This is a genomic window from Streptococcus sanguinis (assembly GCF_050222175.1).
Classification (GTDB): Bacteria; Bacillota; Bacilli; order Lactobacillales; family Streptococcaceae; genus Streptococcus; species Streptococcus sanguinis_M.
In genome coordinates this window covers 1,843,970-1,900,220 of sequence record NZ_CP071420.1, presented here as the reverse complement: position 1 = coordinate 1,900,220, position 56,251 = coordinate 1,843,970, and the positions used below count along the sequence as shown (strand labels likewise).

Here is a 56,251-nt window from a genome sequence, read left to right as displayed (position 1 = left end):
AGACATCGCAGAATTGCTCGGTTCCAATCCTGTTATCACGACAGCGACAGATGTGCAGAATGTAACAGCCTTGGACAATTTGGCCCAATCAGTCAATGGCTGGCGACCGGAATTGAGAGAATTTATCAAACCTTTCAACAGCTATCTAGGCAGCGGCCGAACCGTCTATTTCTATCAGGAAAAGGACTGGGTTACCGACCTTCGCGGTCTGACTCTGGTGGATGAGGAAGGACTTGCAGCTGTTCTCAAAGGAACGGAACCGCTGATTCTGCTGACTGCAGAAAAAAAGGACATTCAAAGAGAAAATCTGGCTCTCATCTATCCTCAACCCTATATCTTAGGAGTTGGTGCTAGAAAGGATGTGGCTCCTGCTGTCTTCCGAGAAGGCTTTGAGGAATTTTGTCAGCAGCAGGGGATTTCTGCCAGTGAGATTTCCAAAATCGTCAGCATTGATGTCAAGAAGGATGAAGCTGCTATTCTGGCCTTGGCCAAGGAATTGGGCTGTCCCTTTGAGACTTTTAACAAGGAGGAGCTGTCTGTCGTAGCAGACCGCTATCCTCAGTCAGAATTTGTCAAAAAGACAGTCGGAGTCGGCAGTGTCGCCTTGGCCAGCGCAGATTTGGCCAGTCAGGGTCAAGTCCTGACAGAGCGCTTTGCTAAGAACGGCTGTACCTACGCGCTTGCAAAAGCAATAACCAAAAAGTAAATCAAAAAGAGCAGACGGTCTTATGAACCAACTGCCCTTATAAAATTTTATCATACCCATAAAGGAGAAAAAATATATGTTATACGTTATCGGATTAGGCCCAGGTAAAGAAGAATTGATGTCACAAGAAGCATTGGCTGCTATAGCCGATTGTGAAATTATCGTCGGCTACTCAACTTATATGCGATTGATTCTTGATTTGGTCAAGGACAAAGAGCTCGTAGCGAATGGTATGCGCCAGGAAATCGACCGTTGTCAAAAGGCCATTGATTTGGCTAGAGAGACTGGCAAAAATGTCGGAGTTGTTTCCAGTGGAGATGCCGGAGTCTATGGAATGGCAGGCTTGATTTTAGAATTGCTGGGAGATGCCAGTGATGTAGAAGTTAAGGTGGTTCCAGGTATCACCGCTAGTCTGGGTGCTGCTGCAGTTATGGGAGCTCCCCTCATGAACGACTTCTGTCACATCAGTTTGAGTGACTTGATGACGCCTTGGGAAATGATTGAGAAGCGTCTGCATGCCGCAGCTCAAGGGGACTTTGTAGTCTGCCTCTACAACCCTAGGAGTAAGGGACGTCCAGACCATCTTACAAAAGCACTTTCTATCATGTCTGAGTACAAGTCAGAGGATACCATTGTCGGTATCGGTAAGGACATTGGCCGTAAGGATGAGGAAATCATCTTGACGACTATCAAAGACTTGGATGAGACTTTGGTAGATATGACGACAATCGTTATCGTTGGTAACAAAGAAACTTATGTTAAAAACGGACGCATGATCACACCTCGAGGATATACTTTATGATGAAATTACTGCTGGGAGGGACATCCGACAGCACCGCTATTTTAGAAGTGCTTGACCGCTTGAAAATTGATGTGACCAGCTCTGTTGTCACAGACTACGGCCGGCACTTGGCTTCCAAATACGGCCAGCCAGTCATTCAGGGCCGGCTGACAGCTGAGGACATGGTTTCCTTTATCAAAGAGAATGATGTGGATGAAATCATTGATGCGACCCATCCTTTTGCGGACATTGTGTCCAAGGAAGCCATTCGGGCGGCAGAGATGGCCGGTGTATCTTACCTGCGCTTTGAGCGTCAGGCGACCTTGGATTTGAGCGGGGCTATTGTGGTGCATTCGACCCAAGAAGCGATTGATGAGATTGCCAAGCGCGGCTACAAGACAGTCTATCTGGGAACAGGTAGCAAGACCTTGCCGCTCTTTGTCAAGGGTTTGCCAGAGCAGCGGATTGTTGTTCGCGTTCTGCCGACTTCGGAAGTGCTTCTGGCTTGTGAGCAGCTGGGACTGGTAGCGGATCAGATTGATGCGATTAAGGCTCCATTTTCCAAAGAGTGCAATAAAGAGCTCTTGCTGCGCTCGGGAGCAGACGTCTTTGTTTCCAAGGAAAGCGGTACTGTTGGCGGTATTCGTGAAAAGATTGACGGCTGCCAAGAGCTGGGGATGGACTGCATTATCATCTCTCGGCCAATTGTGTCCTATCCGCAGATGGTTTCTAGTTTAGAAGAGCTAGAAGCTTATCTGACAAAATAGCTAAAAAAAGGAGAAAAAATGTCCGGTTTAGTAACATTACTGGGAGCAGGTCCAGGCGATGCGGAGTTGTTGAGTCTCAAAGGCAAGAGACGGCTTCAAGAAGCAGATGTCTTGGTCTTTGACCGCTTGGTCAATCAAGAGCTCTTTCAGCATCTAAAGTCTGACTGCGAAAAGATAGATGTGGGTAAAAAGCCAGGCCAGCCCTGCATCCGACAGGAAGAAATTGAAAAAATTCTCATCGAAAAAGCCCGTCAGGGCAAGCGGGTAGTCCGCCTCAAGAGCGGTGATCCCTATATCTTTGGCCGAGGCGGAGAAGAAGGAGTCAAGCTGGTGGAAGCTGGTGTGGACTTTGAAGTGGTGCCAGGCATCACTTCTGCTGTGGCTGGTCTGACCTATGCAGGAATTCCTATGACTTATCGGGATGTAGCGACTAGCTTCCATGTCTTTACAGCCCATCTCAAGGATGAGACAGAAATGCTCAACTGGGAAGCAATTTCTAAGCTCAAAGGAACCTTGGTCTTCCTCATGGGCATGAAAAATCTGCCTTCCATCGTCCAAGAGCTGACGGCTAGAGGCTATGGCAAGGACAAGCCAGCCGCCATCGTTGAATGGGGAACCCATCCTCAGCAGCGTTCAGTGGATGGAACCTTGGGTAACATAGTAGAACTAGCAGAAGCTGAAGACTTTAAGGCACCGAGTGTCATCGTGGTGGGTGATGTCGTGGCCTATAGACAGCAGCTGAATTTCCATGAGAATCTGCCGCTTTTCGGCCGTAAAATCTTCATCCAGCAGTCAGAGACGGGCAGACTTCCTCGCTTGCTTAAGGATGCTGGAGCTGCGCTGACCACTTTCCCAGCTCGAGATTTGGTTGAAGAGTTAGAATTGCAGCTACCGGATTTGGAGCAAGTAGATGGGTTCCTCTTTGCAGATATGCAGAGCTGGCCACTCTTCTTGAAAGCCCTCCGCAAGGCAGGCAAAGACTTGCGCAGTCTGCCGCACATCCGCTTTGCGGCTATTGGTCATCATACGGCTAAGTCTATCGAAGCGAGCGGCATTGTGCTGGATCGGATGACGCCTCAGCAGTCGGATGCGGATTTTGCAGCTGCTCTTGAAAAAGAAGGCGGCAACTGGTATATTCTGACAGCTGAGCATAAGAAAGCCAGTCTGGCAGAACTCTATTCGCTGCCGATTATTGCTAGCCACAGGCTGGCCTTTGACAGTCAGATTAGCAGTGACAATTGGTCAGAGATTGAAGTTGTCTGTCTTCCGAATTCTGCTGCGGCCATGAACTTTGTAGCAGCAAGTCAAGAAGCGGGATTTGACTGGACAGATGTCCCTATCGTTGTCATGGGTGCTAGCACGCGGGCAGTTTTAGAGGAAGCAGGTTTTAGCGGGATTGTTGAGACAGATGAAGCGACTATCGCTTCCATCATTGATAAATGTCGGGAAATTCTCTGAAAGGATACAGGTCATGAGTAAAGCTATAGTAGTAGTCAGTTTCGGAACGACCTATCCCGAGACCAGACGCAAAACAATTGAGGCTTGTGAGCAGGCTATTCAGGAACATTTTCCAGACTATCCGGTCCACCGAGCTTTTACATCCAATGTCGTTAGACGGCGGATTAAGAAGCAGGAAGGTCTAGATATTCCTACGGTCCGAGAGATGTTAGAGCAGCTCTTGGAAGCGGGCACTGAAGAGGTCTATATCCAGCCTCTCCATGTCATTTTGGGCAGCGAGTATGAAAAGATTCTTGCCCAAGCCAAAGAGTTTGAATCAGCTTTTAAAAAGCTGGTCGTTGCCAAGCCTCTGCTCAACAGTCAGGAAGACTATGAGGCCGTCAAGGATATTCTGCTGGAACGGTATGGCCATGAGGGTCAGGGTGCAGCAACAGTTTTGATGGGCCATGGCAGTCAGCATTATGCCTTTACAGCTTATGCAGCCTTGGATCATATGATGAAGGGAAGCTCAGTCTATATCGGCTGTGTAGAGAGCTATCCTCCGGTTGAGCTGATTGAGCAGGAACTGAAGAAAGAGGGTGTCCGAGAAGTTCACCTGGCACCTTTCATGCTGGTAGCGGGCGACCATGCGACCAATGATATGAGCTCAGATGAGGAAGGTTCTTGGTATCACTTCTTCAAGGAGCGGGGATATGAGGTTAAGGCTCACCTAGTCGGTCTGGGTGAATATCCTGAAGTTCAGCAGCTCTACATCCAGCATTTAGAAGAAATCATCGAATAGGAGGAAGGAATGGCAAAATTTTACGGAATTGGTGTGGGACCGGGTGATAGCGAGCTAGTCACTATCAAGGCCAGTCGGCTTTTGGAAGACTTAGATATTCTCTATACACCTGAGGCTAAGAAAGGGAGTAAGAGCTTTGCATTAGGCATTGCAGAGCCCTACCTGAAAGAGCAACTGGAAATCAAGCAGCGGCATTTCCCTATGGTCCGTTCCAATTCGACCAAAGAAGTCCAGTGGCAGGCCATCTCTGCTGAAATCGCAGAGGATGTCAAGTCTGGCAAGAATGTCGGCTTTATCACACTGGGTGACCCCATGGTCTATAGTACTTACAGCTATCTGCTGGCCCTGCTGGAAAAGGAAATCGACTGTCAGACCATCCCTGGCATTACCTCTTTTTGCAGCATGGCTTCTGAGCTAGGTCAGCCCCTGACCATGGATGAGGAGTCTCTAGCGGTCATGCCGGCTACGGCTTCTGCTGAGAAGATTGAGGCGGCGCTTGAGCTGCATGACTCGATTGTGATCATGAAAGTGGCCAATCACCTAGATACTGTCCTGCCCCTGCTCGAAAAGCTCGGTCTCTTGCAGCAGACTTTTATGGTTAGCAATTCTTCAACAGATAAGCAGCAGACTCTGCTGGGCCTCGATGGAATCACACCAGAAACCAAGCTGCCTTATTTTACTACCTTCCTCGTGAAAAAGAAGATTTTTTAAAATCAGAGTCTATGTTCAAGGATGAAGATTCATTCTTGTGAGCTCAGGCTCTTAGAAAAGGAAAAAAACATGAAACTATTAAAAAATAAAAAAGTAACTTTTGTTGCCTTGCTGGCTATTTTGGCGGTACTGAGTACCCAGTCTGTGTCAGCTATGCATATCATGGAAGGCTATCTTCCACTCTTTTGGTGTATCTTCTGGTTCGCCGTATTCCTGCCTTTCTTTGTAGTAGGATTGATGCGCATCAAGAAAATCGTTGCAGAGGATCCAAATTCCAAGACTATGCTGGCCTTGTCCGGTGCCTTTATCTTTATCCTGTCTTCTTTGAAGATTCCGTCTGTTACAGGATCTAGTTCGCATCCGACCGGGGTTGGTCTGGGGACAGCTATGTTTGGCCCATCCGTTATCAGCGTTTTGGGAACCATTTGCTTGCTCTTCCAAGCCCTTCTCTTGGCTCACGGCGGCTTGACAACTCTGGGTGCCAATGCATTCTCAATGGCAGTGGTTGGTCCATTTGTTGGTTATTTCGTTTACAAGTTTGCTAAATCCATCAAGCTTTCTACACCGGTTTCAATCTTTATCTGTGCTGTGATTGCGGACTTGGCGACTTATGCGACAACTTCTATCCAGCTCGGTTTGGTCTTCCCTGATGCTAACAGTGGCTTTGTTGGTTCTGCACTGAAATTCATGGGTGTCTTCTTGACTACTCAAATCCCAATCGCTATCGTAGAAGGATTGCTGACAGTTGTCCTCTATAACTTAATCTCAGAAAATGTCAAAGAAAGAGCAGGTCTGTTCAAATGAAAAAATACAAGAATATCATCTTAATCTTGGCTGCAGTAGCAGTCACTCTAGCTGCCTTTATCTTTGCACCTAAGGGTGTGGAATACAGTGGAACAGATGACGCTGCTGAAAAAACCATTAGCTCTATCCAAAAGGACTATGAGCCTTGGTTTTCACCAATCTTTGAGCCAGCGGGTCCAGAAGTAGAAAGTCTGCTCTTCACCCTGCAAGGCAGTATCGGAGCGGGTATCATCTTCTATGTCATTGGCTACCACAAAGGGAAAAAGCAAGGCCAACAAAAGGAAGTTTCTGAACATAAATAAAAGCCTTCAACAGTAAGAGCGAGCTCTGGTTCTTGATAGCGATTAAGCCTGTCTGGGACTGGAGTTGCTCTGTGCTGGGAGGTATTGCAAAACATAGCTAGAAAGGAGGGCTACCTCATGTTTGCGATTGATAAATACGCCTATCAAAACCGGTTGAAAAATCTGCCGGTTGCTTATAAATTTGTCATCTATGTACTCTTGTTAGCTGTCAGTTTTTCTGGTGTCAGGAGTCTGCAGCTAGGACTCATCGTCTTAGTGGCGCCCCTGACTTGCTATCTAGCTCGGCTTCCGTGGTTGCGCTATCTAAAGTGGTATCTGCACGCCAGTATTTTTATTCTGATTAGTCTCTTGACCTTTATCTTGACCTATCAGAATAATCAGGAACAGCTCTTGCTGGCCTTGCCTTTAGGTCAGGGTTATCTGGGCATCAGCCAATCCTATATCCAGCAGACCATTTTTATCCTTTTGCGCATCTACTCATCCTTGGTTTCGACTTATTTCTTTGTCCTGACGGTACCTTTTGCTCAGATGCTGCGGCTTTTTAAAGCCATGCACGTCCCGCGGGTACTGCTAGACTTGATTGTCCTCATGTATCGCTTCATTTTCCTGGTCTTCTATGAGTTTGTGACCATTCGGGATACCTTGGACTTGAAATTCTCCTTTTACAATAAAAGGAAGCAACACCAGGCTTGGGGTAGATTAGCCAATACTCTCTTTGTCAAACTGCTGGATGATAATCAGCATTTAAATGAGGTGCTGACGCTAAGATTTGATGCAGAGCACAGTGAATAATGAAAGCGCATTTACAAGAAGACTGCTTTTATACTATAATGGAAAGTAGATAGGAAACATAGATGTTACAAGTAAAGAATATTTCTTTTTCGTATGACGAAAATCCAACGCTGCACGATATTTCTATGGACTTCGAAGAAGGCCGGATTACCGGCATTCTGGGAGTTAATGGTTCAGGTAAGTCTACCATCATGAAAATCATCACCCGACTGCTCCAACCGCAGAAGGGCAGCATTTTATATGATGGTCAGCCTGTGGGCGACTCTAAGAAGGCTTTGTTCCAGTATCGGCAGCATGTCAATATGGTCTTTCAGAATCCAGAGCAGCAGCTCTTTTATACTATTGTGAAGGACGATATTGGCATGGCCTTGGAAAACTTAGGCTATGAAGAAGACGAGATTGCAAGCAGAGTAGCGGCAGCTTTAGAGATGATGGACATTTCTCATCTGCAGGACAGACCCTTGCAGTATCTAAGCTACGGCCAGAAAAAGCGGGTGGCTATTGCAGGTATGCTGGCCCTGCAGCCCAAGTATCTGCTGCTTGATGAGCCGACGGCAGGACTGGATCCCAAAGGACGGGACCAGATGGCAGCGACCATGAAAAAGCTGGTCCAGGCTGGGACCAACATCATCGTATCCAGCCATGACATGGATCTGATGTATGACTGCTGTGACTATGCCTATCTGCTGCAGAAGGGACATTTGATCGCGGAGGGCAGCAAGTATGATTTCTTCCAGCAGGGAGATCTGCTAGTAGAAGCAGGCTTGGCTGTGCCATGGATTGTTAAGCTTCATCAGACTATCCAGACGCCACTGGCAGAAAATGAAGCTGCTTTCTTTGAGCAGCTAGGAGGAAATGTAAAATGGTCAAATCATTGATGGTACAGGGGACTGCCTCAGATGCTGGGAAGAGCATTATAGCAGCTGGGCTCTGCCGGATTTTCAAGCAGGATGGCCTAGAAGTGGTGCCTTTTAAGTCGCAGAATATGGCGCTTAATTCCTTTATCACCAAAAAAGGAGATGAAATGGGCCGGGCTCAGGTCGTTCAGGCTGAGGCAGCTGGCAAAGAGCCGGATGTCCGCATGAACCCAGTCCTGCTCAAACCCACCTCTGACCGAAAGTCCCAGGTTGTTTTTTTAGGCCGGGTACTGCGGGATATGGATGCCGTCGAATACCATGAATACAAGCAGCAGCTCCTGCCTAAGATTAAGGAAGTCTATGAGGAGCTGGGTGCTGAGAATGATATCATCGTCATTGAGGGCGCTGGCAGTCCAGCTGAAATCAATCTCAATGACCGAGACATTGTCAATATGGGCATGGCCAAGCTGGTTAATGCGCCAGTGATTTTAGTGGCGGATATTGATAAGGGAGGCGTCTTCGCCTCTATCTACGGAACGATTGAGCTCATGCCGCCTGAGGATCGCAAGCGGATCAAGGGGGTTATTATCAATAAATTCCGTGGCGATGTGGCCCTGCTGCAGTCCGGTATTGATATGATTGAGGAGCTGACCCAGGTGCCGGTTATCGGAGTCGTGCCTTATGCTCAGCTGGATATTGACAGCGAAGACAGTGTCGCACTGGTACAGAAAAGTCGGCGCTTTGATAGCAGAAAGAGTCTGGATATCGCAGTTGTCAGCCTCAAGCGCCTGTCCAACTTTACGGATTTTCACAGTCTGGAAATTCAGCCGGATGTTTCTGTCCGCTATGTCCAGCCTGGTGATGCAATCGGTCGGCCGGATCTCTTGATTCTGCCGGGCAGCAAAAACACCATCGAAGACATGAACTACCTGCGCGAGTCTGGTCTTGAAGCCGAGATTCTCGAGTGTCTAGAGCAGGGCGTGCGAATCTTTGGTATCTGTGGCGGCTATCAGCTGCTGGGACAGAAGATTAGCGATCCGCTGCACCTTGAGTCCGATTTAGAAGAGACTAGGGGTCTGGGAATTTTAGAGACAGAGACGGTGCTTCAGCCAGTCAAGCGGACGACTCAGGTCAGAGCCCTGCATGAGGGGCAAGAGCTAGAAGGCTACGAGATTCACATGGGGGAAACCCAGCTGGCGGATAGCCTTGAGCCATTTTCCATCATCAAGGAGCAAAATGGTGAGGCGACCGAGCGTCTGGATGGAGCAGTGGGTTATGGCGGTCAGGTGCAAGGAACCTACCTTCATGGGGTCTTTGACAATCTAGAATGGACTCGTCAGTACCTGAATGAACTTCGTCTGGCTAAGGGCTTAGAGCCGCTAGAGGACCAGCTTGTCAGTATCAAAGACTTTAAAGATAGAGAGTATGATAAGTTGGCAGACGTCCTGCGCCAGTCTTTGGATATGGAGCAGATTTATCAAATCATCAACAGAGAAGAAAAATGAGAATTTATACGAAATACGGAGACAAGGGCTTTACACGGCTCTACGGTGGGGACCGAGTATCCAAGACCCATATTCGGGTCGAAGCTTATGGAACGATGGATGAGTTATGCTCTCATCTAGGCTATGTCGTATCTGAGATGCGCGACTATCCTGTCTTGGATGACCTGCGTCTGGAATGCGAGGAAATCCAGCAGCATCTCTTTGACTGCGGCAGCGACTTGGCTACACCGAGGGAATTGCGTCCCTACAAGCAAGAGCCAGCCAATGTCAGCTGGCTGGAGGAGCGGATGGATGAGTATATGCATATTCCTCCGAAAATCGACCGCTTTATCATTCCGGGCGGCCATCGGATTGCGAGTCTTCTGCATGTGGCTCGTACCATGACCAGACGCCTGGAGCGCCGGATGGTGGCTGTTATAGAGGCAGAAGAAGCGGTCAATGAGATTGGCTTGATCTATATCAACCGCCTGTCGGATTACTTTTTTGTGCTGGCTCGATTGGTCAATGACCGTCTAGAGGAGCCAGATACAATCTACAAACGCAGCGCGAAAATCTTTCGGGAAAAGAAATAGGAGAAGCTAGCATGTATCCAGTCATGATTAATATCAGAGAGAAGAAAGTCGTGGTAGTGGGAGGCGGCAAGGTCGCAGCGCGGAAGATTAAGACCCTGCTGGCTGAGCAGGCTGCTGTGACGGTGGTCAGTCCGACTCTGCATGCTGACATTCCGCAGGCGGAGATCCAATGGCTAGCTAGACCCTACCAGACAGGCGATTTGGAAGGCGCAAAGCTAGTCTTTGCCTGTACAGATCAGGCGGAAGTCAACCGTCAGATTATGGAGGATGCGGCACCTAGCCAGCTGGTAAACAATACGGGCGACAAGACCTTTTCTGACTTCTACAATGTAGCCATTGCGCGAAAGAAGGACGTATCTGTCATGATCTCGACCAACGGCTTCTCGCCCAGCCGTTCCAAGGAGATTCGCAAGAAGATAGAAGCAATTTTAGACCAACTTTAAAAGAAGGAAAGAAGCATGCACCTATTATATGTGGGTTTGACCCATCGGGAAACGCCGCTGACAATTTTGGAAAAAGCGCATTTTTCAGATCAGGAGGGGCTGAAAGCTCTGAAGCTCCTGAAAAGAGAAAAAAGTATCTTGGAAAATATCATCCTGTCCACCTGCAATCGGACCGAGCTCTATCTGGTGGTGGACCAGCTGCACACTGGCCGCTACTATTCCAAGCATTTTTTGGCGGACTGGTTTCAGATCCCTGTCAAGGAGCTAGAAGAATATTTAGTCTTTCGTGAGGGGGATGAGGCCTTGCGGCATCTGCTGCGGGTCTCTATCGGATTGGAATCCAAGATTGTTGGTGAAAGTCAGGTCTTGGGCCAGCTCAAGCATGCTTTCTTGACAGCGCAAGATGCTGGTACAACTGGCATTGTCCTCAATCAGGCTTTCAAGCAGGCGCTGACCTTTGCTAAGCGCATGCATGATACTTATCGGATCAATGACCGGCCTATTTCTATCGGCCTAACTGCTATCCAAGAATTGGATCGACTGGGGCTGGATTACAGCACTAAAAAGGTAGCTGTGATCGGTCTGGGAGAGATTGGTCAGTTGGTGACTAAGTATGCCTTGCAGCGTCCATTCGAATCCGTCATGCTGCTCAATCGGACGGTCAGCAAGGCCCAAGCATTTCTAACAGAGGACAGGGTGTCTGCCCATGGCTGGGATGAATTGGAAGCAGTACTGGCGGATGCGGATGTGGTCTTTTCAGCAGTTAAAACGGACGAATACATTATCTTTCCCTCCATGCTTAAGGCGGATGCAGTCGTGTTTGACCTCTGTCTGCCTCGTTCCTGCCATCAGAGCTCGTCTCTGAAGCTCTATAATATCGAAAATCTAACCAATCAACTGGAGCAATATAAGGCAGAGCGGCAGGAGATTGCCGGTCGGATTGCTTTGGAGATTGATGAGGAGCTGGTCAAGTTTGCTGACTGGCGTCAGCAGTTAGGCATTATTCCTCTGATTCAGGAAATCAGGGATAAGGCTTTGGAAGCTCAAGCTTCAGCCATGGAAAGTCTTAATCGAAAGATTCCGGATTTGACCGAGCGGGAGCAGAAGCAGATTTCCAAGCACATGAAGAGTATTATCAACCAAGTCTTGAAGGAACCAATCTTGCAGCTCAAAGAGCTGTCAGTCGGAGAGCATTCAGACTATGACATTGCCTTGATTGCCAAGATATTTGGCTTGCACAGAGAAAGGGGAAAAGATGAAGGTCATTAAGGTAGGAACCCGCAAGAGTAAGCTGGCCATGACCCAGACCCAACAGTTAGTGGACCAGCTCAAGGCGCTCCATCCAGAGCGGGATTTTGTCCTCGTTCCCTATACCACAAAAGGAGATCGCCTGACCCATGTCAGTCTACAGGAAATTGGCGGCAAGGGAGTCTTTGTCAAGGAAATTGAGCGGGCTCTCTTGGCTGGTGAGATTGATATGGCAGTCCATAGTCTCAAGGACATGCCGGCTAAACTAGCTGAGGGCTGTGCACTCGGTGCGATTAGTCAGCGAGAAGATGTCCGGGATTGCTTGATTTTCCGTCAAGCTGGCCAGACGCTGGCTGACCTGCCTGAGGGCGCTCTTATAGGAACCAGCAGTATTCGCCGACAGGTTCAGCTGCAGGCTCAAAGGCCGGATTTGACTTTCAAGCCACTTCGGGGCAACATTGATACCCGTATCAAGAAGCTGGAAGAAGGCGAGTACGACGCGATTGTCTTGGCTATGGCTGGACTTAAACGTTTGGGCTGGCTGGACCAAAGTCGTCTTCACATTCAGCCTTTAGAGACCAGTCTTTGTCTGCCGGCTATTTCTCAGGGCGCTTTGGCAGTGGAATGCCGGGAAGAGGATGAGGAACTGCGGCAACTGTTGGCAACTGTTCAGGATGAGAAGACAGCTGCTGAAGTGGCAGTTGAACGGGCAGTTTTGGCTCAGATGAATGCAGACTGTACCTTCCCTATCGCTGCTTTTGCCCAGAAAAACGGTCAGGACTACCAACTAGAGGCCATGCTGGCCAAGGAGGACGGCCAATGTGTCTTTGTCAGCTTTCAGGGGCAGGATGGCCAAGAATTGGCAGAGCAGGCTGTGCGCCAGTTAGCCGATAAGGGAGCAGTAGGAATGCCATGGTTAAAAAAATAATCTTTACCAGAGAGCAGGCGCCAGACTCTGCCTGGCTAGAAAAGATCAGACAGGCTGGATTTGAGACGCATCATGTTCCTCTCATTCGCTGTCAGACTCTGCCCTTGCCAGAAGATGTCCAAGCAGCACTGCCAGAAGCTGACTGGGCCTTTTTTACCAGTGCTGTCGCAGTAGAGGCTTTCAGTCCCTATCTGAAAGCTGACTACCAGATTGCGACCATCGGGCCGCAGACCAGTCAGGCGCTGGACAAGCTAGGCCGAGCCTGTGATTTTCAGGCCAGCAGCCACTATGGTCTTGACTTTATTCAGGAGTGGTTGGATTTGGCTCTGCCAACGCAGAAGATTTTGCTGCCCCAGAGCAGCTTGTCCAATCCCAGTCTGGCTGAGAAGTTAAAAGAAGCAGGTCATGATGTCTGGGCTTGGCCTATGTACGAAACGACCTCAAATCCTGCTGGTCAGGACCAGCTCGAGACCTATCTGTCTCAAGAGGAAGTGATTTGGACCTTTGCCAGTCCGTCGGCTTGGCAGAGTTTTTGTGCTATTAAGCCCCATCTAGCATCTAGCCATCAGATTGCAGTGATTGGTCAGACAACGGCTCAGGCGGTTAAGGAGTCTGGCTATGGGGTAGATTACCAGCCCCAGAGTCCTTCTGTTGAGGAAATGGTCAAGGAAATAATCAAGAAAGAAGAGAAGAAGCATGGAATTTTATAGACATCGCAGACTGAGGAGAAGCAGCAGTCTGCGGCAGCTGGTTCGAGAAACCAAGCTGTCTGTGGATGATTTTATCCAACCCTTGTTTGTCAAGGAAGGGTTGACTGAAAAGCAAGAGGTAGCTTCTATGCCGGGAGTTTATCAGTTCTCCCTCGAGGATTTGCTGCCAGAAGTTCAGGAATGTGTGGACTTAGGTATTCGAGCTTTTATCGTCTTTGGCATTCCGTCAGAAAAGGACGAAATAGGCAGTCAGGCTTCAGCTGAAAATGGCATTGTCCAAGAAGCTATCCGTCTGATCAAGAAGCATTTTCCTGAGACGGTCGTCATTGCAGACACCTGTCTCTGTGAGTTTACCAGTCACGGCCATTGCGGTATTTTGCGAGGGGAAGAAGTGGATAATGATCTGTCTCTGACTAGACTGACAGAAGTCGCTGTCAGCCAAGCCAGGGCTGGAGCAGATGTCATTGCGCCTTCCAATGCCATGGACGGTTTTGTGGCGGCTATTCGTCAGGGACTTGATGCAGCGGGCTTTGAAGACATTCCGATCATGTCCTATGCCATTAAGTTTGCCTCTAGCTTTTATGGACCTTTCCGAGATGCTGGTGAGAGTGCTCCGGCCTTTGGTGACCGCAAGACCTATCAGATGGATCCGGCCAATCGATTGGAGGCTTTGAGAGAAGCCAAGAGCGATGAGGAGCAGGGAGCAGACTTTCTCATGGTTAAGCCGGCTCTGGCCTTTCTGGATATCCTCAGAGAGCTGCGTCAGGAAACTCGGTTGCCTCTGGTGACCTATAATGTCAGTGGAGAATACGCCATGGTCAAGGCAGCAGCCCAGCAGGGCTGGATCAATGAAAAAGCTATAGTCATGGAAACTTTGACCAGTATGAAGCGGGCTGGGGCAGACTTGATTATCACTTATTTTGCCAAGGATGCGGCCAGCTATCTGAGAGAAGGATAGAGACTGCGGAAAATCAGCAGTTTTCTAGATAAGGAGGACGAACTTGAAGAGAGAACATTCCAACCAATATTTCACAGAGGCTCAACAGCTCTTTCCAGGCGGGGTCAACAGTCCTGTTAGGGCCTTTAAGGCTGTGGGCGGCCACCCGCTTTTTATCGAAAAAGCCAGCGGAGCCTACCTGCATGATGTCGATGGCAACCGCTATATTGACTACGTCCTGTCTTGGGGGCCTATGATTTTGGGACATGCTCCTAAGGATGTGTTGCCAGCAGTTGAGGAAGCTATTTGGGAGGGGACCAGCTTTGGTGCTCCGAGTCCCAGAGAGATTGCCCTCGGCCAGCTGGTGCAGGAGCGCCTGCCTTTCATGGAAAGAATGAGGATGGTCAATTCGGGAACGGAAGCGACCATGAGCGCCATTCGGGTAGCGCGTGGAGTGACCAAGCGCTCTAAAATTGTCAAATTTATCGGCTGCTATCACGGTCACAGCGATTCCTTTTTGGTTCAGGCTGGTTCAGGCTTGGCCAGCTTTGGGATTGCTGATTCTGCCGGAGTCATTGCTCAGGTAGCTGGGAAAACTCTGGCCTTGCCTTATAATAACATAGCTGATCTCAAGGCTTGCTTTGAAAAGCATGGAGATAACATCGCCTGTGTCATTTTAGAAGCAGTTGCTGGCAATATGGGCTTGATTCCAGCGGATGCGGACTTTATCAGTACTATTCGCTCCCTCACTCAGGAATACGGCTCTCTTTTCATAGTGGATGAGGTCATGAGTGGTTTTCGAGCTCATTATCAGGGGGCAGTTGGCCTCTATCAGACAGAGCCGGATCTGGTCTGCTTGGGCAAGGTTATCGGTGGCGGCTTCCCAGTCGCAGCCTTTGGCGGCAAGGCCGTCTATATGGATCAGGTAGCGCCTCTAGGCAGCATCTATCAGGCTGGTACCCTATCAGGCAATCCAGTCGCTATGACGGCCGGTTATGAAACTCTGAAACAGCTAACACCTGAACTCTTTGCTGAGATTGAAGAGAAAACAAGCTACCTCTGTGATGGCTTACGAAGTCTAGCCGATAAGTACAGCATTAATCTGCAAGTCGTATCAAAAGGTACCATGTTTGGTTTCTTCTTCAGTCAGAAGCCAGTCCGTAACTTTGAGGATTCTAAGGCGGCTGACCATGCTCAGTTTGCACGATTGCACGGTCTCTTGCTGGAGCAAGGCATTTATCTGGCGCCATCTCAGTATGAAACCAACTTTATGTCCAGTGCCCATACTAGAGCGGACCTAGACCAGACCTTGGCAGCCTTTGAGCGGGCATTTCAAGCAATGAAAGAAGAAGCAAATGACTAAGATTGTGTTAGTGACAGGCGGTGCCAGAAGTGGTAAGTCAGCATTTGCGGAGGAGCGACTAGCGGACCGAGAGCGAGTTTGCTATATTGCGACTGGCCTGCCCCGAGGAGAAGATCCAGAATGGCAGGAGCGGATTCGACTGCACCAAGAACGCCGACCGGCTTCATGGACAACTCAGGAGCAGTATGCAGGGCTGGCGGACTGGCTGCGAGAGCAGTCGCATCCAGTTTACCTGCTGGACTGTGCCACCCTTTTGACCAGCAATCGCCTCTTTGATTTGATTGCCCAGCATTTTCCAGACAAGCTGGAGCTGACCGAGGAACACTTTCTCAGTCGACAGGAGCAGTCTTTCCTGCTGCAGCTCTTGGAAGAAGAATGGCAAGAGCTCCTATCTACAATCCGTCAGACAGATGCTGAGTGCTGGATTGTAACGGACGAGGTTGGGCTGGGCATTGTCCCAGAGACCAGACTAGGGCGCTTCTTCCGTGATGTGCAGGGCAAAGTCAACCAACTGATTGCAAAGGAGGCGAGTGAGGCTTATCTGGTTATCTGCGGCCTCGCTCAGCAGTTGAAATGATAAAGGCATTGATTATCTATACTCAATTTTTTAGCCGGATTGTGATTCCAATGGCAGTGGATATTTCCTATCTGCGACGGGGACTCCCTTTTCTGACTCTCTTTGGTCTCTTGCTGGGTTTGATTTCAGGTGGATTTTATTTCCTGATGAGTCTAGTTCTGCCTGGAATGGTCGCTTGGGTTCTGACCCTTGCTTTCGATGTTCTGCTGACAGGTGGTTTTCACTTAGATGCCTTAGCGGATACGGCGGATGGTCTCTTCTCCTCTCGTAAAAAGGAGCGGATGCTGGAGATTATGAAGGACAGCCGGATTGGCAGCAATGGCGTTCTGGCGCTTATTCTCTACTATGCTCTGATGCTGGTTCTATACCCTTATTTGCCAGAGCCTCGCTGGTTTATCGTAGCTAGTCTGTCCATGATTGGCAAGGCCGGCCTGAGCCTACAGCTTTACCGGATGAGCTATGCCAGAGAAGGCGGTGGCTCGGGAAATTTCTTCAGCGGCAGCAAGACCAGTCATATCTTACTAGCCCAGTTACCTCCCTTGCTACTATCTATTCTGGTCTTCCGCTGGAGAGGCCTTCTGGCTTACGGCCTGGTATTTCTGGGAGCAATCGGCTATCGTCGTTTCGTTTATAATAAAATTGACGGCCACACAGGCGATACGCTAGGGGCCTATGTCGAAATTGCCCAGCTCCTCTATCTCTTGGGATTGGTGGTGCTAGGATGAAAAGATGGTATCTAATGCGGCATGGTCAGACAGACTACAACCGCAGGCGCTGTTTCTACGGTAGCCATGATGTCTCTATCAACGGGCAAGGCCAAAAAGATGCCAAGCAGCTGGCGCTACTGATGCAGGAGCACCCAGTTGATGTGATTTACACTAGTTGTCTCAAACGGACGCAGGAAACAGCCCAGCTGGCTTTTCCAGACAGGCAAGTTCAGCCCATAGCCGACTTTGACGAGCGGGGATTTGGGCAATGGGAAGGTTTGACTGCAGATGAGATTGAAGCGGCTTTTCCAGAAGTTTGGCAGGCTTGGCTGGAAGCGCCTTTTGAAGTCACGCCAGCTGAGGCAGAAGTTTTCGCCGACTTTCAGACCCGAGTCTGGGCAGCAACGGATCGCCTGCTGGATAGCAGGGAAGCGTCAATGGCTCTAGTCGCTCATTTGGGAGTGCTGCGCTTGATTTACCAGCATTTGGTTGATGGAGCGGCTGTTTTTTGGAACATTGATGTCCCCCAAGGACGAGTGCTGCTTTTGGAAGAGCGGGATCAGACTTGGCAGGCTACTTTACTCTAAGGATTTATTATTTAAAAACAAACAACAGGATTTATCTTGGGAAAGAGGTGACCAGATGAATACACAGATTCAGGATAAATTTACTTTTAAAAATGGTCAGACCATGCGCAATCGCGTTGTCTTGGCGCCTATGACCATCTGCGCTAGTGAGCCCGGTGGCTATGTATCTCAGGCAGATATTGATTTTTTTGCCCGCCGGTCTAGGTCGGTTGGCATGGTCATTACTGGCAGTACCTATGTCCATCCTCTGGGCAAGTCCTTTGCGGAGAGCTTCAGCGGCGCCGAGGACGATAAGATTGAGGGGCTTAGCCGTCTGGCCAAGGCCATCAAGGATCAAGGGGCTCTGGCTATTGTCCAGCTCTATCATGGTGGTCGCATGGTTCTGCCTGATTTGATTGACGGTCAGCCAGTTGCACCCAGCGCTGTCAAGGCTCCGCGCGATTATTTGGCAGAGCCAAGGGCGCTCAAGAACGCTGAAGTAGAGCAGGTAATAGAGGATTTTCTGTCAGCTATCAGACGGGCCATTCAGGCTGGCTTTGATGGAGTCGAGCTTCATGGCGCCAATACCTACCTGATCCAGCAGTTTGTCTCTCCTCATTCAAATGTCCGTCAGGACAAGTGGGGCGGCAGTCTTAACAACCGCCTGCGCTTTCCAAAGACTTTGCTGAAAAGAGCCAAGCAACTAGTCAAAGAAGAGGCCGACCGCCCCTTCCTGATTGGCTACCGCTTTTCTCCGGAAGAGATTGAAGAGCCAGGAATCCAGCTTTATGATACCCTGCAGTTACTAGAGCAGCTTATCTATCATCAGGTGGACTATCTGCATATTTCGACTACTGATGTCTGGCGCTCGTCCATCAGAGATTCTCAGGACTCAGAGCCAGTGATTCAGAAAATTATCAGAAAAATTAATGATAGAGTGCCCCTGATTGGTGTCGGTCAGATTGAGACCAAGCAGGATGCCCAGCGTGTATTGGATGCGGGGATTCCGCTCTTTGCCCTCGGCAAGGCTCTGCTCCTAGACCCAGACTGGACAGAAAAGGTTGTCTCTGGCCGAGAGGCAGAAGTCATCCGAGCTTATCGCGATGAGCTGCAGGCTGACTTGGCTCTGCCAACGGCCTTTGTCGAAGATGCCCGAAGCTATCTGGAAGGAAAAGATTAAGCCAGACCAAGCAGAAGGAGGAAAATTAATGAGCAAGCATCTGTTTTTCATTCGTTTGCTCTCTCATCTTCAGGACATAGAACCACCTTAGACAGAGAGCGAAGCGTATTTAGATTTGACTAGGACAGACCGTCTTAAAGTAGTTTACAAAATAGAAAAGGAATTTGAATATTTTATGAAACATTTTAAAAAAATTATGGCTCTAGCCTTGGCAGGCCTAGCCCTAGCCTCCTGTGTAAACCCTAGCAAAACCAGTGAGCCTACTGGCGATAGTGGCAGTAAGACTGTAACCATTGGCTACACTCAATTTCCAGCAAATGTAGATCCAGCAGCGGAATACAATGGCTGGTTCACGGTCCGTTACGGAGTGGGAGAAACCCTATTTAAGATGGACGACAAACTTGAGGTAAAACCTTGGCTGGCTGAGAAAATCGAAGCAGTCTCAGACCTAGAGTGGAAAATTACCCTCAAGGATAAGGTGACCTTCCAAAATGGTGAAAAAATGACCGGTGAAAAGGTTAAAGCTTCTCTGGAACGCTTGATTAAGACCAGCGAGCGGGCAGCATCAGATATGGGCATTGACAGCATTTCTGCAGAGGGTCAAACTGTGACCATCAAGACAAAGGCTGTTCAGCCGATCATGGCGAATCTCTTGGCAGAGCCCTACTCCGCTATTGTGGATACGACTGGCAAGAGCGCATCTGACAAGGCTCCAGTCGGAACTGGACCTTACATGGTGACCAAGTACACTCCTGAGAGCGGAGCAGAACTCAAGGCTTATGACGACTACTGGGATGGTAAGCCAAAAGTTGCTAATCTGAAGATTAAATACTTCTCTGATCCGACAGCTATTTCTGCAGCCCTCAAGTCTAAGGAAGTCGATGCTGTCTATGGTCTGCCTTATGCAAATCTAAGTACCTATGCTTCCGATAAGAACTACAAAATTTCTGAAGTAGAAGGTTCCCGCTACCTAGCATACTACTATAACTTCGAAAATCCTTACGTAGCAGATGACAAGTTCCGTCAGGCTTTAGATACCTTGGTAGACAAGAAGACCTACTCTGAATCCCTCTTTAAAGGCTCAGCTGTGCCAGCTGTTGGCCCTTTCCCTACTAGCTTCGCCTTTGCCCTGCAAAAGAGCGTTCATGAATTTAACGTAGACAAGGCTAAGAAACTCTTGGATGAAGCTGGTTACAAGGATACTGACGGCGATGGCTACCGTGAAAAAGACGGCCAAAAAGTCAGCATTGAGTTGCTGTCCTTTACCCGTCTGCCTGAAATGCCGCTGGCTGTAGAAGCAACCCAGCAACAGCTCAAGGAAGTCGGAATCGAAGCGACTATCAAGAAAGTTGAAGTCAGTGCCGTTGCCAGTGAAAAGGACTATGCCTTCACACCTTATGCGGTGGTAGCAGCTCCGATTGGTGACCCATATGCCTTCTTCAACAGTGCTGTCAAGACCAATGGTACAGCCAATATCGGTCACTACAGCAATCCAGAAGCGGATAAGAAAATCGAAGAGTTGGCGACTGAAACTGATCCAGCTAAGCGCAATCAGCTCAGCAAGGAAATCCAAGAAATCATGGACAAGGACTATGGCTTTACCATTATCGGCTTCTTCAAGGTCGCTCTGGTAATGGACAAGTCCGTCTCTGGTTTGGAATCCCATCCAACAGACTACTATCACGTCAGCAACAAACTATCAAAGGAATAAAACATGCTGGAAATGAAAGATCTGCTGGTGCAGTCAGCAGATAAAGTCATTCTCGATCGGGTCTCCCTCTCTCTTGCAGAGGGGGAGTCCCTTTCGATTGTGGGCGAGAGTGGCAGTGGCAAATCTACCCTGCTCAAGATGCTGCTGGGCCTCCCTCTTAGGGGGCTGACAGTGACAGAGGGCAGTATTACCTTTGAGGGGCAGGAAATTCAGCCCCAGGACCACCGCATTTATCTGCCTTTTGTTGGCCGAGAAGTAGCCTGGATTAGTCAGCATGCCAGTCTCAGCTTCAATAACCGCCGTAAGATCAAAAAGCATTATCAGGACTTGGTGAAAAATCAGGGCCAGCAAGCAGCAAATCTCCGCCCCTTGGAAGAATGTCTAGAGATGGTGGGACTGCTGCCTGAAAAAGTCGTCAATAAGTATCCTTTCGAGCTCAGCGGTGGTATGATGCAGCTGGTCGGAGTGGCGCTAGCTCTAGCCAGCAGGCCCAAACTGCTTCTGGCTGATGAGCCGACCAGCGCTCTGGATGTCCTATCGAAAATGAAGTTGCTTGATCTCTTGAGCAAGCTTCATCAGGAGGAAAACATGGCCATTCTCTTTGTCACACATGATATCAGCGTAGCTGAGCATCTAGCGCAAAAGGTAGTCGTCATGAAAGAAGGGCAGATTGTCGAAAGTGGTCCAGCCCATCAAATTCTCCGCCATCCTGAGCAGGCCTACACCCAGAAATTGCTGAAGGCCGTGCCTAAGCTAGCAGAATTTAGAGAAGGGGGGCAGCTATGAATCAAGTATTGGTTGGTCGCCAACTGACCTACGAGTACAGTCAGATAGGTGAGCGGAGAATCGGTGTCTTTGATATTGACATTAGCTTGGAAAAGGGACAGGCTTTGGGCCTGGTCGGTGAATCAGGCTCTGGTAAAAGTACCATTGCCAAACTCATCTGCCGCTTTTTAAAGCCGGACCAAGGGGAGCTGACCCTACTGGGCAAACCAGTCTATGACTACAAGGATAGGGAATACTATGCTCGGGTCCAGTATATTGCCCAGCAGCCCCAGTCGACTTTTCATCCCAAGCGCAGCATTCAGCAGAGCCTAGAAGAGGTCTGTCGAAACTTCTCTCTCTATCAGCAGCCGTCAGATAGAAAGCAAGCCATCCATGACTTGCTGAGTTCGGTTGGTCTGACACCTGAGCTTGCTCAGCGGCTACCGTATCAGCTGAGCGGAGGAGAATGCCAGCGAGCAGCCATTGCCCGTGCCCTGCTGATTAATCCCGATGTGCTCATCTGCGATGAAATCACCAGTGCTCTGGATGTGACCGTTCAGTATGAGGTCATGCAGCTGCTGGCAGATATCAAGGAGCGCTCGCAAACCTCCTTTCTCTTCATCTCTCATGACATCGCTCTGGTCAGCAATTTTGCGGAAGATTTGGTCGTCCTCAAGGACGGAATCGTGCAAGAAAAGGGCAGCATGCGAGAGGTCGTCTCTGCTCCCAAGAGTGACTATACCAAGCTCTTGCTCAGTCAGTACAGGGAGGATGAAAATGACGATTAAGCAAGAACTAGACTCTATGGCTCCATGCAGCAGCTATCAAGGAAGTCTGTCTATCACAGATGAGCTGGCTATCCAGTACACTCTGCTTAAAGGACAGGCTACCCAGCCCTTGCTGACCATCAGTGCGGCAGTCCATGGCTGTGAGTATGTCGGGGTTAAGGTACTGATGGACTTGGCGCATGAATGGGACTTTAGCTTTCAGGGCTCTGTCCTCCTCCTACATGCAGTCAATGTCAGCGGCTTCTGGGCTCGGGAGACGACACTTGTACCTGAGGACGGCCTCAATCTGAACAGGATTTTTCAGGATCAAGAGCCAGTTTCCAGCCTCAGCTATCAGATTCGGTCTGTGATTGAGAGCCAGGTTTTTAGCGTCAGTGATTTCCTGATTGACCTGCATAGTGGCAATCGGGAAGAACTGCTGACACCTCATGGTTACTACTCTCTGCGGGCAAATCCAGAGGTGGTCGAAAAGTCCTATCAGATGCTGCAGGCTTCTGGGACACCGATTATCTATCAATCTCAGGACCGAGGCAATCTTTATCACGCTGCCTCGGTGGACTATGGTTTGCCTAGCATCCTGCTGGAGCAGGGAGAAAACGGCACCTGTCTGCCAGAGGATGTGCTGGCCATGAAGGAGTCAGTCAAGCAAGTCGCCCGCTATCTTTTTGAAGGGATCATGCCCTATTATAAGCAGGCGCCGCTGATCTTTGATGACAGTTACTATCTGACCTGTCAGAGGTCGGGCTGCTGGATGTGCTTTGTCCGGCCCAATCAAACAGTACAGGCTGGTCAGGTCATCGGCGAAATCTGTGATATTTATGGCAATATTTTAGAAAAGGTGACTGCCAAGGAAGACGGTCTGGTCCTCTACCAGAAAGCGACCTTGGTCGTCCACCAAGGCGAAGTGCTGCTGGCCGTTGCCAGCAAGAAGCCTGAAAGCTACCAGACATCTGAAAGGGAGGCGCATGATTAAATTTATTATCAAAACAATTCTGCAATTCGTCCTCATCCTGCTCTGCGTCAGCTTTATCTCCTTTTTACTGGTTTATCTAGCACCGGGAGATCCGGCTGAGAGCATCCTAAACGCTCAGGGTATTCCTTATACCAAGGAACTGCTGGAAATCAAGCGGGCAGAGATGGGTCTGAATGGCAGCTTTATGGAGCAATATCTGGCCTGGCTGGGCAGGATTGTCCATGGCGACTTTGGTGTGACCTATAATTCCGGAGCTTCGGTCTGGGAGCAGCTGGTTTTCTATTTTCCCAATACAGTCTACCTAGCTTTTTATACCCTGCTAGCAACTCTGGGAATTTCCTTGCCGACAGCTCTCTACACATCCTACCATGCAGGAAAGCCAGTTGATCGCTTCCTGATGGGAGGTCTGGCTTTTCTGAATGCCATACCTAGCTTTGTTATGGGGATTATCCTGATTCTGATTTTTTCTGTTCAGCTTCACTGGCTTCCCATTCAGGCAACGGCCAATGAGCTGGGCTTGGTTTTGCCAGTCATAACATTGGCCATGATTATGTCCACTCGCTATATCCCGCAGCTGCGAACTGCTCTGATAGAAGTGCTGCATTCGCCAGAAGTCGAAGGTGCACGAGGTCGGGGGATTCGAGAGGGACATATCCTGCTGCATGACGTGATTTACAATGTTCTGCCCTTTCTTCTGACCTTGGTCAGCCTTTCTCTGGGCTCGCTCTTGGGTGGTGTAGCTATTATTGAGCACCTCTTTTCCTGGCCTGGCATCGGCAAGATGCTGATAGGAGTCGTTGCCAAGCGGGATTATCCCCTCATTCAGGGGGCGGTCCTCTTTATCACAGCTGGGGTCTTGACTGTAAATCTAGTCTTTCAGCTGCTCATGGTTTGGCTTAATCCTCGCGTCCGACTGGCTCAGGAAAATCCCAAACTGCTGCCGCGCCTGAAGAAACTAAAAGCAAGCAAGGAGGGTTTGTATGGATAAGAAAATCAATCGAAAACTCCTGATTTTGGGCGGCCTCATCGTCCTGGCTCTGATCCTATCCTCCTTGGCCCCTCATCTCTTGGGTGATAGTTTAACCAAGGTCAATTTGGGCCAAGCCCTGCAAGGGCCGAGCAGCAGTGAGTGGTTCGGAACGGACGCTCTAGGACGGTCTGTCTTTGCGCGTGCAGTGAGCGGAGGTGCGGAAACAGTCCTGCCAGCCCTGATGATTCTGATGCTAATTGCGACGGTAGGCTCCTTTATTGGGGTAACCAGCGCCTTCATCGGCGGGAAATTCGACCAGTTCATCTTGCTGGTTATCACGGCTTTTCAGTCTTTCCCATCTATCATTCTGGTCATTGCTATCGTCAGTATCTTGGGCATCGGTCTCCAGCAAACCCTCATCGCTATCTGCCTGACGGCCTGGACCAAGTATGCCTACCTGATGCGCTCCATGACCCTGCAGCTGAAAAATGAACCCTATATCCAGTCCTCGAAAATGTATGGCAATAGTTTTTGGACAAGCCTGAAAAACTATTATTTCCCCAGTCTTTTTCCTCAGATTCTGACGACCATGAGCTTTGACATCAGCACCATTATCATGGAAATCGCTGGTCTCAGCTTTGTCGGATTGGGAGCTCAGGCACCGTCTCCTGAGTGGGGAGCCATGATCAATGACGGCCGGATTTACATCCAGGAAGCCCCCTGGATTGTGGTCTTCCCTTGTATCTTGCTAATTTTGACCATTCTCCTCTTTACCAAATTCGGAGACGCTCTGAACAGCAAGTACAACCGCATGAATTGATCATCAAAAAAACATAAACTATAGCCCCTATCTTTTGGGACTGCAATCATAAAAAAATATGAATACAAGAAAGTGATTCAATAAAAATGAGAAAAAAATTATTTTTATTAGTTGTCCTCTTGCTGCCTTTATTCTTGGTAGCCTGCCAGCAAAACTCAAATTCTTCCAAACAAGCCAATGAAAAAGACAAACTCACCATGGTCTGGGGAGAGGACTTTGGGGATGTCAATCCTCATCGCTACAATCCAGACCAATTTGTCATTCAGGATATGGTCTATGAAGGCCTAGTCCGCTACGGTGACAATGGGAAAATCGAGCCAGCCTTGGCTGAAAGCTGGGATATCAGCGAAGATGGTAAAACCTATACCTTCAAGCTGAGAAAGGCAAAATTCTCAGACGACTCTGACTTTAATGCTGAGAATGTCAAACGGAATTTCGATACCGTCTTTTCAGAGGAAAATAAGAAAAACCACACTTGGTTTGACTTTACCAACCAACTGGAAAGCTACCGAGTTGTCGATGAGCATACCTTTGAAATCAAGCTCAAACAAGCTTACAGTGCGACTCTCTATGATTTATCAATGATTCGTCCGATCCGCTTCGTAGCTGATGCGGCCTTCCCTGACGGAGATGACACAACTAAGGATAACCTCAAAAAGCCAATCGGAACAGGTCAATGGGTTGTCAAAGATAAGAAGCCAAACGAGTACATCACCTTTGTCCGTAATGAAAATTACTGGGGTGAAAAGCCTAAAATGAAAGAAGTAACGGTCAAGATTATCCCAGATCCACAAACCCGTGCTTTGGAGTTTGAGTCTGGAAATGTAGACCTGCTCTATGGAAATGGCGTTATCGGTTTGGATAACTTTGCCAAGTATGCCAAGGATGACAAGTACACGACAGATGTATCTCAGCCAATGTCCAGCCGCCTCATGCTCTTGAATGCCAAGCAGGAAATCTTCAAAGACAAGACTGTCCGTCAGGCTATGAACCATGCGGTTGATAAAAAGTCTATCGCGAAAGACATTTTCCGCGGAACAGAAACACCAGCTGATACCATCTTCTCTAAGTCTACACCACACTCTGACGCCAATCTGACTCCCTATGACTACGACATCAAACTGGCTGAAAAGATGCTGGATCAAGCAGGCTGGAAGAAAGGCTCTGACGGTATCCGCGAAAAAGACGGCAAGAAATTAAGCCTAAATGTTCCTTATATTTCTTCTAAGGCGACAGACAAGGACTTGGTTGAGTACTTCCAAGGCGAATGGAAGAAAATCGGAATTGACGTTCAGCTCAAAGCTATGGAAGAAGATGACTATTGGGAAAATATTAAGACTGGCGACTTTGATTTGATGCTGACCTTCTCTTGGGGAGCACCTTGGGATCCGCATGCTTGGATGACTGCCCTGACTTCACCAGCTGACCATGGTCACCCAGAAAATGTTGCCCTAGAAGCTCTGCCATCTAAGTCAGAAATGGACAGCATTATCAAGGCGACTCTGGTTGAGCCAGACGAAGCAAAAGTTGATGAAGGTTATAAGAAAGTTCTCACTATGCTCCATGATGAAGCTATCTATATCCCAATTACTTATCAATCCGTTGTTTCCGTCTACCGCAAGGGAGAAATCAATGGCATGCGCTTTGCTCCAGAAGAAAATGCTTTCCCACTGCGCTATATTGAGAAAAAATAAAAACTGGCTTCATAACTGCAAATTTTAATATAAAGGGAGTAGTGCTGCTAAGTTGAAAAGCTTATCAGCCGCCCCTTTTCTTTTAAGGACTATGAAAAAAGATTTATTTAAAAAAATAGTTTCTTTCCTAGCTGCCCTGTTGATGATATCAGTATTGACCTTTCTCTTGGCCAAGCTATCCTCAGCTGATCAAGCAGAAAATTATTTAAGGGTATCTAAGATTCAAGTGACTCCTCAATCTTTGGAAAAAGCCAGAGATTATCTGGGCCTCAATCAACCTTGGCCCCAGCAGTATCTAGGTTGGCTGACAAAGGCGCTTCGTGGGGATTTTGGGACGTCTTATCTATTAAAGGTTCCTGTCCTGCCCTTGGTGCTGGAGCGTTTCCAGTCGACCCTTTCTCTAGGCCTGACATCTTTTGCTCTCATTTTGCTTACGTCCATTCCTTTGGGAATTTTTAGTGCAGTCTACAAGGGTTCTCTCTTTGATAAGGTCACTCGTTTTCTATCCTTTTCCAGCGTTTCCATGCCTAGCTTTTGGTTAGGCTACATGCTGATTGTGATTTTTGCTGTTCAGCTCAGATGGCTGCCCGTTTCGGGCAAGCAGGACCTTAGCAGCTTGATTCTTCCTAGTCTGACCCTAAGCATGTCATTGATTGGTCAATATATTGCTTTGATCCGCAAGGCTGTGCTGGAGCAGATGAACAGTGTCCATGTCGAAAATGCCCTCCTGCGCGGAGTCAGTAAGTTCTTCCTGGTCAAGAATCATCTCTTGAGAAATTCCCTGCCAGCCATTGCGACAGGCCTGAGCCTGACCTTGGTCTATCTCCTGACAGGCTCCTTAATTGTCGAAGAAGTCTTCTCCTGGAATGGCGTCGGCTCCCTCTTTGTAGATGCGCTGCAGTCTGTGGACCTGCCCATTATCCAGTGCTGCATGCTTTTATTTGGCCTATTATTCTTGGGAAATAATATTCTAACCCAGCAGCTGCCGCTCTGGATAGACCCTAGAGTCAGAAAAAGGAGGAGCAATGTCTAAACGATTTATTTTTTCAAGTGTCATTTTGCTGGCCCTCTTCATCTGCGCTCTCTTTGCTCCCTATCTATCCTCTTTTGATCCCCAGCATGTAGAAATCTCAAACAAACTAATGGCGCCTGACGCTGTTCATCTGTTGGGAACTGATCAGCTGGGCAGGGACATTTTGTCTCGTCTGCTGCACGGGGCTCGTTATTCTCTCTTTTTATCCTTGGCTATCAGTCTGCTGGAAGTGGTCATCGGTGTCACAGTCGGCTTGCTAATCGGATGGTACCAGGGAAAGGCTGAAGCGACCTTCTTATGGTTTGCAAATGTTATTTCCGCCTTTCCTAGCTTCCTGCTATCGCTAGCTACTGTTGGGATATTGGGACAGGGAATGACCAATATGATTCTAGCCATTGTCATCATAGAGTGGGTCTACTATGCAAGGGTAACGGCCAATCTAGTCAAGAGTGCCAAAGAGGAAGCCTATGTCATTTCTGCCCAGACCATGGGACTCTCCCAGATTCATATTCTCAAAACTCATATCCTGCCCTTTATCTACAAGCCCATTTTGATTATTGTGCTGATGAATATCGGGAATATCATTCTCATGATTTCTGGCTTTTCCTTTCTGGGAATCGGTGTCCAGCCCAACATTACCGAATGGGGCATGATGCTGCATGATGCTAGAAGTCATTTTCAAACGGCAACTTGGATGATGCTGGCGCCCGGACTGGCTATCTTTCTGACTGTGGTCGCCTTTAATCTATTTGCCGAATGCTTTGAAGAGAAAGGCTGGAAACAGATATGGAAAAAATAGCAGTAAAGCAACTGACAGCCCAGATTGAGGGAAAGACCATACTGCAGGACATCAGCTTTGAAGTGGAGGCGGGTCAGTCTCTGGTCATCATTGGGGAGAGTGGTTCTGGTAAAACTCTCTTAACCAAGATATTGATTGGCCAACTGCCTTCATCCTTGAGCATGCAAGGAGAAGTTATCTATGGCACTATGTCTCTAGAGCGCAACTCTCTCAAGGACTGGCAGCAGCTGCGGGGGAGGAAAGTGGCCTATATGTCACAAAATCCGATGGCTATGTTTAATCCCTTTCAGACCATTCAAAGCCATTTTTGGGAAACCCTGCGCAGCCATAGCAAGATTTCAAAGAGCGCTTGTCTGACTAAGGCCCTAGCCTCTATGAAAGAAGTCAGACTGGGAGAGCCGGAAGAACTTTTGAAGAAATATCCTTTTGAGCTCAGCGGTGGTATGCTGCAACGGGTCATGCTGGCTATCTTGCTTTGCCTGGAGCCAGAGACCATCATTTTGGACGAGCCTACTTCGGCGCTGGATATCCATAATCGCGAGCAGATTATTCTCATCTTAAAGGAGCAGTTAGCTAAAGGCAAGACCCTCATCACAGTGACCCATGATTATCATTTGGCGCGGGAGCTGGGAGGCAAGATGCTTGTCATGTATCAGGGGGTTATCATGGAGGGAGGGCCGGTTGCTAAGCTCCTCGAAAGTCCTTCGCAGTCCTATAGCCAAGACCTTATCTTAGGAAATCCATACGAACGGTTGGTGAGACAAGATGCTGGAATGTAGACATGTTTTTAAAAAATTCGATGGTAAAATGGTTGTCAGAGACTGTAACTTCTCCGTCCAGAAGGGTGAAATGATCGGTCTGATGGGCGAGAGCGGCAGTGGTAAGAGCACGCTGGCTAAATTGCTGATTGGTCTAGAAAAGCCCAGTCAAGGACAGGTCTTACTGGATGGCCAGCCCTACTCAGTCAAAAAGTCTGGGGTGAGAATTCTGCTGGTCTTTCAGGACTCGCTCCATTCAGTCAATCCACACTTTACAGTCGAGCAGGTCTTGACAGAGGCTCTGCCAAAAGATGTGGCTAGAGAAGAGATAGAAGCCATTCTAGAAGACGTCGGTCTGGATAAAAGCTATCTGACTCAGCCAGCGCGCCAGCTCAGTGGCGGCCAGCTCCAACGGATTTGCATCGCCCGTGGCCTGCTCTTAAAGCCAGATGTTCTCATCTTTGATGAGGCTCTGAGCGGTCTGGATCCCATTGTTCAGGGAAGGTTGTTACGCCTCTTATATGATTTGTGGGAGAAATATCAGCTGACCTATCTTTTCATCTCGCATGATTTCAAGCTGAGCTACGCTCTCTGCCATCGGATTTTGGTCATGGCAGACGGGGAAATCGTTGATGAGATAAAGGACTTTGAGCTTCCTATTCAAGCTCATCACCCCGTGACAAAAAAGTTGATAGGCGACAAGGGATATTTTAGCTGATGCATACCCCAGCCAGCTGATCTATTTTAAAATTAAAAATAAAGGAACATATATGAAACGTACTTTTGAAACGAGAAAACTTTACTTCGGCTTTCCGGTCTTCTTTTTAGGCTATAAGGACGATGTGCACGGTTATAATATTTCGACTTCAAGCTCGGTTTATTCCTTGGGCAGTATGATGGTTATTGCCATGCGTACCAAGGGAAATGCCATTACAGAGATTACCAAGCACCAGCAATTCACAGTCAATGTCCCAGAGAAGGATTTGACCAAAGAGTCTGAAATTGCTGGCTTCAACAGCCGCAAGGACAAGTTTGCCCTGACCGGTCTTAGCTATACAATTGGCGAGACGGTGGATGCTCCGCTGGTAGACCAATGCCCTGTATCCATTGAGTGTCAGGTGCTGGATATGGTCGAATGCGGTGCCTTGACCAATGTCATCGCCCGTGTCACTCGGCGTGTGGTAGATGAGGACTTGATTGATGAGAATGACGCTTTCCGCAGTGACCGCTTTTCTCCTATCAGCTACATGGGAGATGGCGATGGACGGCTTTACCGCTATTTCAGCGACGAGTCAGTCAAGATGGGATCCATTATCAAAGAAATCCGCAAACAAGAAGAAAAATAAAGAAACCGCTGAGATATTTACGTCTCAGCGGTTTAGTTTTCTATCACTAGTTTTTCTTTTAGGCCAAATTTCTCTAGAAAACGGTCTTGCTCTTCTTGGATTTGCGGTGTTGGATTTTTGATGCTCATAACCAGTTCTATCATTTCTGGATGGACTTCCCGCACCAGCTGACTCAGAGCCCAGATAGCTGTAGCGACATGAATCGGATTTTGCCCCTTGTCGATAATTTCAAGCATTTTGGGAATGGCAGAGCGATCATTGGCATTTGCCAGAGCGATAATGGCATTGCGCTGAAGGATGTTTTTCCCCCTCCAGCTACCGGCCACATGACCGAATTTCTCCTTAAACTGACCGTTGGAAAGCTCCAAGAAAGGTAGGAGCTCGGGATGAGAGAGCTCAGGGTCAATCTCTGTTGCGAGCGGATTGTCTAAGCCTTTATTGTAAGGACAGCAGATTTGGCAGATATCGCAGCCATAGATGACAGTCTTAATCTTCTTGCGAAATTCCAAATCCATGACGCCCTTGTCCTGAGTCTGAAAGGACAGACAGCGCTTGGCATTCATGCTGCCGTCGCCAATCAGGCAGGAAGTAGGGCAGGCTGTCACGCAGCGGTTGCAGTCTCCGCAGCCGTAGTCGACAGGCTGATCAGGCTCAATGTCCAGATTGGTGATGAGCTCTCCCAAAAACATATAGGAGCCAAATTCCTTGGAGATGACCAAGCCGTTCTTGCCGATAAAGCCGATTCCTGCTCTTTGGGCTACAGCAGTATCGACCAAGGCGCCCGTGTCCACCATACCCTTGTATTCAAAGTCAGCGGTCAGCTCTTCGATTCCCTTGGCAAGCCGATCCAGCTTGTCCTGCAGGACATAGTGGTAGTCCAGTCCCCAGCTGTTAGGGGTGAATTTCCCCCGCTTGTATGCTGTTTTCTGAGGCTGTTGCTTGAGCTTGTGGGGGTAGGCGACTGCGATAGAGATGATGGTCTTGGCTGAGGCTAGACTCAGCTTAGGCTTAATCCGCTCCTCAATGTTCTTATGTTCAAATCCTGAATTTCGCCCTTCGTCTACAGCCAAGCGCAGCGACTTCTCCAGATAGTCAAAATCATCCGCTGTCGTAAAACCAATCTTAGAAATCCCAATGTCTTTTGCTAAGTTAATAATTTCTTCTTTGATCTTCATCCTTACTATTATAGCGGAAAAATGCCAACTTGGCGAATGATTAATAAGAGGAACTATCCTATAGAGATATACCAATATTTTATAAGACTTCCTAATCCTATAGCCTATATGATATAATGAAATGCGGAATTTTTTTATAGAAAGTTCCGCAAAGTTTAGGGATTTTTTTAAATAAATGGGAGTTATAATATGAAAAAGAGATATTATGAGTTTTTGAATGTCCTTATTACGGATGATAGTCCAATCAAAAATTTGGATTTTTATAAGGCTGGTTTAATTGAGTTATTTTTTATCTCGCTGGTATTTATCGTTTCGATTTTCTTACGCGGTGAGATGCATGAGCGGAGCATGATGGTCATGCAGTTTACTATTGGGCACATCGCTATCTTGTTGCTAGCCTTCTTATTGTTCCAAAAGTTTTTTGATACCAAGGTGCTGCAGGTCGTTCCGACCAGTTCTTACCTATTCCTGCATTTTGAATTACTTTTTTGGGGCTCTCTCTTTTTTGGTGAGCATTATCTAGCATTTTTCCTGATTTTTATTATATTGAGCTTGTCCTACCAACTGATAAATTTGCTGTATCAGATGGTTATTGTGTCAAAAGTGAGATATTTTGAACAGAAACAAAAGATCAACATTTTGCAGATTCATGCTATCGTCCTGTGCTGCCTGTCAGCAGCAGTAGCAGTCGTCACTCGCCTGTTTATGCTGTCAGGAATCTATATGATTATTGCCTTGGTAGGCTTGAGCATCGCATTGACACCCTTGTATCTATTGGGCTATGCACAAGTTTTCACAGGCTGGAGAAATCAAGTGCCTGAAAAATGGTAGAATTGAAGGGGATTATCTGTCTAGTCTTGAATACGTTTGGTTTCCTCCAATACGTTTGTTGAGAAGATTAGAGTATATGCATTTTAATCAGTAAGGTAGAGAAATAATTTCTCTGCCTTTATTTTTTCACAAATCTGAAAGCGCTTTATTGACAAAGTCTGCCAGATAGTTTATAATATAATAACAGTATAGAAAATGGCAAGGAAGCCTGATTTGATCGCAATGAAGCGAGTGTTTCAGAATCAAAGGGTTTTTCTATGCCATTTTTTTGCGCACTATTATTTTTTATGGAGGATTGTTTCTATGCGGACAAAAGGAATTGTGCTGCTTTGTAGTTTGGCTTTGCTTCTGGGAGCTTGTCAAGCGGGGAATAATAAGACGACGACTGAGTCATCCTCGGCTAAGACAGAGACAACGGATAAGGACAAGGCTAAGACTTTGGATAAGGGCGTTTGGGAAGACAAGCTTTATGCCCGTCTGACCAAGCTCATCAAGGAAAATGGGAACACCAGCTCTAGCTATGATAAAAATAAAAAACCTTATGCCGTCTTTGACTGGGACAATACAACAGTCATTAATGACATCGGCGAAGCAACCTTTACCTATCAAATTGAAAATCTGGCCTTTAAGATGACGCCGGAAGAATTTGACCAAGCAGTGCGGACCAATATACCGAGCGACGATTTTGTTGAAGATTTTCATAATAAAGATGGTGAGCCAGTAAACATTGACAAGATTGCGGCCGACCTGCTCTCTGACTACACGGCTATTTATAATAGCTATAAGGGAATGCAAGGGGACAAGTCTCTGGAAGAAGTCAAAAAGACCGATGAATACCAAGACTTTGCTGCTAAACTCCGCTATCTTTACGAAGCGATTGGTGATACCTTCAGCTCTGACATCAGCTATCCATGGGTGACTTACCTCTATGCAGGTATGACTTCTGAAGAAGTTCAAGCCCTATCTGAAAAGTCTATTGACCAGGCTCTTGAGGACAAGCTGACTTCTGAAACTTGGGAAAGTCCTGAAGGCTTGAAAGGTGAGTCAGGCCAAATCACTGTGACCTTCAAGCGCGGTGTTCGCTCAGTCAAGGAAATGCAAAATCTCTACAAGACTCTGATGGCTAACGGCATTGATGTCTATATCTGCTCAGCGTCTTATATTGATGTGATTATCCCTTATGCTAGCAATTCTAAGTATGGCTACAATATTCCTAAAGAAAATGTCACTGCTATGCGTCTGAAAAAAGATGATAAGGGAGTGATTCAGCCAGAATATGATACTAACTATGCTCAGACTCAAGGTGAGGGCAAGACAGAAACCATCAAGAAGCTGATTGCTGTCAATCATGACAATCAAGAACCAATCCTGATTGCTGGCGACAGTAATGGTGACTATGCTATGCTCAAGGACTTCCCTAAACTGCAAATGGGTATCATCTTCAATCTTCTGAGAGATCCTAGCAAGGGAATCGGTCTTTTGCAAACCAAGGCAATTGAAACATACGGTCAGGAAGATGCCCTTTACTACCTGCAAGGCCGCGATGAAAATAAAGGTGTACTGCTCAACGGCAGGGAAACTATCAAACTAGATAGTAAGGAAGCCCAGCTCAGCAAATAGCGGGCAGTCCCCTGTTATAGAGAGGAATGGATGCAAGATATGAAAAAAATCATGTTTGTCGGTCCGGTCGGAGTGGGTAAGACCACTCTGACTCAGCGACTAAAGGGTTTGGAGCTGACCTACTATAAGACTCAGGCGGTTGAGTTTCATGATACCATCATTGATACTCCTGGAGAATTTCTTCAGCATCGTAGGTATTATAATGCCTTGAACGTGACGGGTGCAGATGCCGATGTGATTGGTCTCTTGGTAGCAGCTTCCAATCAGATGCAGACTTTTCCTCAGGGCTTTTCCTCCCTCTTCAATCAAGAAGTGATTGGCATTGTCACCAAGATCGATATGGCTGATAAGGAAGAGCAGATCGAAAAAGCACGGCGGCAACTGAAAGCAGCCGGTGCCAAGGAAATTTTTGAAATATCAGCGACGGAAAATGAAGGAATTGACCGTCTCCAGGCTTATCTGGAGTCAGATTAGGGATGAGAAACCGAATATGGTATACTAGATTCTAATAAGGAAACGAGGAAGGAATGTCTATTTATGAAAGTAGAGCACGGAGGAAATGCGGCAGCTTTGGCTGAGGAATTTGGTTTTTCTCTAGAAGACTGTCTGGATTTCAGTGCCAATATCAATCCTTTGGGGATTTCTCAAAAGCTGAGGGCTTGTCTGACCGAGTCCATTGATTGGCTGGTTCATTATCCAGACATCAGCTACAGCCACTCCAGAGAGCTTTTGGCACATCATCATGGGCTAGAAAAGTACAATGTCCTGCTGGCAAATGGTGCGGTAGAAGTCTTTTACGAGCTGGCCCGCTTCCTGCGTCCAAAAACTGTCCTGACTCTGAGCCCTACTTTCATGGAATATGAGAAAGCTTTCTCGCAAGTGCAGGCCAAGGTGGAGCGCTTTAGCCTTCCTTCTCCATCCTATGAATGGGATCTAGCTGACATGTTGCCAGCCTTAGATTCACTGACTGCAGGAGACGCTGTGCTCATATGCAATCCTAATAATCCGACGGGTACCTTGATTCGGCGTATTGAGCTAGAAAAGCTGGCTGAGGACCTGCAGGAGCGGCAAATCTTTTTGATACTGGATGAGGCTTTTATGGACTTTCTGGACGATGAGGAGGACTATAGCTTCGTCTCACGTCTGGCCACCTATCCAAATGCAGTAGTGGTGCGGTCTCTGACCAAGTTTTATGCTATTCCTGGTCTGAGATTGGGCTATGCTCTTAGCTGTCATCCGACTTGCTTTGAAGAGATAGAGGGGAGCCGCGCTCCTTGGTCGGTCAATGCTATGGCTGATCAGGCCCTGCCTGTCCTTTTGGAAGATCTGGCCTATCATCAAGCTACCAAGCAGTGGCTTCGAGTAGAAAGGGATTTCCTTTTCCAAGGGCTGACTTCTTTTTCACAGCTTCGACCGGTCAAGCCTAGTGTCAACTATATCTTCTTTGAATATTTAGGTCGGCAGGCCCTGCGTCAGGAGCTTCGGCAGAGAAAGATTTTTATCCGTTCCTGTCAAAATTATCATGATCTGACAGAACGGCATTACCGCATAGCCATCCGCAGCCATCAGGAGAATGAACAACTTCTGGCTTGTCTAACAGAGGTCTTGGCGAAAGAGGTTCCTTATGACTAAGGTAATGGTTTCCTGTCCAGGTTCCTGCGGTGAATTATTTCAAGGTTTAGTAGGAGAGCAGGAGGTCCTGCTCTCCTATGGGATTGAGAAGCGCAGTCGAGTGAGATTGGACGGGGCTTCGTCTCTCTCAAGGCAAGCCCAAGGTGAAAAGGTAAGGCGAGCTTTGGGGCTCCTGCCTGTGGCCAATGCTTTCTCTTTTGTTCAGGAATCAGATCTGCCTATCAGCAAGGGCTATTCTAGCAGCACAGCTGATATGATTAGCTGCCTGCAAGCAGCTGCTCTGGGACAAAAGCAGTCTCTAAGAGCCGCAGATTTGACTCGTCTCTGTGCCAAGATTGAGCCTACTGACTCGGTGGCTTTTGCGGACTGGACGGTCATTAATCCCCTGACTGGTCAAGTGGTCTGGCAGACAGACTGGCGACCGGAGCTTTATGTCTATATCTTGGAGCCTGTGGAGATGGTGACAACTCTTGACTTGGTTCGGATGAAGGACAGTCCTAGCTATCCGGCTGAGGAGTCTAAGCGTTTGTTTCCTCTCTTTCAGGAGGCTTGTCAGGAGAAGAGTTTGGAAAAACTTGGCCATTTAGCGAGCTATAGTGCTTTGTTGAACAACCAACGGCTACCCAAACCCTATCTGAAAGAATTACTGGCTTTGGTAAAAAAATACCAGTGTTTAGGTCTCAATGTTGCCCATAGTGGTACATTGGTTGGTCTGTTGCTGAGCAGGGAACAGCTAGAAGTCTTGCCTAAGCTAGAGTCTGAGCTAGCTCGCTCAGCCAGTGGGGCTTATTATCAGACTCGGACCTTGAGCAGGATTATTTTTGAAGGGGTGCAGCCGGTCAGGGAGGAGATAGACTAGTTTGAAAGACTTAGAAAAAATTATTGAGCAGATTCTTCCATTAGACAAAGACAAGGTTCAAGAAGGCCAGCGCTACTGTGATCAGCTAGGAAAGCCGCCGGGCTCCTTGGGAAAGCTTGAGACCATCTATGCTCGCTTGTATGCCATGTCTTCTGGTCCCATTGATTTGGATAAGAAGATTGTTCTCGTCTATGTGGCAGATAATGGCATTGTGGCTGAAGGGGTTTCTGCCAATCCTCAGGAAACGACCTATACTGTTGCTCGCAATATTCTAGCGGGGAAGTCAGGCTTGTGTGCTATTTCCAAACATGCAGGTTCAGACATCTGTCTGGTAGACATTGGCTGCAAGAAGGATATCTTTGAGGAAAATCAGGATAAGATTTGTCACGGGACGTGTAATATGCTCAAGGAGCCGGCCATGACTCGCGAGCAGGCTATAGCGGCAGTTCTAGTCGGCTACAAGAAGGCAGAGACCTTGATCAAAGACGGCTATCGTCTCTTTGGAACAGGAGAAATGGGGATTGGCAACACCACCACCTCGGCTGCTGTCATTGCGGCAGTTCTCGGTCTCAAAGCAGAAGACGTCACAGGCTATGGAGCTGGTCTGACTCAGGATATGAAGGCTCACAAGACAGCTATTATCCAGCAATGTTTGGATCGTCAAGCTCCTTATGGAGATATTCTGGATCTGACCGCTAAGCTTGGTGGGCTAGATATGCTGGCTATGGCAGGCACCCATCTCGCCTGTGCCCGCTATCAGCTGCCTTGTGTAGTGGACGGTCTTATCTCTCTGACGGGGCTTTTGATTGCCCATCAGCTGACTCCTCATGTCTTGGACTATAGCTTTGCTTCCCATGCTTCGACGGAGCCTGCTTACAGACTGGTCAGTGACTTTCTAGGACTGGAGCCCATGCTTTTGCTGGATATGCGGCTAGGTGAAGGCTCGGGCTGTCCTTTGGCTTTCTTTCTGCTGGAAAATGCTGTTTATACCATGGAGCATATGCCAACCTTTGCAGAAGGCAGTTTGAAAGAAGAAGATTATGTTGATATTCGCAAAAATGTGACTTAAAGGAGGAAAAATATGCAACTCTATACAAAAACAGGTGACAAGGGCTTGACCAAGCTAGTTGGCGGTCAAAGTGTCGCCAAGGATGCAGAACGAGTTAATGCTTACGGAACCATTGATGAGCTGAACTCTTGGATTGGTTATACCATTACCAAGCTGGACAAGGATGATAAGCTGAGAGATGAGCTGCTCCAGCTGCAGCATTATCTCTTTGACTGTGGTTCAGACCTCTCTACTCCTCAGGGAGTTTACCCTTACAAAGTCGATCAGCAGCTGATTGACTGGATTGAGGAGAGGATTGATACCTACGCAGAAATTCCACCGGCTCTGGAAAGGTTTATCTTGCCAGGCGGTGACGAGATTGCTTCCATGATTCATGTGGCTCGGACCATTGCAAGACGGGCAGAGCGTCATATCGTAGGGGCTATGTGGACTACAGAAATTAACAATAATGTCCTGATTTTTGTCAACCGTCTATCAGATTACTTCTTTGCCTTGGCTCGAGTAATCAACTTTACTAAAAACCAGGAAGACATCGCCTATGAAAGAGGTGCCAAGGTCTTCCACAATATCACCAAGGCGGATGTTGAGCGTTGGGCAAGAAAACGCCAGTGACAAAAAGAAACAGAAAAAGTTCTGTCTTTCCAAATTGACTTTACCAAGTCTTGGAAGGACAGAACTTATTTTGATATTCTAAAAAAGAAAGCCGCCTATACATCATTGTATCTTCATGCTAAGCTTCGTTGATTAGCACTAGCTTTCCAATTATTGACTCTGCTCCTTTGCAGAAAGACAAGTGAAACCTCATCTTTAGAAAATTAACGTACTTAAACGTAGAGTCAATAATGGAAACTAAGCTAAAATGTTTGTTCCAAACTGACATCACTACCTTACATCGAGGCATGAAATCTACTAAAATTTAAGAATAAAGACCTGACTTAAAGCTGAAAAACTTATCACAGTGGCGGGACCGCGCTGGATTTGCACCAGACTTCCATATCCTTAAAAGTACTAAAATCAATTTCCTAGTAACTAGATTGTAACACCTTTCACAGGGAATTACAAGGAAAATGAACTAAATTTTAATAAAAATTTAATTCTTCAAATAAGCTTGGCTTTGTAAGGAGATGCGGCACTAAAAACTTCTTATATTAATGACTTTTTCATTGCCATGAAAGCGCTTTTGTGTTATAATTCAATATAGTACAAAGGGGTACTGAAGATAAATAAGCAATGAAGCTATATGAAAATGCTGTGACGTGTGTAGGGGAGCAGTCTTATTTTCATATAGCTTCTTTTTGTTTAAAAATAGATACAACAGAAAGGAGAAAAGATGTATAAGATTTCCTATAAGACTGAATTGCATGTGGGCAAGGGCGCTCTGCAGCAATTAAGCCATTATAAAAATGAGCATATTTTAGTCGTTGCCGATCCTTTTTTGAAGACATCTGGCACGCTGGATGCTATTTTAGCCAACTTTGATGACAGCAATGATATTGTTGTTTTCACAGATATTGTGCCTGATCCGCCAATCGAAACAGTTGTGGCTGGTATTAAGAGTGCAGGAGACAAACCAATCAGCATTGTGCTTTCTATTGGTGGCGGCTCTGCCATTGATGCTTCCAAGGCTATGTATTATTTTGCCAAGAAGCAGGGTGCCTTCTCAGAGGCTATTCTCATCGCCATTCCTACAACAAGCGGAACTGGATCTGAAGTAACGTCCTTTTCTGTCATCACGGATGCAGAGAGAGGTACCAAATATCCTTTAGTGACCAAAGAAATCCTTCCGGATGTTGCGATCTTAGATGCGGATTTGGTTCTGTCACTTCCTGGTAACATCACGGCTGACACTGGAATGGATGTACTGACCCATGCCATTGAAGCTTATGTATCGACCAAGGCTACGGACTTCTCTGATGCCTTGGCTGAAAAGGCAATTAAGCTGGTCTTTGAATACCTGCCTAAAGCCTACAAAAATGGTCAGGATGTAGAAGCGCGTGAAAAGATGCATGCAGCATCCACCCTGGCTGGTATGGCCTTTAACACAGCTTCTTTGGGTATCAATCACAGTCTGGCACATGCGGCAGGCGCTAAGTTCCATGTGCCTCATGGTCGTTTAAACAGTATTTTAATGCCCCATGTCATTCAGTATAATGCTGGTATCGAATTCAACAATCGGAACCGGCAGGCGACAGACAAGACTGTAGCGAGCCGCTATCAGGATATTGCCAAACTACTGGGATGCAGTGCTTCAAGCCCTGTGTCAGGAGTGAGACAGCTGGTTGAAGCTATCAAGAAACTGCAAAGAAAGCTGGAGATGCCAACTTCTCTAAGAGAATATGGTGTGAAAGCAGATGCTTTTGCTCAGTACAAGGTAGAAATTTCAGAAGCTGCTCTGCATGATGGTTGTACTCCGACTAACCCTCGCGTCCCTACGGCAGAAGAGCTGCTTAAAGTATTAGAGAAAGCGTTTTAATCCTCTGAATTGCTGTTATGCCAAAATTATTGTATAATGATTAAGAGCATGCAGTACACTTCTGAACGTTTAAAATCATGAAGAAGGTTTACTAAATTGGAAGAAAAACAAAGAATGATACAGGAATACGTTCCTGGGAAACAAGTGACCTTGGCGCACCTTATCGCAAATCCTGATGAAGTCATTTTTGAAAAATTGGGATTGCAGGCAGAAATCAAGGATGCGATTGGAATCTTGACGATCACTCCGAGTGAAGCGGCTATCATTGCGGTTGATATTGCGACCAAGGCTGCGGATGTTCAAGTTGGTTTTGTGGATCGTTTCAGCGGCTCTGTCGTGATGACAGGTGACGTTTCTTCTGTTGAGGCAGCTCTCATTGCCGTTTTACAAGGTCTGGAAGAGATTTTAGGCTTCTCCAGCACTGTCGTAACGCGGACATAAAAAATCAAACTGTCGAGGGGAAGTATGAAAGGCAGAATACTAATTGTTGATGATGATCCAATTGTAAGATTAGATATCCGAAATATATTAGAGGCAGCTGATTATGAAGTGGTGGCTGAGGCATCCGATGGCTTTGAGGCTATTGATTTGTGTCAGAAATATCGTTGTGACTTGGTCATGATGGACATCAAGCTTCCGCTTCTGGATGGCCTGACAGCGGGTAAGAAGATACTCGAAGACGCTTTAGCTTACAGTGTGATTCTACTGTCAGCCTACAGCGATGAACACTATGTTCAAAAAGCTAAAACCAATGGGATTAGTGCTTACTTGGTTAAACCTTTGGATGCCAAGTCCTTGATTCCAATGGTAGAGATCTGCATTGAGAAGGGCCGCCAGCTTCAGCAGATGTCCAATGAAATGGTCAAGCTGTCGAAAAAGATAGACGATCGGATTGTGATTGAAAAGGCCAAAGGCTTGCTGATGGCTCGTGATCATTTGTCAGAGCCTGAAGCTTTCAAGCGCATTCGAACAATTAGTATGCAAAAGAGAGTGCCAATGATTGAGATTGCTAAATTGCTGGTGCTCCAAGATGATGTGTAATGATGTATAGAGATAAGATAAAGCAGCTTTGTCAGGAACAGACAAATTTGGATGAGGCTGATATCGAGCATCTTGTCCAAGAGGCTGACGAATTATTGAAAAACTCAGCTTATGCCAATGAAGATGTCTTCATTGACGTAAAGAATATCTTTTCGGAACATGCCATTGTCATCTTTCACAAAAAACCGGAAAGCAAGCTCAGCTTGTACGAAAACTCGGTCGTTGGTGCTATGGCCTATCTGGAAAATGAGCCAGGTGTTATCCGGACCTTGGAGACGGGCGCTCCCTCGATTGGGCTTTCGGCTAGATCACAGGAGGGCTTAGCCATCCATCAGACGGTCTTTCCGATAGTGAGAGAAGAGCGCGTCATTGGAACGCTGATTATCGAAAGAAATGCTCCACAGACTTTGCCGGACCACTTTTCTTTAGATAAAGAGGACGGGGGTTTTGAGTTACGGAGCACTCCTGAGATTTCGGCGCAAGAGCAGTTTGTTTTATTTGATCATATTGACGAAGCTTGTCTGGTCTTTGACCAGCAGGGTTATCTCAAGTATTTCAATCAAGCAGCTGACGATTCTTATCGTCATAAGCTGGGCTATATGGACTCGATTGAGGGAATGCACTACAGCAATCTAGTCTTAGACAGTCTGACTTTTGAAGAAATCCAGCAACTGGGACCGCAAGCCCCTCAAGAAAAACCTCACCAAGTTGAGGTACATTATGGCACTTATTGCTTTTTGGTCAAACGCTATTTGCTGACTGAGAGTGAAAATGTGGTCATGATCTGTAAGGATATTACAGACATCAAGGAAAAGGAAGCGCAGCTCTTAACCCATACAACTACCATTCGTGAAATGAACCATCGGGTAAAGAATCACTTGCAAACTGTTGTTTCCTTGCTGCGACTACAGGCTCAGCAAAGTCCAGGAGCAGACACCAAAAAAGCTCTTAATGATAGTATGAATCGTGTGCTCTCCATAGCGGCGACTCACGAGCTCCTGTCTTCTCAGCAGGATGACAGCATTCAGATTGAGCATCTGCTGAAGAAAGTTATTGAAAATGTCCAGCGTTGTTTTTCTGGGCATAGGGAAATAACCCTGACCTACAGCCTGGAACCGGAACTCTGTCTCGATAGCAGCCGAGCCACTTCACTGGCGCTAATCGTCAATGAATTACTGCAGAACAGTTATGAACATGCTTTTAAGGACAAAAAAAATCCAGAAAAACCGCAAATCCGTTTGCAGGTTGGACTTAAAAATGATATAATAACTTTAAAAGTACTGGATAATGGTAGCGGTTACAATCAAGAGCATTCCTTTGAAAATCATCTGGGTCTACTCTTGGTGGAGCGCTTTGTCCAAGGAAAATTGTTTGGAACCTTGTCTATCCACTCAGACCATGAGGGGACGACAACGACCATTCGTTTTAAAAAATAAATACTACCAGACTAACAATGATGTCAGTCGAAAAAAGCAATGACGCTTGAAGAATGTAAATGAACTCTGTTTGTTTGCATTGCTTTGAGCGTCTTTTTTTGGAGGTTTTTAGTATGTCAGATAAAATTTTGAGTGTGGGGCTTGATATCGGGACAGCCACTACACAGCTGATCTTATCAGAGCTTACCATCGAGAATATTGCTTCTGTGTTTACTATTCCTCGTGTCTATATTACAGATAAAAAAGTTCTTTATAAAAGTGAAATTATCTTCACGCCAATTTCGGATCAACTTTTGATTGAGGTGGATAAGATCAAAAACTTTGTTCTGAATGAGTATGCGAAATCAGGCATTCAGAAAAAAGATATTCAGATGGGGGCAGTCATCATTACTGGTGAGACGGCTCGCAAGGAAAATGCCAGTCAGGTGCTCCAAGCGCTGAGTGGTTATGCTGGGGACTTTGTCGTTGCGACGGCCGGCCCAGACCTTGAGAGTATCATCGCTGGTAAAGGGGCCTGCAGCCATCAGTATTCTCAAGAGCATCATACATCAGTAGTCAATATTGATATTGGTGGGGGGACTTCCAATCTGGCAGTCTTCCGAGAAGGAGATGTGATTGATACAGGGTGTTTTGATATCGGAGGTCGGCTGATAAAAATGGATCCGCAGACCCAGCGGATTAGCTATATTGCTCCAAAACTGCAGACTATCATTGCAGAGCAGGGGCTTCAGCTGGCAGTTGGTGAAACGGTCCATCGGGCTGATTTGGATCGGCTGATTCAAGAAATGGTCTCCGTATTAGAACAGTCTGTAGGAATTGACAATCACAGTCCTTACTATGAGCTCCTACAGACCAACCACGGTCTCAAGTTGAACTATGATCTCCACTGCGTATCTTTCTCAGGTGGTGTAGCTGATGGAATATACTTGGAAACGACCTCGGCGGATGATTTCCGCTATGGGGATATCGGTATCCTGCTTGGCAGGGCGTTGAGAAAATCCAAGATTTTTGATCAAAAGAAAGTCATCCAGTCAGCTGAGACCATCCGGGCAACCGTTGTTGGAGCGGGCAGCCATACGACCGATGTCAGCGGCAGTACCATTACCTACATCTCTGATATCCTCCCTATTAAGAACATTCCAGTTCTCAAATTGGCCGCTTCTGATGAGCATGAGGACAAGGAGGGGCTGCAGCAGATTATCAAGGACAAGGTGGCCTGGTTCACACTGGAAAATGAAGTCCAGCAGGTGGCTTTGGCAATCAATGGAGAAAAAAGCCCAAGCTTCGCCCGGGTTTTGGAATACGCAGAGGCTATTGTCAGCGGAATGAGCGAAAGCATTGAAAAGAAAATTCCGTTGCTAGTGGTTGTCAGAGAAGATATGGCCAAGGTTTTAGGTCAATGTCTCTTTGCTCAATTGCCTAAGGATTATCCATTTGTGTGCATTGACTCAGTGGATGTTCAAAATGGCGACTATATCGATATTGGTAATCCAGTCATTGAAGGCTCGGTCTTACCGATTGTTGTGAAAACATTGGTGTTTAATTAAACTTTTATTTACACAAAGGAGGAAGTAATCCATGATTTTGAAAACAAAATTGTTTGGTCGGCTTTACGAATTTAAATCCGTAAAAGAAGTGCTGGCCAAAGCCAATGAGTACAAATCCGGGGATCAGCTGGCCGGAGTAGCAGCAGAATCTGCCGAAGAGCGTGTCGCTGCTAAAGTTGTACTAGCTCAGCTAAAACTGTCTGATTTGTTCAATAATCCGGTAGTGCCTTATGAAGAAGATGAGGTAACACGGATTATCATTGACGACGTCAATCTTCGTACTTACGAAAAGATTAAGAATTGGACAGTAGAAGAACTGCGTGAATGGATCTTGGATAACAAGACTAAGAACGTAGATATTCAGTGGCTGTCTCGTGGGTTGACTTCTGAAATGGTAGCAGCGGTGGCTAAGTTGATGACCAACTTGGACTTGATTGTAGCTGCCAATAAGATTGTCATTACCAAACATGCCAATACAACGATTGGTATGCCGGGAACATTCTCTTCTCGTCTTCAACCAAACCATACCACAGACGATCCAGACGGTATCATGGCTTCTACTATGGAAGGTTTTGCTTATGGATGTGGGGATGCTCTCTTAGGATTGAACCCAGTGGACGACTCAGTAGAAAGTACCAAACGGGTCTTGCATAAGTTTAACGACTTCATCGAAGAGTACAAGATTCCAACTCAGCACTGTGTGTTGGCTCACGTTACTACTCAGATTGAAGCCATGAATCAAGGTGCTCCGACAGGATTGGTCTTCCAATCTATCGCTGGATCTGAAAAAGGAAATGAAGCCTTTGGTTTTGATGCTAAAATCATTCAAGAAGCTTGGGATACAGCTCTGAAAGTGGGAACAGCTGCTGGACCGAATGTCATGTACTTTGAAACAGGTCAAGGTTCTGAACTTTCATCTGATGCTCACCATGGAGCAGACCAAGTGACTATGGAAGCTCGTTGTTATGGTTTCGCTAAACGCTTCGATCCATTCTTGGTAAATACCGTTGTTGGATTCATCGGACCTGAGTATCTCTATGATTCTAAGCAGGTTATCCGTGCTGGTTTGGAAGACCACTTCATGGGCAAACTGACTGGTATCTCAATGGGTTGTGATATCTGCTATACTAACCACATGAAGGCTGACCAAAACGACGCTGAAAATCTCTTGGTTCTTCTCGGAGCAGCTAATGTTAACTACATCATGGCGATTCCTCATGGTGACGATATCATGCTTAACTATCAAACAACTGGTTACCATGAAACAGCAACCATGCGTTCACTTCTCAATAAACGTCCGATCAAGGAATTTGAAGAGTGGATGGAAAAAATGGGCTTGATGGAAGATGGTCACCTGACAGAAATCGGCGGAGACGGCTCCATCTTTATGAAATCAAATTAGCAAGGAGGAAATCATTGTGGATGAATTGCAATTAAAAGAAATGATTCGCTCATTGTTAAATGAGATGGGCGGCGACTCAGCTGTTAAAGAAACAGCAGCGACTGACCAGAACAAAGCTGAAAAACCTGCGGTTTCTCTGCAGGAAGAAGTCAAACAAGACACTTCAGTGATTGAAGATGGCATCATTCCTGATATAACAGAAGTAGATATTCAGGAACAGTTCTTGGTTCCAAATGCCATCAATGAAGAAGCCTACAGGAAGATTAAGAAATTTACTCCGGCACGTCTGGGCTTATGGCGGGCAGGTGATCGCTACAAGACACAAAGTGTTTTGCGTTTCCGTGCAGACCATGCGGCAGCTCAGGATGCGGTCTTCTCTTACGTATCTGATGAATTTGTTAAGGAAATGGGCTTCATTCCTGTACAGACCAAGGCAGCAACTAAGGATGAGTACTTGACACGTCCAGATTTTGGCCGCATCTTCCCAGAAGAACAGCAGGCGATTATCAAGGAAAAATGCAAACCTAATGCCAAAGTTCAGATTGTCGTTGGTGATGGTCTTAGCTCATCAGCTATCGAGGCCAACGTCAAAGACTTCCTGCCAGCTCTGAAGCAAGGTCTGAAAATGTTCGGACTGGACTTTGGTGAAGTACTCTTTATCAAGCATGCTCGGGTTGCAGCTATGGACCAAATCGCAGAGCTGACTGGTGCAGAAGTTATCTGTATGCTGGTTGGTGAGCGCCCAGGTCTGGTAACAGCTGAGTCTATGAGTGCTTATCTGGCTTACAAGCCAACGGTCGGCATGCCAGAAGCGAAACGGACCGTTGTTTCCAATATTCATAAAGGCGGAACACCAGCCGTTGAAGCTGGAGCCTATGTAGCAGAAATCATTAAGAAGATTCTTGATAATAAGAAATCAGGAATTGATTTGAAATAATAGGAGGTAGTGGCTTTGAAAAATGATCGATTAGGTGCAAGTGTATTAAGTGCCCTTCTGATTTCAAACGTGGATGCAGGTTTGGCAGCTTCTTTGGAGCTTAAACCACATCACAGAAGCCTGGGCATTATCACTTCTGACTGTGATGATGTCACTTATGTAGCCTTGGATGAAGCTACCAAGGCAGCAGATGTCGAAGTTGTCTATGCTCGCAGTATGTATGCTGGTGCAGGCAACGCTTCAACTAAGCTGGCTGGTGAAGTCATCGGTATCTTGGCTGGTCCAAACCCAGAAGAAGTTCGCAGCGGTCTGGATGTAGTAGTCTATGAAATCGAAAATGGGGCTAGCTTCTACAGTGCTAATGACGATGACAGCATTCCTTATTTTGCACATTGTATCTCTCGTGCAGGTTCTTACCTATCAGAGGGTGCTAATGCAGAAGAAGGAACAGCAATTGCTTACTTGATTGCTCCACCGGGTGAAGCTATGGTAGCACTGGATGCGGCTTTGAAAGCGGCAGATGTGCAGGTTGGCGCCTTCTACGGACCACCGAGTGAAACCAACTTTGCCGGCGGACTTCTGGTTGGATCACAGTCAGCCTGCCGAGCTGCCTGCGACGCATTTGCGAATGCAGTCATCGCAGTAGCAAATGATCCTAAAAGTTATTGATTAGGAGTTGATTAAATGGCAGATAGAGCACTAGGTTTAATTGAAGTAAAAGGTTATCTAGGTGCTGTAGTTGCGGCAGATGCGGCTTTGAAGGCTGCCAATGTATCATTGCTTAATATTGAAACGGTCAAAGCTGGTTTGAACACAGTTCAATTAATAGGCGATGTCAGTGCAGTCCGCTCAGCGGTTGATGCGGCAGTTGAGTTGGTACAGGATAAACCTTACTATCTGGCCAGCCATGTAATTTCTAGGCTGGATAACCAGACAGACATTCTCTTTGTACCAAAGAGAAACAGTAAAACAGCTAAAAAAGAGATTGCTTCTACGGCGGAAACAATCCCTTCAGAAAAAATCGAAGAAAAGCCTCAGCCTGTAAAGGAAACTAAGGCTGAACCAGCAGAGAAGCTTGAAGGAGAGACAAGGACCTACACCAGAGAAGAACTGGAAAAACTAAAAGTCGTCGAACTACGCAGCCTTGCCTATCATCAAGAAGGTATCCGTCTCAGCAAGAAAGAAATCAAATTTGCCAACAAGAAACTTCTCGTTGAGACTTTGATGGAAACAATAGGAGAGGAGTAATTGCGGATGTTTTTAGAAGATAAAGATTTGGTATCGATTCAGGAAGTAAGGAATTTGATTCGGGATGCAAAGAAAGCCCAAGCAGAACTTGCTAAAATGAGCCAAGAGCAAATTGATACCATTGTAAAAGTAGTAGCGAAAGCATGTTATGATGAGCGTGAACGCCTAGCTAAAATGGCGACTCAGGAAACTGGCTTTGGCCGCTGGGAAGACAAGGTATTGAAAAATGCTCTTGCTTCCAAAGGTATTCTTGAAGAAATCAAGGATATGAAAACGGTTGGGGTTCTCAGCGAAGACAAGGAAAAGAAAGTCTTGGAAGTTGGAGTTCCAGTCGGTGTCATTGCTGGCTTGATTCCATCAACTAACCCGACCTCAACGGTTATGTATAAGGCTTTGATCGCTTTGAAGGCAGGAAACAGTATCGTCTTCTCTCCTCACCCAAATGCTCTTAAGTGTATTGAGGAAACTGTGGAAATCATCAAGAAAGCTGCTAAATCAGCTGGTTGTCCGGATGGAGCCATCAGTGCGATTCATCGGGTATCCATCGCAGCTACAAATGAGTTGATGCGACACAAGGATACAAATCTGATTTTGGCGACTGGTGGAAATGCCATGGTCAAAGCAGCTTACTCATCTGGTACACCAGCAATCGGTGTAGGTCCTGGTAATGGTCCAGCTTTCATCGAAAGAACAGCAGATGTGCCAAAAGCAGTTCGTCAGATTTTGGATTCTAAAACTTTTGACAATGGTGTGATTTGTGCATCTGAGCAGTCTATCATCGTCGAAGAAGATATGAAGGAAAAAGTTGTAGCAGAGTTCAAGAAACAAGGTGCTTACTTTGTTCCAGCAGAAGATGCTAAGAAACTAGGCTCCTTCATTATCCAGCCGAGTGGCGCGATGAATCCGAAGATGGTTGGTAAAACACCGCAAGTGATTGCTGAGTTAGCTGGTATTTCAGTTCCAGCAGATGCTCGGGTCTTGATTGCAGAAGAAACCGGCGTCGGCAAGCAGTATCCATATTCTATGGAAAAACTGGCTCCAGTCTTGGGCTTCTACACTGTCAAGGACTGGTTGGAAGCCTGTGAGCTGAGCATTAAGATCTTGCATCACGAAGGTGCAGGCCACACTCTTGCTATCCACAGTCAAAACGAAGAAATTATTCGTGAATTTGCACTGAAAAAACCAGTATCTCGTCTGCTAATCAATACGCCAGCAGCTCTGGGTGGTGTCGGTGCAACGACTGGTCTCTTCCCAGCCTTTACTTTGGGTTGTGGAGCAGTGGGTGGCAGCGCGACATCTGATAATGTCAGCCCGCTCAATCTCTTCAATATCCGTCGTGTAGCTTACGGCACATCAGAACTGTCAGACCTGCGACAAGCAGAAAATATGGCAGTGGAAGAACCAAAAGCAGTAGCAGTTGACGGATCAAACGAAGAAGAACTGGTAACTTTGTTGGTTCAACGCGTATTGGAAAAACTAAAATAGTCAATATTAAACATTATAATTGGAGGATACAATCATGGCAAACGCAAATGCATTAGGAATGGTAGAAACAAGAGGACTTGTCGGCGCAATCGAAGCAGCTGATGCAATGGTCAAAGCCGCTAACGTAACTTTAGTCGGTAAAGAACAAGTCGGCGCTGGATTGGTAACAGTCTTGGTTCGTGGTGATGTCGGCGCAGTCAAAGCAGCGACAGATGCTGGAGCAGCTGCAGCTGAAAACGTTGGTGAATTGATTTCAGTTCACGTAATTCCACGTCCACATGCTGAAGTAGAAGTAATCTTGCCTCATCAAGAATAAGATTACAGACTTTCGGATAAAATTAAAAACAAGAAAATAATTGGAGGAAATAAACATGGCAAACGCAAATGCATTAGGAATGGTAGAAACAAAAGGACTCGTCGGCGCAATCGAAGCAGCTGATGCAATGGTCAAAGCCGCTAACGTAACTTTGATTGGTAAAGAACAAGTCGGTGCTGGTTTGGTAACTGTAATGGTTCGTGGTGATGTCGGCGCAGTCAAAGCTGCAACAGATGCTGGAGCAGCTGCAGCTGAAAATGTTGGTGAATTGATTTCAGTTCACGTAATTCCACGTCCACATGCTGAAGTGGAAGTCATTCTGCCCAAATAATCTGGGACAGATAATTATTTGCTGAAAGGGCCTGTATTGTAGCGTTTAGGCCTGATACAGGCTCCTGAGGCAAATAGAATACTCAGTGAAAATGAAGCTTATGGGCAGCAGCTCGATACTAGACAGAAATGTTGATTTTCGGAGAGTATCAGATTGATTTTCACAGAGTATCAACGGAGTAGAAGGATGTGAATACATGTCAGTTTTTACAGAAGCTAAGATCAGAAAGCTTTATAGAGAATCCGTTCTCGCTGATAACGGTGTCTTTGAATTAAACAAAGATGAAAAACTGACGCCAGCAGCCAGAGGTTTTCTCAATGATCACCATATTCGAATTATTTCTTCAGGTCAGACCAAAGGGAAAACAGCCTCAGCTGTTGATGCTATCAGGGTACCGATTACAAACCTTGAGGACTCTGCTGTGTATCCACGACTATTTAGACTGACTAAACTTTATACTTGCTTTTTGAAGAACCAGAGAGAATTGCATCAGGCTTTTCAGGATGAAAAGTGTGAGCAAGTTGGCCAACTATTGAACATAGTAGAACAAATCGTCGGCCATCATATTCTGGATGATATTTCTGATTACCAGACAGACCTGCCTAGCAATGCAGAATTGCAGGCCATTCGGGTCAGTCGCCAGCTCGATCAAGAAACGGTCATGATGAGTTACCAAGAACCGACTTGGCAGCTGAATTGCTATGAAACATATATCGAAACGACCCTCCTGCGCAAAGAATTGGAGCAGGCTGCTGATGGTGACAGAGATCAATTTGCTTGTAAGGTTTCTCAATTATTAAAATCAATTGAAGTCTTGCTCTGGTTGATAGCAAGCTAATAACAAGAGAAAGAAGAACAGCAATGACTTTAGAAAATTTGGTAAATAAAGTAATTGATAAAGTTCAGGAAGAATTGCAGGGGTCATTTGAGGTAGAAGCGAGCGGACGTCATGTCCATTTGAGTCAGGAAGATTTGGAAGCCTTGTTTGGTCCCAACTATCAATTAACAAAAGCAAAAGACCTATCACAGCCAGGCCAGTTCGCTAGTCAAGAAAGGCTGACAGTTGTCGGTCCAAAAGGCGCTTTTCACAATGTGGTTATTCTAGGACCTGTTCGCAAACATTCTCAGGTAGAAGTTTCCCTGACAGACTGTTTGCAGCTGGGCACCAAGGCACCCATTCGCGAAAGTGGCGATATCGAAGGAACACCAGGTGTCATCTTGGCTCATGGAGACAAGGCAGTTTGTCTGGATAAGGGCCTGATAGTAGCTAAGCGTCATGTTCATATGACACCGGAAGATGCTGAACGTCTGAATGTAAAAAATCACGAGATTGTACAAGTCAGAGTAGAAGGTGCTCGTCCGCTGATTTTTGATGATGTGGTTATCCGTGTTAGTCCCAAGTTTGCGACCTATATGCATATCGACTACGATGAAGCCAATGCTTGTGGTTTCAAAAAAGGAACACGCGGACGGATTATCAAGAAATAAGTCGTATGAGCAAATAAAAGGTAGGTAAAGAATGGAAAATCTAGATCATTTAGTAGATTTGATTACAGACCGCCTGATGGAAAAGTTGAAGCAAAAGCCTCAGAAACCCTCAGTATACGTCATTGGAGGCGATAAGATTCCTGACTTATTAGAAGGGGAAGGCTTTCAAGTCGTAAAAGATTCTTGCACAGCAGAGATTGTTGTTGTTGAGACACTTGGTTTTGATGCTTTTCTGAGACTCTCATCCCTTTGCCCTTTAGCGGTGGAGGAAGCAGTCATTTTAAAGAGTCTTTTGAAAGGCAAAAAAGTCCTCGTATCAGACAACGCCTTTGCTATTCAACAGTACAAGCAATCTTCTAAAGTGTACTTGTATCAGGAACTGCAGGGACAGCGAGAAAAGCTGATTCGCTACGGTCTGCAATTTTATAAAGAAGGCCAACTCTTAGCACTCCTAGAAAGTGATCAAGCTGAAGAGCCTCGTCCGGAAGTGAAACGGGCGGTGGCAGAAGAAGTCAGCTCGAAGACTAAGGCTCCGGGCAAGCCGGTTTTGCTGACAGAGAAGAGGCTGAGAGAGATGGGCTTACCTGAAAATGGAAGTTTTAAAATAGAAAAAGGAATGATTGTGACAGCCTTGGCGAGAGATTATCTAAAACGTCAAAAAATAGAAATCATAGAATAAAGGAGTGGGTAGAGATGTTTGTTGGTAAAGTAAAAGGTAGCCTTTGGGCGACTAGAAAAGACGAAAATTTAAATGGTTTGAAATTTTTAGTGGTCGAACGGCAGCTAAATGAACATCAAAGTGACCCAGCTCTGCTTATTGTGGCCGACTGCATCGGTGCAGGCGAAGGAGACCAAGTAATGGTAACCACTGGCAGTTCTGCCCGGATGAGCCTAAATAAGACGAATATCCCTGTGGATATGGTCGTTGTGGCTATCATTGACAAGGTTGACTATCACAGTGATGAAGAATATTAGAAACTAAGGTAATGTTATGAGTATCAATGAAATTATCATTTATATCATGGTGCTATTCATGCTGATCGGTGCAGTGGATAAATGTATCGGTGGCAAACTAGGACTAAGTGAAAAATTTGAAGAAGGAATCATGGCTATGGGAGCTTTGGCTCTGTCTATGGCTGGGATTATGGTAATCGCTCCCCTCTTGGCGGATGTCTTGAAACCAATTGTCGTGCCTTTGTATGGCTTGGTGGGCGCTGACCCGTCTATTTTTGCGACAACCTTCATTGCCAATGATATGGGAGGAGCTCCTCTGGCTCTCAGTCTGGCTCAGGATCCAGCGGTAGGAAATTTTGCTGCCTTTGTACTGGGCTCTATGATGGGGCCAACCATCGTCTTTACGATTCCAGTTGCCTTGGGTATTATCGAAAAAGATGACCGTCCGCTTTTGGCTCGCGGAATCCTATACGGTTTGGTAACTGTTCCGATTGGCTGTCTACTCGGAGGACTTTTCGTACCAGGTCTGCCTTTTGGAACCTTGGTTGTCAATCTTATCCCGATTATCATTGTATCTGCTCTGATTTTCATAGGATTGCTTTTGGCACCTAATGCCATGATTAAAGGTTTTGAAGTGTTTGGTCAGATTATTGTTATCTTGGCAACGCTTGGTTTGGCCTTTGGTGCAGCGCAGCTTCTGACTGGTAATGAATGGCTCATCAGCCTCTATCCAAAAGGTGCTGAGACACTGAAGGAAGCCTTTGAAGTTGTCGGAACGATTGCCGTAACCTTGGCTGGAGCCTTTGGTCTGGTAGCTGTCTTTACCAAGGTAGCCAACAAACCGCTTTCTGCTATCGGAAAATCCCTAGGAATGAACGAAGTTGGTGCAGCTGGTTTGGTAGCTTCTCTGGCTAATAACATTGCCATGTTCCAGATGATGAAGGATATGGACAAACGCGGTAAGATTATCAACGTAGCCTTTGCCGTATCTGCTTCCTTCGTTATCGGAGATCACCTAGGCTTCACAGCTGGTCAAAAACCGGAAATGATTGTGCCGATGATGATTGGTAAATTTGTCGGCGGTATCACAGCGGTATTACTGGCTTTCTTCTTAACGAAAAAGGAAGCTTAGACTTGGAGGTATGAAGTATGGCAGATATTAATCGTTCTGACCTAGAAACATTGGTTCGTAAGATTTTATTGGAAGAATTAGCCACTAAAGATGGTGGGAAGAAAGTCAGCAAGGCAGGCGTAGCTTCTATCGCCCTGCCAGGTCTAGATGTTCGTCCAGAAGATCGCTTGGATACAGGTGATGTGAGCCATCAAGTTTATACACGAGACTTGCTGACCTTAGACGAAAGCCCAAGATTGGGCTTAGGTCTGATGACCATGGAAAAGACAACTTTCCCTTGGCATCTGGACTATGATGAAGTGGACTATGTTATTGAAGGGCGTCTTGATATTATCGTTGGTGACGAAGTCATGACAGCTGGCCCTGGCGAAGTACTCTTTATCCCTAAAGGCAGCGACATTCAGTTCTCTGTCAGAGATAAGGCCCGCTTTATCTATGTGACTTATCCGGCTGACTGGCAAGGCTAGTTTGTTGGAGGATTGAACTATCAGATTTACTAGAATGGCAGGACAGTGGCCTGCTGTCCTGCCATTCTGTAATGATGGAAAATAAAAAAACAGATAGAAGATGAGCAACCCTGCGAAAAGTTTATCATCTGTTATCTGTCTCTGCGATTGTTATTTTTGAAGGGAAAGGCCTGTCAAGTATATTTCTTGTAGGCTTAGCTTGGCATTCCTAAAAAAGTTGGTTAGGCTCTTTTTGAGAATGCAGAATTTTTCCTTTTTAAAAAACAACCATATTCATTCTAACAGAAAACCTTAGAATAATCTATTCTTTTGATCCGAAAAAAGTAAAAAAAAAATGGAATCAGAAAGAGGCGTATAGTTATGGTTCTCCCCTTATCTGATTTCCTTATTCCTTGAAAATGTAAGCGCTTCAAAATATGTCAGCGAAAGGAGCTGTCTTATGGAAAACAAATGCAATATTACAGAATTTGTCGGTGTTAATCCGATAGGCGATACAATTGGACTTGTCATTGCCAATGTGGACCAGCAGGTGCTGGATGCTATGAAGCTAGAAAAGAGCTATCGCTCAATTGGTGTAGTTGGTGCTCGTACCGGTGCAGGTCCTCATATCATGGCTGCAGATGAAGCGGTCAAAGCAACCAATACAGAAATTGTTAAAATCGAACTGCCTCGTGATACCAAGGGAGGTGCTGGACACGGAAGTTTGATTATCTTCGGTGGTGAAGATGTATCAGATGTCAGACGAGCTGTGGAAGTAACCTTGGAGGAAGTGGATCGAACCTTCGGCGATGTTTATGCTAATGATGCAGGGCATATTGAACTCCAATATACTGCGCGTGCTAGCTATGCTTGCCAGACTGCCTTTGGTGCTGAATACGGCCGTGCTTTTGGCTTGATTGTCGGAGCACCTGCAGCCATTGGTGTTGTCATGGCAGATACAGCTGTCAAGGCTGCCAACGTTACTGTTGTCGGCTATGCTTCTCCAGGAAATGGTGGCACCAGCCACTCAAACGAAGCCATCCTCTTTATCAGTGGGGATTCTGGAGCAGTTAGACAATCAGTTATCTCAGCGCGTGAAGTTGGACTGGCACTTTTAGGCAGTATGGGTGACGAGCCAACCAACTCACAGCCATCTTACATTTAAGAGTGAGAGGGAGGAAACGGTATGAGATCCAAACGTTTTGAAGTATTAAGCAAACGCCCTATCAACCAAGATGGATTTGTAAAAGAATGGGTTGAAGAAGGTTTGGTAGCTATGGAAAGCCCCAATGATCCTAAACCCAGTATCAAAATTCAAAATGGAAAAGTGGTTGAGTTAGACGGCAAACCAAAAGAAGAATTTGACCTGATTGACCAGTTCATTGCTAACTACGGGATTGACCTGAGCCGAGCTGAAGAAGTTATTCAGATGGACTCACGAGAGATTGCCAATAAAATATTGACACCAAATGTGCCTCGGACAGAAATCATCAAGCTGACCAAGGCCATGACTCCGGCTAAAATCATTGAAGTGGTCAATCAGATGAATGTCGTGGAAATCATGATGTGTCTGCAAAAGATGCGGACCCGTAAGCAAACAGCTACTCAAGCCCACGTCACTAATGTTAATGATAATCCAGTGCAGATTGCAGCAGATGCGGCTGAAGGAGCTCTGCGTGGTTTTGCAGAGCAGGAAACAACGGTTGCCGTAGTGCGTTATGCTCCTTTCAATGCCCTGTCTCTGATGATTGGCTCCCAAGTGGGCCGTCCTGGGGTACTGACTCAGTGCTCCTTGGAAGAAGCGACAGAACTAGAATTTGGGATGCGTGGCTTTACAGCCTATGCTGAGACCATCTCTGTTTATGGTACAGAAGATGTCTTCACTGATGGAGATGATACACCTTGGTCCAAGGCCTTTCTGGCTTCCGCCTATGCCTCTCGTGGACTCAAGATGCGCTTTACTTCCGGTACAGGGTCTGAAGTGCAGATGGGACAAGCCGAAGGCAAGTCCATGCTCTATCTGGAAGCTCGCTGTCTCTATGTCACGAAAGCGGCTGGAGTTCAAGGAACTCAGAATGGATCAGTTAGCTGTATCGGTATTCCAGCAGCTGTTCCGAGTGGTATTCGGGCAGTCGTTGCTGAAAACTTGATTGCCAGCATGCTGGACTTGGAATGTGCTTCATCAAATGACCAAACTTTTACTCACTCAGACTTACGTCGCTCTGTTCGGACTTTGATGCAGTTTGCGCCAGGTACAGACTTTATCAACTCTGGCTACTCTGCTACGCCAAACTATGACAATATGTTTGCCGGATCTAACTGGGATGCGGAAGACTTTGACGACTACAATGTCCTGCAACGTGACCTGCGGGTAGACGGCGGTCTTCGTCCTGTTCGTGAAGAGGAAGTTGTGAAGGTTCGGAACAAGGCAGCACGCGTTATGCAAGCTCTTTTCAAAGGCTTGGGCCTGCCGCCGA

The 56,251-nt window shown here is 46.6% G+C and carries 62 protein-coding genes and 1 riboswitch (2 of these 63 cut by a window edge); of the genes, 61 read left to right on the top strand and 1 reads right to left on the bottom strand.

Annotated features, from left to right (window positions below; translation table 11 throughout):
• From cbiG to J1C91_RS09190, 34 genes are all read left to right on the top strand, one after another.
• Positions 1-706: the 3' portion of a cobalt-precorrin 5A hydrolase gene (gene cbiG / locus J1C91_RS09355; protein ID WP_185761315.1), read on the top strand. 356 nt of this gene lie to the left of the window's left edge; 706 of the gene's 1,062 nt are visible here — the last part of the coding sequence; the start codon falls outside the window, past its left edge; the stop codon is at positions 704-706.
• 76 nt (positions 707-782) lie between these two features.
• Complete coding sequence (gene cobJ, locus J1C91_RS09350) at positions 783-1,508, top strand: precorrin-3B C(17)-methyltransferase (protein ID WP_002896461.1); 726 nt, start codon at positions 783-785, stop codon at positions 1,506-1,508.
• On the top strand, positions 1,505-2,254 hold the full coding sequence (cobK, locus tag J1C91_RS09345) for a precorrin-6A reductase (RefSeq protein ID WP_125438396.1): 750 nt from the start codon (positions 1,505-1,507) through the stop codon (positions 2,252-2,254). The genes cobJ and cobK overlap by 4 nt, the downstream gene beginning before the upstream one ends.
• 18 nt (positions 2,255-2,272) lie before the next feature.
• Entirely contained in the window at positions 2,273-3,712 is a 1,440-nt protein-coding gene (cobA, locus tag J1C91_RS09340; protein WP_125438393.1) for a uroporphyrinogen-III C-methyltransferase, read from the top strand.
• A gap of 13 nt (positions 3,713-3,725) precedes the next feature.
• Positions 3,726-4,493, top strand: coding sequence for a sirohydrochlorin cobaltochelatase (locus tag J1C91_RS09335; RefSeq protein ID WP_002910540.1), 768 nt, complete (start codon positions 3,726-3,728; stop codon positions 4,491-4,493).
• A gap of 9 nt (positions 4,494-4,502) precedes the next feature.
• Positions 4,503-5,204, top strand: a complete 702-nt coding sequence (locus J1C91_RS09330; RefSeq protein WP_125438390.1) for a cobalt-factor II C(20)-methyltransferase — start codon at positions 4,503-4,505, stop codon at positions 5,202-5,204.
• A 69-nt stretch (positions 5,205-5,273) separates the two neighbouring features.
• Complete coding sequence (locus tag J1C91_RS09325; protein ID WP_002901131.1) at positions 5,274-6,008, top strand: energy-coupling factor ABC transporter permease; 735 nt, start codon at positions 5,274-5,276, stop codon at positions 6,006-6,008.
• Positions 6,005-6,310 carry an energy-coupling factor ABC transporter substrate-binding protein gene (locus tag J1C91_RS09320; RefSeq protein ID WP_002911813.1) on the top strand — a complete coding sequence of 102 codons (306 nt, stop codon included), beginning with the start codon at positions 6,005-6,007 and terminating at the stop codon, positions 6,308-6,310. The genes J1C91_RS09325 and J1C91_RS09320 overlap by 4 nt, the downstream gene beginning before the upstream one ends.
• Positions 6,311-6,427: 117 nt before the next feature.
• A complete protein-coding gene (locus J1C91_RS09315) occupies positions 6,428-7,102 on the top strand; it encodes a CbiQ family ECF transporter T component (protein WP_125381998.1) in 675 nt (224 codons plus the stop codon).
• A gap of 62 nt (positions 7,103-7,164) precedes the next feature.
• Entirely contained in the window at positions 7,165-7,980 is an 816-nt protein-coding gene (locus J1C91_RS09310) for an energy-coupling factor ABC transporter ATP-binding protein (protein WP_125381997.1), read from the top strand.
• Positions 7,965-9,464: a cobyric acid synthase gene (locus J1C91_RS09305; RefSeq protein WP_125438387.1), complete on the top strand. Its 1,500-nt coding sequence runs from the start codon at positions 7,965-7,967 to the stop codon at positions 9,462-9,464. The genes J1C91_RS09310 and J1C91_RS09305 overlap by 16 nt, the downstream gene beginning before the upstream one ends.
• Complete coding sequence (locus J1C91_RS09300; RefSeq protein ID WP_125438384.1) at positions 9,461-10,036, top strand: cob(I)yrinic acid a,c-diamide adenosyltransferase; 576 nt, start codon at positions 9,461-9,463, stop codon at positions 10,034-10,036. Before J1C91_RS09305 ends, J1C91_RS09300 begins: the two co-directional genes overlap by 4 nt.
• 11 nt (positions 10,037-10,047) lie before the next feature.
• The gene (locus tag J1C91_RS09295) at positions 10,048-10,479 is read left to right on the top strand and encodes a precorrin-2 dehydrogenase/sirohydrochlorin ferrochelatase family protein (protein ID WP_002910530.1); all 432 of its coding nucleotides are present in this window, start codon (positions 10,048-10,050) and stop codon (positions 10,477-10,479) included.
• A 15-nt stretch (positions 10,480-10,494) separates the two neighbouring features.
• Positions 10,495-11,748 carry a glutamyl-tRNA reductase gene (hemA, locus tag J1C91_RS09290; RefSeq protein WP_002910529.1) on the top strand — a complete coding sequence of 418 codons (1,254 nt, stop codon included), beginning with the start codon at positions 10,495-10,497 and terminating at the stop codon, positions 11,746-11,748.
• On the top strand, positions 11,735-12,655 hold the full coding sequence (gene hemC, locus J1C91_RS09285) for a hydroxymethylbilane synthase (protein WP_002910528.1): 921 nt from the start codon (positions 11,735-11,737) through the stop codon (positions 12,653-12,655). Before hemA ends, hemC begins: the two co-directional genes overlap by 14 nt.
• Positions 12,640-13,365, top strand: coding sequence for a uroporphyrinogen-III synthase (locus J1C91_RS09280; RefSeq protein WP_002910527.1), 726 nt, complete (start codon positions 12,640-12,642; stop codon positions 13,363-13,365). Before hemC ends, J1C91_RS09280 begins: the two co-directional genes overlap by 16 nt.
• A complete protein-coding gene (gene hemB, locus J1C91_RS09275; RefSeq protein ID WP_125438381.1) occupies positions 13,352-14,323 on the top strand; it encodes a porphobilinogen synthase in 972 nt (323 codons plus the stop codon). Before J1C91_RS09280 ends, hemB begins: the two co-directional genes overlap by 14 nt.
• Before the next feature lie 43 nt (positions 14,324-14,366).
• A complete protein-coding gene (hemL, locus tag J1C91_RS09270) occupies positions 14,367-15,665 on the top strand; it encodes a glutamate-1-semialdehyde 2,1-aminomutase (protein WP_125438378.1) in 1,299 nt (432 codons plus the stop codon).
• Positions 15,658-16,242 (top strand): bifunctional adenosylcobinamide kinase/adenosylcobinamide-phosphate guanylyltransferase, encoded by a 585-nt coding sequence (gene cobU / locus J1C91_RS09265; RefSeq protein ID WP_002910524.1) that lies wholly within the window; start codon positions 15,658-15,660, stop codon positions 16,240-16,242. The genes hemL and cobU overlap by 8 nt, the downstream gene beginning before the upstream one ends.
• Complete coding sequence (gene cobS / locus J1C91_RS09260; RefSeq protein WP_125438375.1) at positions 16,239-16,967, top strand: adenosylcobinamide-GDP ribazoletransferase; 729 nt, start codon at positions 16,239-16,241, stop codon at positions 16,965-16,967. Before cobU ends, cobS begins: the two co-directional genes overlap by 4 nt.
• Positions 16,964-17,536, top strand: a complete 573-nt coding sequence (locus tag J1C91_RS09255; protein ID WP_125438372.1) for a histidine phosphatase family protein — start codon at positions 16,964-16,966, stop codon at positions 17,534-17,536. Before cobS ends, J1C91_RS09255 begins: the two co-directional genes overlap by 4 nt.
• A 55-nt stretch (positions 17,537-17,591) precedes the next feature.
• A complete protein-coding gene (locus tag J1C91_RS09250; RefSeq protein ID WP_125438369.1) occupies positions 17,592-18,695 on the top strand; it encodes an NADH-dependent flavin oxidoreductase in 1,104 nt (367 codons plus the stop codon).
• A gap of 115 nt (positions 18,696-18,810) precedes the next feature.
• The gene (locus tag J1C91_RS09245) at positions 18,811-20,406 is read left to right on the top strand and encodes an ABC transporter substrate-binding protein (protein ID WP_185761311.1); all 1,596 of its coding nucleotides are present in this window, start codon (positions 18,811-18,813) and stop codon (positions 20,404-20,406) included.
• 3 nt (positions 20,407-20,409) lie between these two features.
• Positions 20,410-21,192 carry an ABC transporter ATP-binding protein gene (locus J1C91_RS09240; protein ID WP_125438364.1) on the top strand — a complete coding sequence of 261 codons (783 nt, stop codon included), beginning with the start codon at positions 20,410-20,412 and terminating at the stop codon, positions 21,190-21,192.
• Positions 21,189-21,959 (top strand): ABC transporter ATP-binding protein, encoded by a 771-nt coding sequence (locus J1C91_RS09235; RefSeq protein WP_125438361.1) that lies wholly within the window; start codon positions 21,189-21,191, stop codon positions 21,957-21,959. Before J1C91_RS09240 ends, J1C91_RS09235 begins: the two co-directional genes overlap by 4 nt.
• Positions 21,949-22,932, top strand: a complete 984-nt coding sequence (locus J1C91_RS09230; protein WP_125438358.1) for a M14 family metallopeptidase — start codon at positions 21,949-21,951, stop codon at positions 22,930-22,932. The genes J1C91_RS09235 and J1C91_RS09230 overlap by 11 nt, the downstream gene beginning before the upstream one ends.
• Positions 22,925-23,920, top strand: a complete 996-nt coding sequence (locus J1C91_RS09225; protein WP_125340438.1) for an ABC transporter permease — start codon at positions 22,925-22,927, stop codon at positions 23,918-23,920. The genes J1C91_RS09230 and J1C91_RS09225 overlap by 8 nt, the downstream gene beginning before the upstream one ends.
• Positions 23,913-24,722 (top strand): ABC transporter permease, encoded by an 810-nt coding sequence (locus tag J1C91_RS09220; protein ID WP_125340439.1) that lies wholly within the window; start codon positions 23,913-23,915, stop codon positions 24,720-24,722. The genes J1C91_RS09225 and J1C91_RS09220 overlap by 8 nt, the downstream gene beginning before the upstream one ends.
• Before the next feature lie 86 nt (positions 24,723-24,808).
• Positions 24,809-26,416, top strand: a complete 1,608-nt coding sequence (gene nikA, locus J1C91_RS09215) for a nickel ABC transporter substrate-binding protein (RefSeq protein ID WP_125438355.1) — start codon at positions 24,809-24,811, stop codon at positions 26,414-26,416.
• A gap of 91 nt (positions 26,417-26,507) precedes the next feature.
• A complete protein-coding gene (locus J1C91_RS09210) occupies positions 26,508-27,449 on the top strand; it encodes an ABC transporter permease (protein ID WP_125438352.1) in 942 nt (313 codons plus the stop codon).
• Positions 27,442-28,248: an ABC transporter permease gene (locus J1C91_RS09205; RefSeq protein ID WP_061589265.1), complete on the top strand. Its 807-nt coding sequence runs from the start codon at positions 27,442-27,444 to the stop codon at positions 28,246-28,248. Before J1C91_RS09210 ends, J1C91_RS09205 begins: the two co-directional genes overlap by 8 nt.
• The gene (locus J1C91_RS09200; RefSeq protein WP_002910510.1) at positions 28,236-29,027 is read left to right on the top strand and encodes an ABC transporter ATP-binding protein; all 792 of its coding nucleotides are present in this window, start codon (positions 28,236-28,238) and stop codon (positions 29,025-29,027) included. The genes J1C91_RS09205 and J1C91_RS09200 overlap by 13 nt, the downstream gene beginning before the upstream one ends.
• Positions 29,014-29,724, top strand: a complete 711-nt coding sequence (locus tag J1C91_RS09195) for an ABC transporter ATP-binding protein (RefSeq protein ID WP_002910509.1) — start codon at positions 29,014-29,016, stop codon at positions 29,722-29,724. The genes J1C91_RS09200 and J1C91_RS09195 overlap by 14 nt, the downstream gene beginning before the upstream one ends.
• 52 nt (positions 29,725-29,776) lie before the next feature.
• Positions 29,777-30,352 (top strand): flavin reductase family protein, encoded by a 576-nt coding sequence (locus tag J1C91_RS09190; protein WP_002901082.1) that lies wholly within the window; start codon positions 29,777-29,779, stop codon positions 30,350-30,352.
• A 32-nt stretch (positions 30,353-30,384) separates the two neighbouring features.
• Here J1C91_RS09190 and queG read toward each other — a convergent pair whose 3' ends face one another.
• On the bottom strand, positions 30,385-31,527 hold the full coding sequence (gene queG, locus J1C91_RS09185; RefSeq protein WP_002910508.1) for a tRNA epoxyqueuosine(34) reductase QueG: 1,143 nt from the start codon (positions 31,525-31,527) through the stop codon (positions 30,385-30,387).
• Positions 31,528-31,716: 189 nt separating this feature from the next.
• Between queG and J1C91_RS09180 the strand changes: the two genes are divergently transcribed.
• The 27 genes from J1C91_RS09180 to J1C91_RS09050 form a co-directional block, all read left to right on the top strand.
• Positions 31,717-32,358 carry a hypothetical protein gene (locus tag J1C91_RS09180; RefSeq protein WP_002910507.1) on the top strand — a complete coding sequence of 214 codons (642 nt, stop codon included), beginning with the start codon at positions 31,717-31,719 and terminating at the stop codon, positions 32,356-32,358.
• Positions 32,359-32,661: 303 nt separating this feature from the next.
• Complete coding sequence (locus tag J1C91_RS09175) at positions 32,662-33,978, top strand: phosphoserine phosphatase (protein WP_032912524.1); 1,317 nt, start codon at positions 32,662-32,664, stop codon at positions 33,976-33,978.
• A 39-nt stretch (positions 33,979-34,017) separates the two neighbouring features.
• The gene (locus tag J1C91_RS09170; protein ID WP_080556617.1) at positions 34,018-34,452 is read left to right on the top strand and encodes a EutP/PduV family microcompartment system protein; all 435 of its coding nucleotides are present in this window, start codon (positions 34,018-34,020) and stop codon (positions 34,450-34,452) included.
• Between the two features lie 63 nt (positions 34,453-34,515).
• The gene (cobD, locus tag J1C91_RS09165) at positions 34,516-35,610 is read left to right on the top strand and encodes a threonine-phosphate decarboxylase CobD (RefSeq protein WP_002910503.1); all 1,095 of its coding nucleotides are present in this window, start codon (positions 34,516-34,518) and stop codon (positions 35,608-35,610) included.
• On the top strand, positions 35,603-36,469 hold the full coding sequence (locus tag J1C91_RS09160; protein WP_002910501.1) for a hypothetical protein: 867 nt from the start codon (positions 35,603-35,605) through the stop codon (positions 36,467-36,469). The genes cobD and J1C91_RS09160 overlap by 8 nt, the downstream gene beginning before the upstream one ends.
• Before the next feature lies 1 nt (position 36,470).
• Positions 36,471-37,538: a nicotinate-nucleotide--dimethylbenzimidazole phosphoribosyltransferase gene (gene cobT / locus J1C91_RS09155; protein ID WP_002910500.1), complete on the top strand. Its 1,068-nt coding sequence runs from the start codon at positions 36,471-36,473 to the stop codon at positions 37,536-37,538.
• Positions 37,539-37,550: 12 nt separating this feature from the next.
• On the top strand, positions 37,551-38,150 hold the full coding sequence (locus J1C91_RS09150) for a cob(I)yrinic acid a,c-diamide adenosyltransferase (RefSeq protein WP_002910491.1): 600 nt from the start codon (positions 37,551-37,553) through the stop codon (positions 38,148-38,150).
• Between the two features lie 259 nt (positions 38,151-38,409).
• Positions 38,410-38,558, bottom strand: a riboswitch (adenosylcobalamin (AdoCbl) riboswitch).
• Between the two features lie 310 nt (positions 38,559-38,868).
• Positions 38,869-40,011, top strand: a complete 1,143-nt coding sequence (locus J1C91_RS09145) for a 1-propanol dehydrogenase PduQ (protein ID WP_002896393.1) — start codon at positions 38,869-38,871, stop codon at positions 40,009-40,011.
• Between the two features lie 96 nt (positions 40,012-40,107).
• Positions 40,108-40,452 carry a BMC domain-containing protein gene (locus J1C91_RS09140; protein ID WP_002898216.1) on the top strand — a complete coding sequence of 115 codons (345 nt, stop codon included), beginning with the start codon at positions 40,108-40,110 and terminating at the stop codon, positions 40,450-40,452.
• Positions 40,453-40,476: 24 nt separating this feature from the next.
• Positions 40,477-41,052, top strand: a complete 576-nt coding sequence (locus J1C91_RS09135) for an ANTAR domain-containing response regulator (RefSeq protein ID WP_002910490.1) — start codon at positions 40,477-40,479, stop codon at positions 41,050-41,052.
• Positions 41,052-42,488 (top strand): sensor histidine kinase, encoded by a 1,437-nt coding sequence (locus tag J1C91_RS09130; protein WP_125438349.1) that lies wholly within the window; start codon positions 41,052-41,054, stop codon positions 42,486-42,488. Before J1C91_RS09135 ends, J1C91_RS09130 begins: the two co-directional genes overlap by 1 nt.
• A gap of 113 nt (positions 42,489-42,601) precedes the next feature.
• Complete coding sequence (eutA, locus tag J1C91_RS09125; protein ID WP_125438346.1) at positions 42,602-44,035, top strand: ethanolamine ammonia-lyase reactivating factor EutA; 1,434 nt, start codon at positions 42,602-42,604, stop codon at positions 44,033-44,035.
• 31 nt (positions 44,036-44,066) lie between these two features.
• Positions 44,067-45,437, top strand: coding sequence for an ethanolamine ammonia-lyase subunit EutB (locus tag J1C91_RS09120; RefSeq protein ID WP_002903902.1), 1,371 nt, complete (start codon positions 44,067-44,069; stop codon positions 45,435-45,437).
• A 16-nt stretch (positions 45,438-45,453) separates the two neighbouring features.
• The gene (gene eutC, locus J1C91_RS09115; RefSeq protein ID WP_125438343.1) at positions 45,454-46,374 is read left to right on the top strand and encodes an ethanolamine ammonia-lyase subunit EutC; all 921 of its coding nucleotides are present in this window, start codon (positions 45,454-45,456) and stop codon (positions 46,372-46,374) included.
• 15 nt (positions 46,375-46,389) lie between these two features.
• Complete coding sequence (gene eutL / locus J1C91_RS09110) at positions 46,390-47,043, top strand: ethanolamine utilization microcompartment protein EutL (protein ID WP_185761310.1); 654 nt, start codon at positions 46,390-46,392, stop codon at positions 47,041-47,043.
• A 15-nt stretch (positions 47,044-47,058) separates the two neighbouring features.
• Positions 47,059-47,622, top strand: coding sequence for a BMC domain-containing protein (locus J1C91_RS09105; RefSeq protein ID WP_125438338.1), 564 nt, complete (start codon positions 47,059-47,061; stop codon positions 47,620-47,622).
• Positions 47,623-47,628: 6 nt separating this feature from the next.
• Positions 47,629-49,107 carry an acetaldehyde dehydrogenase (acetylating) gene (locus J1C91_RS09100; RefSeq protein WP_125438335.1) on the top strand — a complete coding sequence of 493 codons (1,479 nt, stop codon included), beginning with the start codon at positions 47,629-47,631 and terminating at the stop codon, positions 49,105-49,107.
• Positions 49,108-49,141: 34 nt separating this feature from the next.
• A complete protein-coding gene (gene pduA / locus J1C91_RS09095) occupies positions 49,142-49,423 on the top strand; it encodes a propanediol utilization microcompartment protein PduA (RefSeq protein ID WP_002898203.1) in 282 nt (93 codons plus the stop codon).
• A gap of 55 nt (positions 49,424-49,478) precedes the next feature.
• Positions 49,479-49,754: a propanediol utilization microcompartment protein PduA gene (pduA, locus tag J1C91_RS09090; RefSeq protein WP_002896373.1), complete on the top strand. Its 276-nt coding sequence runs from the start codon at positions 49,479-49,481 to the stop codon at positions 49,752-49,754.
• 196 nt (positions 49,755-49,950) lie between these two features.
• Positions 49,951-50,592: a hypothetical protein gene (locus J1C91_RS09085; protein WP_002898201.1), complete on the top strand. Its 642-nt coding sequence runs from the start codon at positions 49,951-49,953 to the stop codon at positions 50,590-50,592.
• A gap of 23 nt (positions 50,593-50,615) precedes the next feature.
• Positions 50,616-51,242: an ethanolamine utilization phosphate acetyltransferase EutD gene (gene eutD, locus J1C91_RS09080; protein WP_002896361.1), complete on the top strand. Its 627-nt coding sequence runs from the start codon at positions 50,616-50,618 to the stop codon at positions 51,240-51,242.
• Positions 51,243-51,273: 31 nt separating this feature from the next.
• Positions 51,274-51,921 (top strand): ethanolamine utilization protein, encoded by a 648-nt coding sequence (locus tag J1C91_RS09075; protein WP_002901057.1) that lies wholly within the window; start codon positions 51,274-51,276, stop codon positions 51,919-51,921.
• Positions 51,922-51,935: 14 nt separating this feature from the next.
• Entirely contained in the window at positions 51,936-52,217 is a 282-nt protein-coding gene (locus J1C91_RS09070; protein WP_002896356.1) for a EutN/CcmL family microcompartment protein, read from the top strand.
• A gap of 16 nt (positions 52,218-52,233) precedes the next feature.
• Complete coding sequence (locus J1C91_RS09065; protein WP_002901056.1) at positions 52,234-53,328, top strand: ethanolamine utilization protein EutH; 1,095 nt, start codon at positions 52,234-52,236, stop codon at positions 53,326-53,328.
• A 17-nt stretch (positions 53,329-53,345) separates the two neighbouring features.
• On the top strand, positions 53,346-53,795 hold the full coding sequence (locus J1C91_RS09060) for a cupin domain-containing protein (RefSeq protein ID WP_002910473.1): 450 nt from the start codon (positions 53,346-53,348) through the stop codon (positions 53,793-53,795).
• Positions 53,796-54,174: 379 nt separating this feature from the next.
• A complete protein-coding gene (pduB, locus tag J1C91_RS09055) occupies positions 54,175-54,939 on the top strand; it encodes a propanediol utilization microcompartment protein PduB (protein ID WP_223310332.1) in 765 nt (254 codons plus the stop codon).
• Between the two features lie 21 nt (positions 54,940-54,960).
• Positions 54,961-56,251: the 5' portion of a propanediol/glycerol family dehydratase large subunit gene (locus tag J1C91_RS09050; RefSeq protein WP_002910470.1), read on the top strand. Its footprint extends 371 nt past the window's final position; only the first 1,291 of its 1,662 coding nucleotides appear in the window; the start codon lies at positions 54,961-54,963; its stop codon lies beyond the right edge, outside the window.

Excerpts from the sequence above, each read along its gene's own strand:
- eutA (WP_125438346.1), top strand. The coding sequence starts at position 42,602 with ATGTCAGATAAAATTTTGAGTGTGGGGCTTGATATCGGGACAGCCACT.
- cobJ (WP_002896461.1), top strand. The coding sequence starts at position 783 with ATGTTATACGTTATCGGATTAGGCCCAGGTAAAGAAGAATTGATGTCA.
- J1C91_RS09310 (WP_125381997.1), top strand. The coding sequence starts at position 7,165 with ATGTTACAAGTAAAGAATATTTCTTTTTCGTATGACGAAAATCCAACG.
- J1C91_RS09150 (WP_002910491.1), top strand. The coding sequence starts at position 37,551 with ATGCAACTCTATACAAAAACAGGTGACAAGGGCTTGACCAAGCTAGTT.
- J1C91_RS09220 (WP_125340439.1), top strand. The coding sequence starts at position 23,913 with ATGGATAAGAAAATCAATCGAAAACTCCTGATTTTGGGCGGCCTCATC.
- pduA (WP_002898203.1), top strand. The coding sequence starts at position 49,142 with ATGGCAAACGCAAATGCATTAGGAATGGTAGAAACAAGAGGACTTGTC.
- J1C91_RS09145 (WP_002896393.1), top strand. The coding sequence starts at position 38,869 with ATGTATAAGATTTCCTATAAGACTGAATTGCATGTGGGCAAGGGCGCT.
- J1C91_RS09255 (WP_125438372.1), top strand. The coding sequence starts at position 16,964 with ATGAAAAGATGGTATCTAATGCGGCATGGTCAGACAGACTACAACCGC.
- queG (WP_002910508.1), bottom strand. The coding sequence starts at position 31,527 with ATGAAGATCAAAGAAGAAATTATTAACTTAGCAAAAGACATTGGGATT.
- J1C91_RS09105 (WP_125438338.1), top strand. The coding sequence starts at position 47,059 with ATGGCAGATAGAGCACTAGGTTTAATTGAAGTAAAAGGTTATCTAGGT.
- J1C91_RS09070 (WP_002896356.1), top strand. The coding sequence starts at position 51,936 with ATGTTTGTTGGTAAAGTAAAAGGTAGCCTTTGGGCGACTAGAAAAGAC.
- J1C91_RS09180 (WP_002910507.1), top strand. The coding sequence starts at position 31,717 with ATGAAAAAGAGATATTATGAGTTTTTGAATGTCCTTATTACGGATGAT.
- J1C91_RS09295 (WP_002910530.1), top strand. The coding sequence starts at position 10,048 with ATGTATCCAGTCATGATTAATATCAGAGAGAAGAAAGTCGTGGTAGTG.
- nikA (WP_125438355.1), top strand. The coding sequence starts at position 24,809 with ATGAGAAAAAAATTATTTTTATTAGTTGTCCTCTTGCTGCCTTTATTC.
- J1C91_RS09305 (WP_125438387.1), top strand. The coding sequence starts at position 7,965 with ATGGTCAAATCATTGATGGTACAGGGGACTGCCTCAGATGCTGGGAAG.
- J1C91_RS09205 (WP_061589265.1), top strand. The coding sequence starts at position 27,442 with ATGTCTAAACGATTTATTTTTTCAAGTGTCATTTTGCTGGCCCTCTTC.
- J1C91_RS09320 (WP_002911813.1), top strand. The coding sequence starts at position 6,005 with ATGAAAAAATACAAGAATATCATCTTAATCTTGGCTGCAGTAGCAGTC.
- J1C91_RS09240 (WP_125438364.1), top strand. The coding sequence starts at position 20,410 with ATGCTGGAAATGAAAGATCTGCTGGTGCAGTCAGCAGATAAAGTCATT.
- J1C91_RS09210 (WP_125438352.1), top strand. The coding sequence starts at position 26,508 with ATGAAAAAAGATTTATTTAAAAAAATAGTTTCTTTCCTAGCTGCCCTG.
- J1C91_RS09335 (WP_002910540.1), top strand. The coding sequence starts at position 3,726 with ATGAGTAAAGCTATAGTAGTAGTCAGTTTCGGAACGACCTATCCCGAG.
- J1C91_RS09325 (WP_002901131.1), top strand. The coding sequence starts at position 5,274 with ATGAAACTATTAAAAAATAAAAAAGTAACTTTTGTTGCCTTGCTGGCT.
- J1C91_RS09235 (WP_125438361.1), top strand. The coding sequence starts at position 21,189 with ATGAATCAAGTATTGGTTGGTCGCCAACTGACCTACGAGTACAGTCAG.
- J1C91_RS09175 (WP_032912524.1), top strand. The coding sequence starts at position 32,662 with ATGCGGACAAAAGGAATTGTGCTGCTTTGTAGTTTGGCTTTGCTTCTG.
- eutD (WP_002896361.1), top strand. The coding sequence starts at position 50,616 with ATGACTTTAGAAAATTTGGTAAATAAAGTAATTGATAAAGTTCAGGAA.
- J1C91_RS09085 (WP_002898201.1), top strand. The coding sequence starts at position 49,951 with ATGTCAGTTTTTACAGAAGCTAAGATCAGAAAGCTTTATAGAGAATCC.
- hemA (WP_002910529.1), top strand. The coding sequence starts at position 10,495 with ATGCACCTATTATATGTGGGTTTGACCCATCGGGAAACGCCGCTGACA.
- J1C91_RS09280 (WP_002910527.1), top strand. The coding sequence starts at position 12,640 with ATGGTTAAAAAAATAATCTTTACCAGAGAGCAGGCGCCAGACTCTGCC.
- cobD (WP_002910503.1), top strand. The coding sequence starts at position 34,516 with ATGAAAGTAGAGCACGGAGGAAATGCGGCAGCTTTGGCTGAGGAATTT.
- J1C91_RS09225 (WP_125340438.1), top strand. The coding sequence starts at position 22,925 with ATGATTAAATTTATTATCAAAACAATTCTGCAATTCGTCCTCATCCTG.
- J1C91_RS09130 (WP_125438349.1), top strand. The coding sequence starts at position 41,052 with ATGATGTATAGAGATAAGATAAAGCAGCTTTGTCAGGAACAGACAAAT.
- J1C91_RS09250 (WP_125438369.1), top strand. The coding sequence starts at position 17,592 with ATGAATACACAGATTCAGGATAAATTTACTTTTAAAAATGGTCAGACC.
- J1C91_RS09160 (WP_002910501.1), top strand. The coding sequence starts at position 35,603 with ATGACTAAGGTAATGGTTTCCTGTCCAGGTTCCTGCGGTGAATTATTT.
- J1C91_RS09230 (WP_125438358.1), top strand. The coding sequence starts at position 21,949 with ATGACGATTAAGCAAGAACTAGACTCTATGGCTCCATGCAGCAGCTAT.
- J1C91_RS09330 (WP_125438390.1), top strand. The coding sequence starts at position 4,503 with ATGGCAAAATTTTACGGAATTGGTGTGGGACCGGGTGATAGCGAGCTA.
- cobA (WP_125438393.1), top strand. The coding sequence starts at position 2,273 with ATGTCCGGTTTAGTAACATTACTGGGAGCAGGTCCAGGCGATGCGGAG.
- J1C91_RS09120 (WP_002903902.1), top strand. The coding sequence starts at position 44,067 with ATGATTTTGAAAACAAAATTGTTTGGTCGGCTTTACGAATTTAAATCC.
- hemB (WP_125438381.1), top strand. The coding sequence starts at position 13,352 with ATGGAATTTTATAGACATCGCAGACTGAGGAGAAGCAGCAGTCTGCGG.
- J1C91_RS09200 (WP_002910510.1), top strand. The coding sequence starts at position 28,236 with ATGGAAAAAATAGCAGTAAAGCAACTGACAGCCCAGATTGAGGGAAAG.
- J1C91_RS09195 (WP_002910509.1), top strand. The coding sequence starts at position 29,014 with ATGCTGGAATGTAGACATGTTTTTAAAAAATTCGATGGTAAAATGGTT.
- J1C91_RS09190 (WP_002901082.1), top strand. The coding sequence starts at position 29,777 with ATGAAACGTACTTTTGAAACGAGAAAACTTTACTTCGGCTTTCCGGTC.
- J1C91_RS09315 (WP_125381998.1), top strand. The coding sequence starts at position 6,428 with ATGTTTGCGATTGATAAATACGCCTATCAAAACCGGTTGAAAAATCTG.
- J1C91_RS09060 (WP_002910473.1), top strand. The coding sequence starts at position 53,346 with ATGGCAGATATTAATCGTTCTGACCTAGAAACATTGGTTCGTAAGATT.
- J1C91_RS09135 (WP_002910490.1), top strand. The coding sequence starts at position 40,477 with ATGAAAGGCAGAATACTAATTGTTGATGATGATCCAATTGTAAGATTA.
- J1C91_RS09300 (WP_125438384.1), top strand. The coding sequence starts at position 9,461 with ATGAGAATTTATACGAAATACGGAGACAAGGGCTTTACACGGCTCTAC.
- hemC (WP_002910528.1), top strand. The coding sequence starts at position 11,735 with ATGAAGGTCATTAAGGTAGGAACCCGCAAGAGTAAGCTGGCCATGACC.
- pduA (WP_002896373.1), top strand. The coding sequence starts at position 49,479 with ATGGCAAACGCAAATGCATTAGGAATGGTAGAAACAAAAGGACTCGTC.
- J1C91_RS09075 (WP_002901057.1), top strand. The coding sequence starts at position 51,274 with ATGGAAAATCTAGATCATTTAGTAGATTTGATTACAGACCGCCTGATG.
- cobU (WP_002910524.1), top strand. The coding sequence starts at position 15,658 with ATGACTAAGATTGTGTTAGTGACAGGCGGTGCCAGAAGTGGTAAGTCA.
- J1C91_RS09170 (WP_080556617.1), top strand. The coding sequence starts at position 34,018 with ATGAAAAAAATCATGTTTGTCGGTCCGGTCGGAGTGGGTAAGACCACT.
- cobS (WP_125438375.1), top strand. The coding sequence starts at position 16,239 with ATGATAAAGGCATTGATTATCTATACTCAATTTTTTAGCCGGATTGTG.
- J1C91_RS09100 (WP_125438335.1), top strand. The coding sequence starts at position 47,629 with ATGTTTTTAGAAGATAAAGATTTGGTATCGATTCAGGAAGTAAGGAAT.
- cobK (WP_125438396.1), top strand. The coding sequence starts at position 1,505 with ATGATGAAATTACTGCTGGGAGGGACATCCGACAGCACCGCTATTTTA.
- J1C91_RS09065 (WP_002901056.1), top strand. The coding sequence starts at position 52,234 with ATGAGTATCAATGAAATTATCATTTATATCATGGTGCTATTCATGCTG.